55 protein-coding genes (2 of these 55 running past the window's edge) are annotated in these 55,617 nt (G+C 63.1%); 26 read left to right on the forward strand and 29 right to left on the reverse strand.

Annotated elements, in window-relative coordinates; genetic code table 11:
- Window positions 1–1,099, reverse strand: the beginning of a protein-coding gene (secA, locus tag V1292_RS06480) for a preprotein translocase subunit SecA (protein WP_334371168.1). It extends 1,739 nt beyond the left edge of the window; 1,099 of the gene's 2,838 nt are visible here — the first part of the coding sequence; its start codon is at window positions 1,097–1,099; the stop codon falls past the left edge of the window.
- A gap of 345 nt (window positions 1,100–1,444) precedes the next feature.
- On the opposite strand from secA, the gene V1292_RS06485 reads away from it, so the two are divergent.
- The 3 genes from V1292_RS06485 to V1292_RS06495 all read left to right on the forward strand — a co-directional run bounded on the left by V1292_RS06485 (window position 1,445) and on the right by V1292_RS06495 (window position 4,193).
- A complete protein-coding gene (locus tag V1292_RS06485; RefSeq protein WP_334371169.1) occupies window positions 1,445–2,365 on the forward strand; it encodes a peptidylprolyl isomerase in 921 nt (306 codons plus the stop codon).
- Window positions 2,366–2,525: 160 nt separating this feature from the next.
- On the forward strand, window positions 2,526–3,767 hold the full coding sequence (argJ, locus tag V1292_RS06490; protein ID WP_334371170.1) for a bifunctional glutamate N-acetyltransferase/amino-acid acetyltransferase ArgJ: 1,242 nt from the start codon (window positions 2,526–2,528) through the stop codon (window positions 3,765–3,767).
- A 15-nt stretch (window positions 3,768–3,782) separates the two neighbouring features.
- Window positions 3,783–4,193, forward strand: a complete 411-nt coding sequence (locus V1292_RS06495; protein WP_334371172.1) for a (deoxy)nucleoside triphosphate pyrophosphohydrolase — start codon at window positions 3,783–3,785, stop codon at window positions 4,191–4,193.
- A gap of 345 nt (window positions 4,194–4,538) precedes the next feature.
- Here the strand turns inward: V1292_RS06495 and V1292_RS06505 are convergent, their stop codons facing one another.
- On the reverse strand, window positions 4,539–5,336 hold the full coding sequence (locus V1292_RS06505) for a helix-turn-helix transcriptional regulator (RefSeq protein WP_334371173.1): 798 nt from the start codon (window positions 5,334–5,336) through the stop codon (window positions 4,539–4,541).
- A gap of 480 nt (window positions 5,337–5,816) precedes the next feature.
- Here V1292_RS06505 and V1292_RS06510 point away from each other — a divergent pair, with 480 nt between their 5' ends.
- Window positions 5,817–6,143, forward strand: coding sequence for a hypothetical protein (locus V1292_RS06510; RefSeq protein WP_334371174.1), 327 nt, complete (start codon window positions 5,817–5,819; stop codon window positions 6,141–6,143).
- 246 nt (window positions 6,144–6,389) lie between these two features.
- Window positions 6,390–6,830, forward strand: a complete 441-nt coding sequence (locus V1292_RS06515) for a DUF6647 family protein (protein ID WP_442895498.1) — start codon at window positions 6,390–6,392, stop codon at window positions 6,828–6,830.
- A 272-nt stretch (window positions 6,831–7,102) separates the two neighbouring features.
- Here V1292_RS06515 and V1292_RS06520 read toward each other — a convergent pair whose 3' ends face one another.
- A complete protein-coding gene (locus tag V1292_RS06520) occupies window positions 7,103–7,948 on the reverse strand; it encodes a methyltransferase domain-containing protein (RefSeq protein ID WP_334371176.1) in 846 nt (281 codons plus the stop codon).
- Between the two features lie 77 nt (window positions 7,949–8,025).
- On the opposite strand from V1292_RS06520, the gene V1292_RS06525 reads away from it, so the two are divergent.
- Genes V1292_RS06525 through V1292_RS06540 form a run of 4 tightly spaced genes read left to right on the forward strand, consistent with a single transcriptional unit; the run spans window position 8,026 to window position 10,492 of the window.
- Window positions 8,026–8,835: a ComF family protein gene (locus tag V1292_RS06525; RefSeq protein WP_334371177.1), complete on the forward strand. Its 810-nt coding sequence runs from the start codon at window positions 8,026–8,028 to the stop codon at window positions 8,833–8,835.
- 42 nt (window positions 8,836–8,877) lie between these two features.
- The gene (gene grxC / locus V1292_RS06530) at window positions 8,878–9,150 is read left to right on the forward strand and encodes a glutaredoxin 3 (protein WP_334371178.1); all 273 of its coding nucleotides are present in this window, start codon (window positions 8,878–8,880) and stop codon (window positions 9,148–9,150) included.
- Window positions 9,147–10,025 carry a carbon-nitrogen hydrolase family protein gene (locus tag V1292_RS06535; protein WP_334371179.1) on the forward strand — a complete coding sequence of 293 codons (879 nt, stop codon included), beginning with the start codon at window positions 9,147–9,149 and terminating at the stop codon, window positions 10,023–10,025. Before grxC ends, V1292_RS06535 begins: the two co-directional genes overlap by 4 nt.
- Entirely contained in the window at window positions 10,022–10,492 is a 471-nt protein-coding gene (locus V1292_RS06540) for a DUF1178 family protein (RefSeq protein ID WP_334371180.1), read from the forward strand. Before V1292_RS06535 ends, V1292_RS06540 begins: the two co-directional genes overlap by 4 nt.
- 121 nt (window positions 10,493–10,613) lie before the next feature.
- Here V1292_RS06540 and V1292_RS06545 read toward each other — a convergent pair whose 3' ends face one another.
- From V1292_RS06545 to V1292_RS06555, 3 genes are all read right to left on the reverse strand, one after another.
- Window positions 10,614–11,513 (reverse strand): DMT family transporter, encoded by a 900-nt coding sequence (locus V1292_RS06545; RefSeq protein ID WP_334371181.1) that lies wholly within the window; start codon window positions 11,511–11,513, stop codon window positions 10,614–10,616.
- A gap of 254 nt (window positions 11,514–11,767) precedes the next feature.
- Window positions 11,768–12,535 (reverse strand): bifunctional 2-polyprenyl-6-hydroxyphenol methylase/3-demethylubiquinol 3-O-methyltransferase UbiG, encoded by a 768-nt coding sequence (ubiG, locus tag V1292_RS06550; RefSeq protein WP_334371183.1) that lies wholly within the window; start codon window positions 12,533–12,535, stop codon window positions 11,768–11,770.
- A gap of 3 nt (window positions 12,536–12,538) precedes the next feature.
- The gene (locus V1292_RS06555) at window positions 12,539–13,018 is read right to left on the reverse strand and encodes a PH domain-containing protein (protein ID WP_334371185.1); all 480 of its coding nucleotides are present in this window, start codon (window positions 13,016–13,018) and stop codon (window positions 12,539–12,541) included.
- A gap of 176 nt (window positions 13,019–13,194) precedes the next feature.
- Between V1292_RS06555 and V1292_RS06560 the strand changes: the two genes are divergently transcribed.
- The 5 genes from V1292_RS06560 (at window position 13,195) to V1292_RS06580 (ending at window position 20,345) form a co-directional block, all read left to right on the forward strand.
- Complete coding sequence (locus V1292_RS06560) at window positions 13,195–14,448, forward strand: aspartate kinase (RefSeq protein ID WP_334371186.1); 1,254 nt, start codon at window positions 13,195–13,197, stop codon at window positions 14,446–14,448.
- Window positions 14,449–14,771: 323 nt separating this feature from the next.
- A complete protein-coding gene (ptsP, locus tag V1292_RS06565; protein ID WP_334371187.1) occupies window positions 14,772–17,039 on the forward strand; it encodes a phosphoenolpyruvate--protein phosphotransferase in 2,268 nt (755 codons plus the stop codon).
- 56 nt (window positions 17,040–17,095) lie between these two features.
- Window positions 17,096–18,175 (forward strand): peptide chain release factor 1, encoded by a 1,080-nt coding sequence (prfA, locus tag V1292_RS06570; protein ID WP_065746589.1) that lies wholly within the window; start codon window positions 17,096–17,098, stop codon window positions 18,173–18,175.
- A 52-nt stretch (window positions 18,176–18,227) separates the two neighbouring features.
- A complete protein-coding gene (prmC, locus tag V1292_RS06575; protein WP_334371189.1) occupies window positions 18,228–19,109 on the forward strand; it encodes a peptide chain release factor N(5)-glutamine methyltransferase in 882 nt (293 codons plus the stop codon).
- Window positions 19,110–19,601: 492 nt separating this feature from the next.
- Window positions 19,602–20,345, forward strand: coding sequence for a DUF4167 domain-containing protein (locus V1292_RS06580; protein ID WP_334371191.1), 744 nt, complete (start codon window positions 19,602–19,604; stop codon window positions 20,343–20,345).
- A 104-nt stretch (window positions 20,346–20,449) separates the two neighbouring features.
- Here the strand turns inward: V1292_RS06580 and V1292_RS06585 are convergent, their stop codons facing one another.
- Window positions 20,450–21,205, reverse strand: a complete 756-nt coding sequence (locus tag V1292_RS06585) for a methyltransferase domain-containing protein (protein WP_334371193.1) — start codon at window positions 21,203–21,205, stop codon at window positions 20,450–20,452.
- Window positions 21,206–21,324: 119 nt separating this feature from the next.
- Between V1292_RS06585 and gloB the strand changes: the two genes are divergently transcribed.
- From gloB to V1292_RS06600, 3 genes are all read left to right on the forward strand, one after another.
- Complete coding sequence (gene gloB / locus V1292_RS06590) at window positions 21,325–22,092, forward strand: hydroxyacylglutathione hydrolase (RefSeq protein WP_334371195.1); 768 nt, start codon at window positions 21,325–21,327, stop codon at window positions 22,090–22,092.
- On the forward strand, window positions 22,092–22,523 hold the full coding sequence (locus V1292_RS06595) for a cupin domain-containing protein (protein WP_442895499.1): 432 nt from the start codon (window positions 22,092–22,094) through the stop codon (window positions 22,521–22,523). Before gloB ends, V1292_RS06595 begins: the two co-directional genes overlap by 1 nt.
- 102 nt (window positions 22,524–22,625) lie before the next feature.
- Complete coding sequence (locus V1292_RS06600) at window positions 22,626–23,306, forward strand: flavin reductase family protein (RefSeq protein WP_334371197.1); 681 nt, start codon at window positions 22,626–22,628, stop codon at window positions 23,304–23,306.
- Here the strand turns inward: V1292_RS06600 and yddG are convergent.
- The 3 genes from yddG to V1292_RS06615 all read right to left on the reverse strand — a co-directional run bounded on the left by yddG (window position 23,303) and on the right by V1292_RS06615 (window position 26,452).
- Complete coding sequence (yddG, locus tag V1292_RS06605; protein ID WP_334371199.1) at window positions 23,303–24,172, reverse strand: aromatic amino acid exporter YddG; 870 nt, start codon at window positions 24,170–24,172, stop codon at window positions 23,303–23,305. The two genes, V1292_RS06600 and yddG, sit on opposite strands and share 4 nt — an antisense overlap.
- Window positions 24,173–24,341: 169 nt before the next feature.
- Window positions 24,342–25,067 (reverse strand): acetoacetyl-CoA reductase, encoded by a 726-nt coding sequence (phbB, locus tag V1292_RS06610; protein WP_334371201.1) that lies wholly within the window; start codon window positions 25,065–25,067, stop codon window positions 24,342–24,344.
- 206 nt (window positions 25,068–25,273) lie between these two features.
- Window positions 25,274–26,452, reverse strand: coding sequence for an acetyl-CoA C-acetyltransferase (locus V1292_RS06615; RefSeq protein ID WP_334371202.1), 1,179 nt, complete (start codon window positions 26,450–26,452; stop codon window positions 25,274–25,276).
- Between the two features lie 317 nt (window positions 26,453–26,769).
- Here V1292_RS06615 and phaR point away from each other — a divergent pair, with 317 nt between their 5' ends.
- On the forward strand, window positions 26,770–27,369 hold the full coding sequence (gene phaR, locus V1292_RS06620) for a polyhydroxyalkanoate synthesis repressor PhaR (RefSeq protein WP_334371204.1): 600 nt from the start codon (window positions 26,770–26,772) through the stop codon (window positions 27,367–27,369).
- 128 nt (window positions 27,370–27,497) lie between these two features.
- On the opposite strand, the gene V1292_RS06625 is transcribed toward phaR, so the two are convergent.
- On the reverse strand, window positions 27,498–29,201 hold the full coding sequence (locus V1292_RS06625; protein WP_334371206.1) for a putative bifunctional diguanylate cyclase/phosphodiesterase: 1,704 nt from the start codon (window positions 29,199–29,201) through the stop codon (window positions 27,498–27,500).
- Between the two features lie 233 nt (window positions 29,202–29,434).
- Between V1292_RS06625 and V1292_RS06630 the strand changes: the two genes are divergently transcribed.
- Window positions 29,435–29,722: a hypothetical protein gene (locus tag V1292_RS06630; protein WP_334371207.1), complete on the forward strand. Its 288-nt coding sequence runs from the start codon at window positions 29,435–29,437 to the stop codon at window positions 29,720–29,722.
- A gap of 98 nt (window positions 29,723–29,820) precedes the next feature.
- On the opposite strand, the gene V1292_RS06635 is transcribed toward V1292_RS06630, so the two are convergent.
- The 3 genes from V1292_RS06635 to mtgA form a co-directional block, all read right to left on the reverse strand.
- The gene (locus tag V1292_RS06635; RefSeq protein WP_334371209.1) at window positions 29,821–30,576 is read right to left on the reverse strand and encodes a hypothetical protein; all 756 of its coding nucleotides are present in this window, start codon (window positions 30,574–30,576) and stop codon (window positions 29,821–29,823) included.
- Between the two features lie 134 nt (window positions 30,577–30,710).
- Window positions 30,711–30,893 carry a 50S ribosomal protein L32 gene (gene rpmF, locus V1292_RS06640; protein ID WP_028347701.1) on the reverse strand — a complete coding sequence of 61 codons (183 nt, stop codon included), beginning with the start codon at window positions 30,891–30,893 and terminating at the stop codon, window positions 30,711–30,713.
- A gap of 153 nt (window positions 30,894–31,046) precedes the next feature.
- Window positions 31,047–31,724 (reverse strand): monofunctional biosynthetic peptidoglycan transglycosylase, encoded by a 678-nt coding sequence (mtgA, locus tag V1292_RS06645; RefSeq protein ID WP_334371210.1) that lies wholly within the window; start codon window positions 31,722–31,724, stop codon window positions 31,047–31,049.
- Window positions 31,725–31,900: 176 nt separating this feature from the next.
- Here mtgA and V1292_RS06650 point away from each other — a divergent pair, with 176 nt between their 5' ends.
- Together V1292_RS06650 and V1292_RS06655 are read left to right on the forward strand one after the other, a co-directional pair.
- A complete protein-coding gene (locus V1292_RS06650) occupies window positions 31,901–32,821 on the forward strand; it encodes a polyprenyl synthetase family protein (protein ID WP_334371211.1) in 921 nt (306 codons plus the stop codon).
- 19 nt (window positions 32,822–32,840) lie between these two features.
- Entirely contained in the window at window positions 32,841–33,521 is a 681-nt protein-coding gene (locus tag V1292_RS06655; RefSeq protein ID WP_334371213.1) for a DUF1345 domain-containing protein, read from the forward strand.
- Window positions 33,522–33,603: 82 nt separating this feature from the next.
- Here the strand turns inward: V1292_RS06655 and V1292_RS06660 are convergent, their stop codons facing one another.
- Window positions 33,604–35,370, reverse strand: coding sequence for a caspase family protein (locus V1292_RS06660; RefSeq protein ID WP_334376962.1), 1,767 nt, complete (start codon window positions 35,368–35,370; stop codon window positions 33,604–33,606).
- A 318-nt stretch (window positions 35,371–35,688) separates the two neighbouring features.
- Here V1292_RS06660 and V1292_RS06665 point away from each other — a divergent pair, with 318 nt between their 5' ends.
- Window positions 35,689–36,063, forward strand: a complete 375-nt coding sequence (locus V1292_RS06665; RefSeq protein WP_334371215.1) for a nuclear transport factor 2 family protein — start codon at window positions 35,689–35,691, stop codon at window positions 36,061–36,063.
- Here V1292_RS06665 and V1292_RS06670 read toward each other — a convergent pair.
- From V1292_RS06670 to ispG, 3 genes are all read right to left on the reverse strand, one after another.
- Entirely contained in the window at window positions 36,045–37,418 is a 1,374-nt protein-coding gene (locus V1292_RS06670; protein WP_334371216.1) for a Rieske 2Fe-2S domain-containing protein, read from the reverse strand. The two genes, V1292_RS06665 and V1292_RS06670, sit on opposite strands and share 19 nt — an antisense overlap.
- A gap of 140 nt (window positions 37,419–37,558) precedes the next feature.
- Window positions 37,559–38,452, reverse strand: coding sequence for a TauD/TfdA dioxygenase family protein (locus tag V1292_RS06675; protein WP_334371217.1), 894 nt, complete (start codon window positions 38,450–38,452; stop codon window positions 37,559–37,561).
- Between the two features lie 299 nt (window positions 38,453–38,751).
- Window positions 38,752–40,044, reverse strand: a complete 1,293-nt coding sequence (gene ispG / locus V1292_RS06680; protein WP_334371218.1) for a flavodoxin-dependent (E)-4-hydroxy-3-methylbut-2-enyl-diphosphate synthase — start codon at window positions 40,042–40,044, stop codon at window positions 38,752–38,754.
- 268 nt (window positions 40,045–40,312) lie between these two features.
- Between ispG and V1292_RS06685 the strand changes: the two genes are divergently transcribed.
- The gene (locus tag V1292_RS06685; RefSeq protein ID WP_334371220.1) at window positions 40,313–41,188 is read left to right on the forward strand and encodes a sulfurtransferase; all 876 of its coding nucleotides are present in this window, start codon (window positions 40,313–40,315) and stop codon (window positions 41,186–41,188) included.
- Window positions 41,189–41,300: 112 nt separating this feature from the next.
- Here V1292_RS06685 and V1292_RS06690 read toward each other — a convergent pair whose 3' ends face one another.
- Both V1292_RS06690 and V1292_RS06695 read right to left on the reverse strand, forming a co-directional pair.
- A complete protein-coding gene (locus tag V1292_RS06690; RefSeq protein ID WP_334371222.1) occupies window positions 41,301–42,239 on the reverse strand; it encodes a DMT family transporter in 939 nt (312 codons plus the stop codon).
- 34 nt (window positions 42,240–42,273) lie between these two features.
- On the reverse strand, window positions 42,274–42,759 hold the full coding sequence (locus V1292_RS06695) for a Fur family transcriptional regulator (RefSeq protein ID WP_334371224.1): 486 nt from the start codon (window positions 42,757–42,759) through the stop codon (window positions 42,274–42,276).
- A gap of 150 nt (window positions 42,760–42,909) precedes the next feature.
- Here V1292_RS06695 and V1292_RS06700 point away from each other — a divergent pair, with 150 nt between their 5' ends.
- Genes V1292_RS06700 through V1292_RS06710 form a run of 3 tightly spaced genes read left to right on the forward strand, consistent with a single transcriptional unit; the run spans window position 42,910 to window position 46,112 of the window.
- Entirely contained in the window at window positions 42,910–43,389 is a 480-nt protein-coding gene (locus V1292_RS06700) for a MarR family winged helix-turn-helix transcriptional regulator (RefSeq protein WP_334371225.1), read from the forward strand.
- Window positions 43,382–44,548: an HlyD family secretion protein gene (locus tag V1292_RS06705; RefSeq protein WP_334371226.1), complete on the forward strand. Its 1,167-nt coding sequence runs from the start codon at window positions 43,382–43,384 to the stop codon at window positions 44,546–44,548. The genes V1292_RS06700 and V1292_RS06705 overlap by 8 nt, the downstream gene beginning before the upstream one ends.
- 4 nt (window positions 44,549–44,552) lie before the next feature.
- Window positions 44,553–46,112 (forward strand): MDR family MFS transporter, encoded by a 1,560-nt coding sequence (locus tag V1292_RS06710; protein ID WP_334371228.1) that lies wholly within the window; start codon window positions 44,553–44,555, stop codon window positions 46,110–46,112.
- Between the two features lie 23 nt (window positions 46,113–46,135).
- On the opposite strand, the gene V1292_RS06715 is transcribed toward V1292_RS06710, so the two are convergent.
- The 9 genes from V1292_RS06715 to V1292_RS06755 form a co-directional block, all read right to left on the reverse strand.
- Window positions 46,136–46,615, reverse strand: coding sequence for an SRPBCC domain-containing protein (locus V1292_RS06715; RefSeq protein WP_334371229.1), 480 nt, complete (start codon window positions 46,613–46,615; stop codon window positions 46,136–46,138).
- Window positions 46,616–46,626: 11 nt separating this feature from the next.
- Window positions 46,627–46,950: an ArsR/SmtB family transcription factor gene (locus V1292_RS06720; protein ID WP_334371231.1), complete on the reverse strand. Its 324-nt coding sequence runs from the start codon at window positions 46,948–46,950 to the stop codon at window positions 46,627–46,629.
- Between the two features lie 146 nt (window positions 46,951–47,096).
- A complete protein-coding gene (locus tag V1292_RS06725; protein WP_334371232.1) occupies window positions 47,097–49,334 on the reverse strand; it encodes a cation:proton antiporter domain-containing protein in 2,238 nt (745 codons plus the stop codon).
- A gap of 105 nt (window positions 49,335–49,439) precedes the next feature.
- Window positions 49,440–51,311: a bifunctional sugar phosphate isomerase/epimerase/4-hydroxyphenylpyruvate dioxygenase family protein gene (locus V1292_RS06730; protein ID WP_334371234.1), complete on the reverse strand. Its 1,872-nt coding sequence runs from the start codon at window positions 51,309–51,311 to the stop codon at window positions 49,440–49,442.
- Window positions 51,308–52,048, reverse strand: coding sequence for an ABC transporter ATP-binding protein (locus V1292_RS06735; RefSeq protein WP_334371236.1), 741 nt, complete (start codon window positions 52,046–52,048; stop codon window positions 51,308–51,310). The genes V1292_RS06730 and V1292_RS06735 overlap by 4 nt, the downstream gene beginning before the upstream one ends.
- Before the next feature lie 12 nt (window positions 52,049–52,060).
- Window positions 52,061–52,804: an ABC transporter ATP-binding protein gene (locus V1292_RS06740; protein ID WP_334371238.1), complete on the reverse strand. Its 744-nt coding sequence runs from the start codon at window positions 52,802–52,804 to the stop codon at window positions 52,061–52,063.
- On the reverse strand, window positions 52,801–53,799 hold the full coding sequence (locus V1292_RS06745) for a branched-chain amino acid ABC transporter permease (protein ID WP_334371240.1): 999 nt from the start codon (window positions 53,797–53,799) through the stop codon (window positions 52,801–52,803). Before V1292_RS06745 ends, V1292_RS06740 begins: the two co-directional genes overlap by 4 nt.
- Window positions 53,796–54,671, reverse strand: a complete 876-nt coding sequence (locus V1292_RS06750; RefSeq protein ID WP_334371242.1) for a branched-chain amino acid ABC transporter permease — start codon at window positions 54,669–54,671, stop codon at window positions 53,796–53,798. The genes V1292_RS06745 and V1292_RS06750 overlap by 4 nt, the downstream gene beginning before the upstream one ends.
- Window positions 54,672–54,919: 248 nt before the next feature.
- Window positions 54,920–55,617, reverse strand: partial view of an ABC transporter substrate-binding protein gene (locus tag V1292_RS06755; RefSeq protein WP_334371243.1) — the 3' portion only. It continues 439 nt past the right edge of the window; the window shows 698 of its 1,137 coding nt (coding positions 440–1,137); its start codon lies off the right edge, out of view; it ends in the stop codon at window positions 54,920–54,922.

Raw genomic sequence — 55,617 nt, forward strand, 5'->3', positions numbered from 1 at the left:
AGTTCTGGAACGTGATCGAGGCCAGCGTCTGGTTTTCCGGCTGGACCTGAACGTGCTCCTTGGCTTCCAGCGCCTGGTGCAGGCCTTCCGAATAGCGCCGTCCCGGCATCATGCGGCCGGTGAACTCGTCGATGATGATGACTTCGCCGTCGCGGACGATGTAGTCCTTGTCGCGGGTGAACAGCGAATGCGCCCGCAGCGCCTGGTTGATGTGGTGCACGACCGAGACGTTCTCGACGTCGTAGAGCGACTCGCCCTTGAGCTGGCCGGCGTCGCGCAGCAGCGTTTCGATCTTCTCCATGCCGGCTTCGGTCAGCGTCACCGTGCGCTGCTTCTCGTCGACCTCGTAATCGGTCTTGTCGAGCTGGGGGAAGAAGGTATCGATGGTGTTGTAGAATTCCGAGCGGTCGTCGAGCGGGCCGGAGATGATCAGCGGCGTGCGCGCCTCGTCGATCAGGATCGAGTCGACTTCGTCGACGATGGCGTAGAAATGGCCGCGCTGGACCATGTCCTCCAGCCGGTACTTCATGTTGTCGCGTAGATAATCGAAACCGTATTCGTTGTTGGTGCCGTAGGTGATGTCGCGCGAATAGGCATCCTTGCGCTCGCCATCGTCAAGACCATGGACAATGACGCCGACAGTCAAGCCGAGGAAATTGTAGATCTGGCCCATCCATTCGCTATCGCGGCGGGCGAGATAGTCGTTGACGGTGACGACGTGGACGCCCCGGCCGGCCAGCGCGTTGAGATAGACCGCGAGCGTCGCCACCAGGGTCTTGCCTTCGCCGGTCTTCATCTCGGCGATGTCGCCCTCATGCAGCACGATGCCGCCGATCAACTGGACGTCGAAATGCCGCTGGCCGAGGGTGCGCTTGGCGGCTTCGCGGACGGTGGCGAAGGCTGGAACCAGGATGTCGTCGAGCGTCTTGCCGTCGGCGAGCTGCTGGCGGAATTCGGCGGTGCGGGCTTTCAGCGCCTCATCCGAGAGTTTCGCGAGTTCGGGCTCAAGCGCATTGATGGCGTTGACGCGGGATTGGTATCCCTTCACCCGCCGGTCGTTGGCGGAGCCGAAAAACTTGCGGGCGAGCGCGCCGATCATGCCAATTCCTGCCTTTGCCGTTACTTGCGTTGCAAGCCGTGATGGACCACCAAATTGCCTATCAACTCACCGTGACGCACGGCGGCAAATACCCCGTTCCGGGGCGTCATCCGCCTAATGAGTGGGAATTAAGCAATCCAAGGTTCAACGGCAAAAAACGCAGTAAAATAAGCGCTATCGCCGCTGGACGATCCGGCACAGATATGGCCGGGGTCGGGCCTTGTCAACGTGGGTTCGTATGTCAAGGAATTCATCATTTTGACAGACTTTTCGCGTTGCCAAGGCCGCATGTTTGGGCGAGTGTCCCGCCGCCTTTGGCGCCCCTCTTCAAGACAAGGATTTTCCATGACCACCTCGTTCCCGGAAACGAAAACCGGCCTGCGCTTCGGCACGGCCTGCTCACGGGGTTCTTTGGCCGTAATGGCCTGTCTGGCTGCGGTTCTTGCCGCCGGCCTGCCGGTTCGCGCCCAGGACAACCCCGTTCTCGCCAAGGTTAACGGTGCGGAGATCCGCCAGAGCGACGTCGCGCTCGCGGAAGAGGAACTCGGCCCGAGCCTCGCGCAAATGGACCCGGCGACCAAGAAGGACAACGTGCTGGCCTTCCTGATCGACCTCAAGATCGTCGCCAAGGCCGCCGAGGAAAAGAAGGTCGAGAATTCCGAAGACTTCAAGAAGCGCCTGGCGTTCACGCGCAGCCGCCTGCTGATGGACAGCCTGCTCGCCACCGAGGGCAAGGCCGCGACCAGCGAAGAGGCCATGAAGAAGGTCTACGAGGAGGCCGCCAAGCAGATCACCGGGGAAATGGAAGTCCACGCCCGGCACATCCTGGTCGAGACCGAGGACGAGGCCAAGACGATCGCGGAAGAGCTGAAGAAGGGCGGCGACTTCGCCGAACTGGCGAAGAAGAAGTCCAAGGACCCCGGCGCCTCGGATGGCGGCGATCTCGGCTTCTTCACCAAGGAACAGATGGTGCCGGAATTCTCCGCCGTCGCCTTCACGCTCGAACCCGGCAAGATCTCCGATCCCGTCAAGTCGCAATTCGGCTGGCACCTCATCAAGGTCGAGGAAAAGCGCGCCCGCAAGGCGCCCGAGTTCGAGCAGGTCAAGGCCCAGATCGAGACCTATGTGACGCGCAAGGCGCAGGCCGAATATGTCGCCAAGCTGCGCGAAGCCGCCAAGGTCGAGCGCATGGACAAGCCGGCCGAGGCCATCAAGCCGGATGCAGCAAAGCCCTCGGATTCCAAGATGGCGCCGCCTAAGAAGTAAAAAATCGCTGTCACTTCTGCGAGACCGATAGTATCTACCATCGTCATGGCCGGGCCAAGCGCCCGGCCGTTCCATGTCCGGGGACCGGTTGACAGGCCCTGAAGACGTCGATGCCGGCGCAGGTCCGGCTATGGTTGATCTGGTCGAAGAAGGTGCTCGCATGTCCACCACCGTTTCCCCCCTCGCCCCGACCGATGTCCCCGAGATGCCCGCGATTGCGGGCGTGAAGCTTGCCACAGCCGCCGCCGGCATCCGCTACAAGGGGCGAACCGACGTGCTGCTCGCCGTCATGGACAAGGGCACCACGGTTGCCGGCGTGTTCACCAAATCGAAATGCCCGTCTGCGCCGGTGGAATGGTGCCGCGCCAAACTCGGCCGCGGGCAAGCCCGTGCGCTGGTGGTGAACTCCGGCAATGCGAACGCGTTCACCGGCAAGACCGGTAAGCAGTCGACGGCGCTGACCGCGCAAACCGCGGCGAAGGCGGTCGGCTGCGCGACCTCCGATGTGTTCCTCGCCTCCACCGGCGTGATCGGCGAGCCGCTCGACGCCACCAAGTTCGACGGCGTGCTGGCAACGCTGGCGGATGCCGCCGCGCCCGACCACTGGATCGACGCGGCGAAGGCCATCATGACCACCGATACCTTTCCGAAAGTCGCAACCGCCACGGTGAAGCTCGGCAAGGCCAAGGTCACGATCAACGGCATGGCCAAGGGCGCGGGCATGATCGCGCCCGATATGGCGACCATGCTGTCCTTCGTGTTTACCGATGCGCCGCTGTCGTCCGCCGTGCTGCAGTCGCTGCTCAAGAGCGGCGTCGAGGACACTTTCAACGCCATTACCATCGACAGCGACACCTCGACGTCTGACACGCTGCTGGCCTTCGCGACCGGCGCGGCCGCCGACGATGGCGCGCCAAAGATCAGTCGCGCCAGTGACCCCCGCCTGAAGGCGTTTGCCAAGGCCTTCCAGGGTGTGCTGGCGAACCTTGCCGAACAGGTGGCCCGCGACGGCGAAGGCGCGCGCAAGCTGGTCGAGGTTATCGTCGAAGGCGCAACCACGAAGAACTCCGCGCGCAAGATCGCCATGTCGATCGCGAATTCGCCGCTGGTGAAGACGGCGATCGCCGGCGAGGATGCCAATTGGGGCCGCGTGGTGATGGCGGTCGGCAAGGCCGGCGAGCCGGCCAACCGCGACAAGCTTTCGATCTCGTTCAACGGCATTCGCGTCGCCAAGAGCGGCGCGCGCGATCCGTCCTACAACGAGGCGGAGGTTTCCGAGGTGATGAAGAACCCCAAGATCCAGATCAAGGTCGCGCTTGGCCTCGGCAAGGGCCGCGACCGCGTGCTGACCTGCGACCTCACCAAGGAATATGTCGCGATCAATGGTGACTACCGGTCATGAGCGAGACGGGGGCGCATGGCTGACATCAAGCTCACCCTCGTGGTCGCCTGCGCGCTGGTCGATGCCGACAAGCGCGTGCTGATCGCGCAGCGCCCGGAAGGAAAGGCGCTCGCTGGCTTGTGGGAATTTCCCGGCGGCAAGGTCGAGCCCGGCGAGCGGCCGGAGCAGACCTTGATCCGCGAACTGCATGAGGAGATCGGGATCGACGTCAGCGAGCCATGTCTGGCGCCGCTGACGTTCGCGAGCCACGCCTATGAAAGCTTTCATCTGTTGATGCCGCTCTACATCTGCCGGCGCTGGGAAGGCATGGTGATGGCGCGCGAAGGCCAGCAACTGGCCTGGGTCCGCGCCAACAGGCTGCGCGACTACCCGATGCCGCCCGCGGACATTCCGCTGATCCCGCATCTGATCGATTTGTTGATGTAAGCGGCTGCGTACTCGGCCGTCATGCCCGAACTTGGGCATCCATCAACTCCAAAGAGTCTTCCAGCGCAGCGCCTCTTCGGCGGCACGCAGAGCCCAGACACAAAATCGCGAAAACAACCCCATGCACAGTAGAATGGGGTCGGCTCGCAGCACTCGTGCTGCTTGCGTCCGGGGCACGAGAAGAAAAATGGTCCGTCGTCACGGCCCAACCTACGGTGTGGACTCGTAACGCGCAGCAAACCACAGCCGAATGGATGAAAGCTGGACCAAGGCCAAGGTAATTGGCGGCGGGCCTGTCGTGGCGTGTCGCGACCCGATGACATCGCTTGGTCCGGGTTCAATGCGTTATCGCAGCTTGCCAAGCCAGAGCGCGGCTAGCGTCGCGCGGTTGCGCACGCCGAACTTGGCGTAGATCGACTTGACGTGGAAGTGCGTGGTGTTCGGACTTTGGTCGAACTTCTGCGCAATCTCCTTTTCCGCGTGCCCGTCGAGCAGTGCGAGCAATACCCTGCGCTCAGCGGGTGTCAGGGCCGCGTCGGCGATGAGCAGGCCGTGGCTGAGCAGTTGTTGACGGTGAAACCATCTCAACCCCCGCATCGTGAAGCCCAGGCGCTGGCCGTCGTGCGCCGAGAAGCGAGGTGCCTGTGCATCGCGAAATACGAACAGGCGGATCCTCACGTCGTTATTGAGCGCAATGCGCACTGAAATGCTGTCGGCGAATCCGACGTCCAAATAGTGCCGACGATAATGCTCGCCCTCGAACCATTCCGGCGGCAGCGCTTCGAACAGCAGGCGGACACGGAACGGCTCATCTCCCGACACGGAAAGAATCTGAGACAGGTCGACGTTGTCGGACCAGAGCGTATCGTACTGCTTCTGCACAGATGCCGCCACGGCCGGTATCGGGTCCAGCACCCGGACAAGGCGCGGACGCCAGCCAAGCAAGGGATCGGTCCGCTTCGGCGAAGGCAATCGCACCAGCACACCCCATAGCACATTGCGTGCCGACAACATGGTACGCAGTGCGGACAGCAGGTGTGTCAGCGCGGCGTCGCCGTCGGCGGCCGAGAAGTCGGCCAGCTGATCCCAGAGTGCATAGACATCTTGGTTTTGCGGATCGATGGGATCCGTGGAGAGATGCATGTCATTCCCAAAGCGTGTGCAGGTCGGCCGGCCTGCGCGGGCATGCATAAACGACAACGAACCACCTTTCCAGGTAGTTTTCAGACGCATCACGTGGCGCGATATTCAGCACGGGTGCTGGGAAGACGGGTCCCTCCCACCGTGACGACATTGGGAGGTCTGTCGAAGAGCGAACGGTACCGATGGCTTCCCGGCTCTTTCATCATCCCATCATGCGCTGCTCCGGTTTGCAAAAGCGGGAGCATCGACGTCCCCGACAGACATCGAGAGATCAAAGATCTCCCGGTGGAGAATTTTTACGACATGACCTTCGTATTCCCAGTGGCGATTGATCGCACGATCTAGCGCCTCCGAGACGCGGGTGTTGCCTTTCTTCTTAATCCTCACACCCGGAGCGGCAATCGCTATTGAGCGGTGAATATCCAAGCGCCTTCTTTTTCAAAACAATCATCGCGGACCAAACTGCCTCAGGAGCTTTTCTTGCAAATTTACAGAAATAAACCTGGTCACGCCGACCATGCCATTGCGCGGCTGCCTTTGACATGGTGGGAGCGCGCCTGCTTCCGGTCAAAGCTGCGCGAGGATATCAGCGACAGACCTGATTTTCTACGCGATGTCGGCATCGACGTGCTTGAAGCGCATGCTGAAGCGTGCCGCTTTTTCTGGCAACCGATCACGCTGAAGCGCCTGCCAATCCTGGATTATGCCCCTGCAACCGCCGCCATCGCGCGGTCAGCCCTCGGGGCCGTTGGTTCCAGATATTGTGCTGACAACGCATTAAATCATCAATCTACCGTGGCGTCCTGATAATGAAAAACACTTCGTACCCTTCGGCCGTACTGCCGCCTCTCGCTCCGTTTCACGTCGAGAAGGAAAGGCGAAGCTTCTTCGCCTTTATCACGTCGGCGCTGCACAGCTCACGGCGCCTTCAGGCAGGTCGAATCCTGCGTCAATACGAACACTTGATCGCGCCTTCCGAGCAACCCGCTCCGCGCCAATCTAGCCAGGATTCCGAAACTCGGGAAATGCTCACCAGCAGGCCGCACTGCGCTCTTGCTGCAGGAGGTCGTTTCCTTGGATAGCCTGATCGCAATCTACATCGCATGGATCGTTGCCCAGACCGGTTTGTCGGCTCCCGATCATCCGCCGATCCACTTCGTGACACCGGCGGAAATGGCAATGCGACACGGCTCGCCGGAAAATAGCGGGCTGGAGTTGCAGGCGCTCTACAATCGCGACGAGGGGTCAATTTACCTGCCTCAGGGCTGGCGACCCGATGATCTGCGACAGAAAAGCACTCTGGTGCATGAACTGGTGCACCACGTGCAGAGGTCAAACAACATCGTCCTCCCCTGTATTGCTGCTTACGAACGCCAAGCATACGAATTGCAGATCAAATGGCTGCGGGAAGAAGGGGTGACCGATCCGTACGAGCTTATCAAAACCAATGAGCTGAGCATCTACATGGTTAGCGTATGCCGTGACGGGTCATAAATCCCGAATGGGCCAAGGGACCTGGCTCAATCACTTCGCCTCGTAGTCCGATGCTATCGATTATCTAGCTAGCCGCGGCCACGGATCTCTCTCGCCATTGTGGATGCAGCCATTCATGTGGCCGATTACAGTTTTGCGCGTGGACCAGGAAGACCGGCCCCGAGAACGTCTCTCCTAGAGTTTCGAAGAACCTCCCTGTCAACCTTGTCAACCGTGTCGACCGACTTTCAGCGCCTTAAGCTAGCGCGGTGGCGGGGTGCGCCTTGGGTTGCCTACTTGGGAGCAGTTTTCTTCACCGCGGCTTCCAGGCTTGCTTTCGCCGAACCCGGCTTCAGCGGCTTTTGCTGGCTCTCGTGCGGCGCCCAGCCGGAGAGCCAGACAATATCGAACGTCGCGCGGATACGGCCGTCCGCATCCGCAAAACGTTCGCCGTAGATCTGCGCCATCCGCAACATCGTGGCGCGGCGGGTCGGCGTCCGTCGCCGTTCGATCAAAAAATTGGTCGCACCCATCCGCCTGAGATCGGCCATCAGCGCAAACGCGCTGTCGTAGCGCACCACGACGCGATCGACGTCGGTCACCGGCAGCGCGAGCCCTGCGCGCTGCAGGAGGCCGCCGACATCCCGCAAATCCGCAAACGGCGCGACGCGCGGCGATACCCCGCCCTCGCATTCGGCTTCCGCCGCGGCAAAGCTCTGCCGGAGCTCCGTCAACGTATCGCCGCCGATCATCGCCGCCAGCAACAGCCCATCCGGCTTCAACGCGCGGCGGATCTGCGCCAGCACGCCGGGCAGATCGTTGACGAACTGAAAAGCCAGCGCGGAAACAGCGAGATCGAGCGATTGCGGCGGCAAGTGCAGGGTTTCGGATTGATCGACATCGAGGCGGGTGATGGATGCGAAGCGATCGGCCAATGGTTTTCGCAGGAGTTCGCCCGGCGTCCAGATATCGGCCGCATCGGCAAAACCTCGCGTCACCGCCTGCAGCCGCTCTTCGAAATCTTCCCTGATACGATCGAGCAGGAATGTCGCCGGCCCGCTGCGCCGCGCGCGGTCTAGCCGCGCGCGCAAGAGCGCACGGTCGAACAGGATGGGCGCACTGGTCGGGCTCGAAGTCATGCCGGTTGGTACGCTGGCTGCCTATCTCTGGCAATGCCGTGCTTGAGCCGCACGCGGCACAGCGCTAGCCTCACGCCATGGACGCCGAGGCATCACCACCACGCTCCATTTCCAGCCAGCTTCGCGGCGCGTTGAGCGCCTGCCGCGACGCATTCGCGCACCTGCCGCGGCTCGCGCTCGACATCGCGCTGCCGACGCAGTGCGTTTCCTGCCGCGAGCCGGTCGATGGCGAGGGCGTTTGCGCGGCATGCTGGGCGAAACTGTCGTTCATCGCACCACCGTTCTGTCCGCGGCTCGGCATCCCCTTCGTCTACGATCCGGGTCCGGAATTGCTCTCGATGGAGGCGATCGCCAATCCGCCGGCCTACCAGCGCGCCCGCGCCGCGGTGCGTTATGACGACGTCGCCCGCACGCTGGTTCATGCGCTGAAGTACCAGGATCGCACCGATCTGGCGCCGGCAATGGGCCGCTGGATGGCCCGCGCGGGCCAGGAATTGCTTGACGAAGCCGACGTGCTGGTCCCTGTTCCCCTGCACTGGCGACGCGGCTGGAGCCGCCGCTACAACCAATCCGGCGCGCTGGCGCGGGTGATTTCGCGCCAAACCGGCGTCAAACTGGCCTCTGAGGCGCTTCGTCGCATTCGCGCGACCGAGCAGCAGATCGGGCTATCCCGACCACAGCGCGCCAGCAATGTGCAGGGCGCCTTCAAGGTCGCCGCCGACCGCGTGGCCGACATCCAGGGCCGCCGCGTCATCCTGATCGACGACGTGCTGACGTCAGGCGCCACGACCGACGCTTGCGCCCGGGCGCTACTGCGCGCCAAGGCCGCGCAGGTCGACGTGCTGGTATTCGCGCGGGTTGTGGACAGCCACCGGGCTCCCATATAATTCAAAGACTTGCCAAGAAAGACTTGCCAATCAGAGCGCGCCATGACCGCCATTGAAATCTATACCCGCCCGGGCTGCGGCTACTGCACCGCCGCCAAATCGCTGCTGACGCGCAAGAACGCCGCGTTCACGGAACTGAACGTGGCCGCCGACTCGGCCTATCGCGAGCAGATGTACGACCGCGCAGGCCATGGCTCGACCTTCCCTCAGATCTTCATCGGCACAACGCATGTCGGCGGCTGTGACGAGCTTTATGCATTGGACCGCGCGGGCAAGCTCGACGCTTTGCTGGCGGGAGAAAAGGCCCCCTCATGAGCGCTGGTTCCACCTTCACCGCTGCCATGGTGCAGATGCGCACCGGGCTGCTGCCCGAACCGAGCCTCGAACAGGGCATCAACCTGATCCGCGAGGCCGCAGCGCAAGGCGCCGACTACGTGCTCACGCCCGAGGTGAGCAACATGATGCAACTGAACCGCAAGGCGCTGTTCGAGCATCTTGCATCGGAAGCAGACGACCTCTCGCTGAAGGCCTATCGCGCGCTGGCCGCGGAGCTGAAGATTCATCTTCATATCGGCTCGCTGGCGCTGCGCTTCTCGCCCGAGCGCGCCGTCAATCGCTCGTTCCTGATCGGGCCTGACGGCAATTTGCTCGCCAGCTATGACAAGATCCATATGTTCGATATCGATCTGCCCGGCGGCGAGAGCTATCGCGAATCCGCCAACTACCAGCCGGGCGAAACTGCCGTGATCTCGGACTTGCCGTGGGGCCGGATCGGGCTGACGATCTGCTACGACGTGCGGTTTCCGGCGCTCTATCGCGCGCTGGCCGAGGCCGGCGCGTCGTTCCTCACCGTGCCTTCGGCCTTCACCAGGAAAACCGGCGAGGCACATTGGCACACGCTGTTGCGCGCCCGCGCCATCGAGACCGGCTGCTTCGTGTTCGCCGCGGCGCAATGCGGCATGCATGAGAACAAGCGCGAGACCTACGGGCATTCGCTGATCATCGGCCCCTGGGGCGAGGTCCTTGCGGAGGGCGGCGTCGAGCCCGGCGTATTCCTCGCCAGCATCGACACATCCAGGGTCGAGACGGCTCGCAGAGCCGTGCCGTCGCTACAACATGGCAGACGCTTCGGCATTGCCGATCCCAAGGCCGGCCCCGAACATCTGCACCTCGTCCGAGGCTCGGTATGATCCGCTACAACCTTCGCTGCGAGAAAGGCCATGCTTTCGAAAGCTGGTTTCAAAGCTCCGCGGCTTACGAGACCCAGGAAAAGCGCAAGCTGGTGAGCTGCCCGAATTGCGGCTCGGTCAAGGTCGAACGCGCCATCATGGCTCCGCAGATCGTCAGCAAGAAGGGCCGCGAGCAAGCCGCGCCTACGCCGGCCGCGCCTGCGGAAGCAACCGGATCGGAATCGACGCCGCTGTTGATGGCGCAGGAGCGCGAGCTGCGCGCCAAGCTGAAGGAATTGCGCGATCACATCGTCAAGAATGCCGACAATGTCGGCGAGCGCTTCCCCAACGAAGCGCGCAAGATGCACTACGGCGATATCGAGCACCGCCCGATCTACGGCGAAGCCACGCCGGATGAGGCGCGCGCGCTGATCGACGAAGGCGTCGAGGTATCCCCGCTGCCGGTGCTGCCGGAAGATAGGAATTGAACTGACGTAGACCGTCATTCCGGGATGGTCCGAAGGACCAGACCCGGAATCTCGAGATTCTCAGGTGCGCAATTGCGCACCATAGTTCGGTGCTTCGCACCGCCCCGGAATGACAGTGTCCTTACGCCGCCACCAATAGCGCCACGCCCACTACGATCAGCACGATGCCCGACAGCTCTCGCGCCGATAGCGGCTGCTTGAACGAGTAATACGACACGGCCTGCGCGAACAGCACTTCGACCAGCGCCAGCGTGCGCACGTTGGCCGCCGCTGTCAGCGCTAGCGCCAGAAACCAGAATTGCGAGGCGAAGGCGCCCATGAAGCCCGCGAGCATCGAGGGCCGCCACAGCCCGAAAATCTTCATCAGCACATCAGGCGCGCGGGCGAGCAGGTAGACCGTCAGCACCAGCGTCTGCACGAACAGGCCGAACACCAGCGTGTACGACGCCGCGGTGACGAAGGAGACGCCCGGCACCACGATGACCGCGCCGCGAAAGCCAACGGCCGACAGGGCAAAGCCCGCCGCGGCAACCAGGCCGATGATGGTCGGCTTCAACTCCGCAAAACCTTTTTCGCCGCCCGGCCGCAGCGCCGTGATGACCACGCCGACGGTCGCGATCACGATCGCGACCACTTTCAGCGCCGTCAAATGATCGCCAAGAAAGATGAAGCCGAAGATCGCAGCCTGGATCGCCTCGGTCTTGATATACGCCGTGGTCACGACAAACGAGCGATCGTTCATCGCAAGCAACATCAGACCGGTGGCCACGATCTGACTCAGCGCGCCGAGCAATAGCCACGGCCAGAACGCCACCGTCGGCCACGGTACAGGGTCGCCGGTGAAAGCCACCACGACAGTGAAGAAGATGATCGAAAACGGAAAGCCGAACAGGAAGCGGATATTGGTCGCGCCCCAGGTCCCGAGCGGCCCCGTCAACGACCGCTGCATCGCATTGCGGGCGACCTGGCCCAGCGCAGCGATGATGGTGAAGGGAATCCAGAGCGTGGCGACGGAGAGCATGGGGAATACCGGCGGGAAGCTGCCGCACCATGCCGGGCGCCACGAATGCGGTCAACCGGAGCGGCGTCATGGCGGTAATGCGCTGCCCTACCACAAACCCGCCGTCGTCCCTGCGAACGCAGGGATCCATACGCCGCGGCCCGCGGAAATGGCACACGGCGAGACGGCTGCGCTTCAACAATGTAAGCTGGTGGTTATGGGTCCCTGCGTTCGCAGGGACGACACTGGTGATGCGGTAAAAGTGCCGCCATCAATTACACCCCTTCCGCCACCACCATGTAGTTCACGTCCATGTCGGACGAGATACTCCATCTGTCGGCAAGCGGGTTATAGACCACGCCGGCCTGCTCGGTGATGGTGAGCCGGTTGTTGGCGAGGTGCCGGGCGAGTTCGTCCGGCGTGACGAACTTGTCCCACTGATGGGTGCCGCGCGGCAGCCAGCGCAGCACATATTCGGCGCCGACGATCGCGAGCGCAAAGCTCTTCCAGTTGCGGTTCAGCGTGGAGACCACCATCATTCCGCCCGGCTTGACCATCGCCGCGCAGCGGGCGAGGAACGCGCCGACATCGGTAACATGCTCGATCACTTCCATCGCCAGCACGATGTCGAACCGCTCGCGATGGTCCATCTGCTCGACGGTGGTGCAGCGATAATCGATCGACAGATGCCCCTTGTCGGCGTGCAGCTTGGCAGCCGCAATATTGGTCGCGGACGGATCGATCCCGATCACCTGCGCGCCCAGCCGCGTCAACGGCTCGCACAACAGGCCAGCGCCGCAACCGATATCGAGGATCCGCAGCCCCGAGAGGCAACTCAAGCTCCTGGCGTTACGCTCAAACTTGCGGCAGGCAGCGTCGCGGATATAGGCGAGACGCAGCGGGTTGATCTTGTGCAGCGGGGCCATCTTGCCTTTGGGGTCCCACCACTCATCCGACAATTTCGAAAATTTCGCGACCTCGGCCGGGTCAACGCTGCCGCCCATCACAGAAAGGCCGGCGGATGAATTTCGCTGTATGGCCATGATTCAGGTGCCGGCCGGTCGGGTGGTGATGGCGGTGCGAAACGCCAGCGGGCGCGCAATGGTGGAAATGGTTTGCGTGCCCTCGCCGACGCCCTGAATGGTGACGTCGCCGTAGTTCAGGATGCGGCCGAGGATGCTCTGGTTGACGTCGACGCTCTCGACCTTGTCGAGGCTCATCTCGAAAGTCCGCCGCTTGATGAAACCCGTCTTGTGGACGACTCGCATATTGGTGACGTCGGTCTCGGTGGTCCAGCGATGGAACCAGGCCGTCGCGGTCCAATACAATGCCGCAAGTCCAGCGACGCCCGCCAGCCCCAGGCAAAGCAACATCAGCGCGTCGGGGCTGACCATACGCGACAGCACCAGAAAGACGAGCGCCACGACCCACGCCGCGATGGCCGGCAAAAAGAACATCCAATGTGCGTTGGTCGAATACAGCACCCTCTCGCCGGGCTGCAGGATATCATCGATATAACGCCCCATACGCTCGTCCTGAATTAACCCGTCACCACAGCAATTTGCGCCATTTTTGGGTCGAAAACGGAACCGGGGGTGCTTGCCCCGGACCGCGTCGCTATGTATACGCCGCTTTCGGCCCGGGCGCTCCACTTTCCGTGCGGGTCACCTAACTTATCCTCACAGGGAATGCACGCGACGTCATGGGCCGCCTCGTGATGAAATTCGGCGGTACGTCCGTCGCCAACATCGACCGAATCCGCAACGTCGCGCGTCACGTCAAACGCGAAGTCGACGCCGGGCATGACGTCGCCGTCGTGGTGTCGGCCATGGCCGGCAAGACCAACGAGCTGGTCGGCTGGTGCGGCGACGCCTCGCCGCTGCATGATGCGCGCGAATATGACGCCGTGGTGGCATCCGGCGAACAGGTGACCTCGGGCCTGCTCGCCATCGTGCTGCAGGGCATGGGCATCCAGGCCCGCTCGTGGCAGGGCTGGCAGATCCCGATCAAGACCTCCGACGCCCACGCCTCGGCGCGTATTCTCGAGATCGACGGCAGCGAGATCACCGCTCGATTCAAGGATCGCCAGGAAGTCGCCGTCATTGCCGGCTTCCAGGGCATCAACCCGCAGACCAACCGGATCACCACGCTCGGGCGCGGCGGTTCGGATACCTCGGCGGTGGCGATCGCCGCCGCCATCCGGGCCGACCGCTGCGACATTTATACCGACGTCGACGGCGTCTACACCACCGATCCGCGGGTGGTTCCCAAGGCGCGGCGGCTGGACAAGATCGCCTTTGAGGACATGCTGGAACTGGCCTCGCTGGGCGCCAAGGTTCTGCAGGTGCGCTCGGTGGAACTCGGCATGGTGCACAACATACCTGTGTTCGTTCGTTCCAGCTTCGACAAGCCCGAGGATATCGACCCGCACGGCACACCACCGGGCACGCTGATCTGCAGCGAGGAGGAAATCATGGAAAGCCACGTCGTCACCGGCATCGCCTTCTCCAAGGACGAAGCCCAGATTTCGCTGCGCCAGATCGAGGACAAGCCGGGCGTTGCCGCCGCGATCTTCGGCCCGCTGGCCGAAGCCAACATCAACGTCGACATGATCGTGCAGAACGTCTCCGAGGACGGCAAGACCACCGATCTCACCTTCACCGTTCCCGCCTCCGACTATAACCGCGCCCGCGACACCATCACCTCGTCGAAGGGCAAGATCGGCTATGCCCGGCTCGACAGCGCCACCGACGTGTCGAAGGTCTCGGTGATCGGCAGCGGCATGCGCAGCCATGCCGGCGTCGCGGCGAAGGCCTTCAAGGCATTGTCCGAGCGCAACATCAACATCCGCGCCATCACCACCTCGGAGATCAAGTTTTCGGTGCTGATCGACGCCGCCTATACCGAACTCGCGGTGCGCACGCTGCACACGCTCTACGGGCTCGACCAGGCTTAGAACGATTTTCTCTCAAATTTGGCGCATGGTCTGATCCCAGACCGGCTTGGTTTGGCGGATAATGCGCTTCGCTGGCGCAGCATCGGTGCTGACACACACGTTATTGCTTCTGGCAGGCGTTTTGCTTGGCAAAGCGAGCCTCGATTGGCTATACGGCCTGTGAGGTGGTTGCCGCAAACTGCGCCACGGTTTGGCGATCCCGATTCGGCCGGGATCCGGCGCCCTGCGGCAGCGCCGAATGAATAAAATTGTTGTTTTTCGTGCGTTTCACGCCAGCTACCGGCCACCCGGCGGGCTGGCCTCGCGGGGGAGGATACCAGCACATGCGGAGCACGTCGGGAGGTCCCCGCGTCTTGTTGAGACGGCTTCGCGAAACCATGGCGGAGAAGGTCTCGGCGCAGGAACGCCTGGACAAGATCGTGGTGTTGATCGCGGCCAACATGGTGGCCGAGGTCTGCTCCTGCTACGTGCTGCGCATCGATAACACGCTCGAGCTTTACGCCACCGAGGGTCTGAACCGCGACGCGGTGCACCGCACCGTGCTGAACGCGCACGAGGGTCTCGTCGGCCTCGTCGCCAGCGAGGCCAGCCCGCTCAACCTCTCGGACGCGCAAAGCCACCCGGCGTTCTCGTTCCGCCCGGAAACCGGCGAAGAAATCTACCATTCGTTCCTCGGCGTGCCGATCTTGCGCGCCGGCAACACGCTCGGCGTGCTGGTGGTGCAGAACCGCGCCAAGCGCACCTATGTCGAGGAAGAGGTCGAGGCGCTGCAGACCACCGCCATGGTGCTGGCGGAGATGATTGCCTCCGGCGAACTGGCGGCGCTGGCGCAACCCGGCGCGGAACCGGCGGCGCGGCATTCCCTGCACAAGACCGGCGCGATCCTCTCCGACGGCATTGCGCTCGGCCATGTCGTGCTGCACGAGCCGCGCGTCGTCATCACCAACTACATCGCCGAAGACCTGCCGAAGGAAATCAAGAAACTGGATGCAGCGCTGACCAAGCTGCGCGCCGATCTCGACCGCATGCTGGAGCGCGGCGACGTTGCCGATGGCGGCGAGCACCGCGAGGTGCTGGAAGCCTACCGGATGTTTGCCAACGACCACGGCTGGTCGCACAAGCTGCATGAGGCGGTCGCTACCGGCCTCACCGCGGAAGCCGCGGTCGAGCGCGTACAGTCCGACACCCGCGCGCGGATGCTGCGCTCGACCGATCCTTATCTGCGCGACCGCCTGCACGACCTGGAAGATCTCGGCCACCGCCTGATGCGGCAACTGGTCGGCCAGGATCATGCGCCCTCGCGCGAGCAGCTTCCCGAAAACGCCATCCTGATCGCGCGCGCGATGGGACCGGCGGCGCTGCTCGACTACGATCGCAAGCGGCTGCGCGGCCTGGTGCTGGAGGAAGGCACTGCCAATTCCCACGTCTCGATCGTGGCGCGCGCGCTCGGAATCCCCGCGGTCGGCGAAGTCCCGAACGCGCCCGGCATTGCCGACCCCGGCGATCCCATCATCGTCGACGGCACCTCGGGCTCGATCTATGTCCGCCCCTCAGCCGAGATCGAATCGGCCTATGCCGAGCGGGTGCGGTTTCGCGCGCGGCGGCAGGCGCAGTATGCCGCGCTGCGCGACAAACCCTGTGTGACCAAGGACGGCCAGCCGGTCGAACTGATGATCAATGCGGGCCTCGTCATCGACCTGCCGCATATCGACGACACCGGCAGCGCCGGCATCGGGCTGTTCCGCACCGAGCTGCAGTTCATGGTCGGCCAGAACCTGCCACGCTCTTCCGACCAACTCGCGCTCTATCGCACCGTGCTGGACGCCGCCGGCTCCAAGCCGGTCACGTTCCGCACCCTCGATATTGGCGGCGACAAGGCGCTGCCCTATATGGAGACCGTGATCGAGGAAAACCCGGCGCTCGGCTGGCGCGCGATCCGGCTCGGGCTCGACCGTCCCGGACTATTGCGCGGCCAGATTCGCGCGCTGCTGCGGGCCGGCGGCGGCCGGGCGCTGAAGATCATGTTTCCGATGATTTCGGATGTCGCCGAATTCGACCAGGCCAAGGCCATCGTCGAGCGCGAACTGACCTACCTGCGCCAGCATGGCCACGCGCTACCGGAACGTATCGACGTCGGCACCATGGTGGAAGTGCCGGCGCTGCTCTATCAACTCGACGAACTCTTGAAGAAGGTCGATTTCGTTTCGGTCGGTTCGAACGACCTGTTCCAGTTCTTGTTTGCGGTCGACCGCGGCAACGCAAAAGTTTCCGAACGGTTCGACACCATGTCGGTGCCGATCCTGCGCGCGCTGCGCGATATCGTGCGCAAGGCGCAAGCTGCGAAGAAGATGGCCTCGCTATGCGGCGAGATGGCCTCAAAGCCGCTCGGCGCGCTGGCGCTGATCGCGCTCGGCTACCGCTCGCTGTCGCTGTCGGCCACCGCGCACGGCCCGGTCAAGGCGATGATCCTCGACCTCGATGCCAAAAAGGCGGAAGCTGTCCTGATGCCGCTGCTCGACGCGCCAGCCGGCAGCGTCTCGATTCGGCAGAAGCTGACGGAATTCGCGGAAGCCGAGGGGCTGTCGTTGTAGCGAGGCTCAGTCCCGACAACGCCACCTTTCCGTATCCGCTGCCTGAGAACTACGCCATGTTGCCCGAAGCCAAACTCGATATCCTGCTCGCCCATCATGCCTCGCTCGAGGCCGAGCTGCTGGGCCAGGTGAATTCCGAAAAGTACGTGCAGATCACGCGCGAGCTCGCCGAGCTCAATCCGCTGATCGATGCAGTCAAGGCGTATCGGACGGCGCGGGCCGAGATTGCGGGCGCCGAATCGCTGTTGGCTGATGCCGGCACCGATCCCGAAATCCGCAGCATGGCCGAAGCCGAGCTCGAAACGCTGCAGGCGCGCGTCGCTGACCTCGAGCAGAAGATTCGCGTGGCGCTGTTGCCCAAGGACGCCATGGACGACCGCAACGTGATGCTGGAAATCCGCGCCGGCACCGGCGGCGACGAAGCCTCGCTGTTCGCCGGCGACCTGTTCCGCATGTATGAGCGGTTTGCCGCCTTGCAGGGCTGGAAGGTCGACGTGATCTCGGCCTCGGAAGGTACCGTGGGCGGCTACAAGGAAATCATCGCCGAGGTGCAGGGCCGCGGCGCGTTCGCCAAGCTGAAGTTCGAATCCGGCGTGCACCGCGTGCAGCGCGTGCCCGACACGGAAACGCAGGGGCGGATTCACACCTCGGCTGCAACGGTGGCGGTACTGCCCGAGGTCGAGGATGTCGATGTCGACATAAAGAATGAAGATCTGCGGATCGAAACCATGCGTGCGCAGGGCGCCGGCGGCCAGCACGTCAACAAGACCGAATCCGCGATCCGTATCACGCACATTCCGACCGGCATCGTGGTGATGATGCAGGACAGCCGCTCGCAGCACAAAAACCGCGCTTCCGCGATGAACATCCTGCGCTCGCGCATCTATGACGCCGAGCGCCAGCGCGCCGACGCCGCGCGCTCCGCTGACCGCAAGGAGAAGGTCGGCTCCGGCGACCGAAGCGAGCGCATCCGCACCTATAATTTCCCGCAGGGCCGCGTCACCGATCACCGCATCAATTTGACGCTCTACAAATTGCCGCAGGTGATTGCGGGCGAAGCACTGGGCGAACTGATCGACGCGTTGACGACCGAGCACCAGGCTGCCCAGCTTGCCGCACAGGGCGCGGCAGCGTGAGTGACAACTTCGCCGTCGTCCCTGCGTGGAGAGATTTCCGCGGGAACGCCGCATGACGGATTTCGTCGGCCAGACAGTCGAGGCCGCGCGGCGCGTGCTCGCGGCGAGACTCAAAACCGCCGCCATCGAATCCGCCGAACTCGATGCGCGGATTCTGACAGGCCATGCGCTGGGCCTCAACCTGACCGGCTTGATATCGGTCGCGCAGCGCGAGCTCACCTCGGACGAATCGGCTCACCTTGAGGAATTCGCCCGCCGACGTCTCGCAGGCGAGCCGGTCGCCCGCATTCTCGGCGAGAAGGAGTTTTGGGGTCTGCCCTTGCAACTCTCGTCCGCAACGCTGGTGCCGCGGCCCGATACCGAGACGGTGGTCGAACTGGCGCTGGAACTGCTACGCGCCGGCGGCGATCTCGCTCTTCCGATGCGTATCGCCGATCTCGGCACCGGTTCCGGCGCAATTCTTCTCGCGCTGTTGTCCGAATTGCCGGCGGCCGAGGGATTCGGAACTGACATCTCCGAAGCGGCGCTGCAGACCGCTGCGGCCAATGCCGCCTGCGTCGGCCTCTCGGAGCGCGCGACGTTCATCGCCTGCGATTACGCGCGCGGACTATCCGGTTCGTTCGATCTGATCGTCTCGAACCCGCCCTATGTCCGGTCGGCGGATATCGGCAGTCTGGCGGTGGAGGTGAGAAATCATGACCCGCTCGCCGCGCTCGATGGTGGCGCCGACGGGCTGGACGCCTACCGCGCGTTGATCCCCCAGGCGGCCGGCCTCCTCGCCCCGGGTGCCGCCTTGGTCGTGGAGGCCGGCGAGGGCCAAAGCGGCCCAATCCAGGCCCTGATGACGAGCGCAGGGTTAATGCCTGCAACGGCGCCCAAGGCCGATCTGGCGGGCATTCCGAGGGCGGTCGCGGGCCACAAAATGGCCCGATAAAGTCCTTTTGGAACGCAAAAAAACCCCTTGGAATATTCCCCCGGAGCGACTACGTTCCGCTCACAACATCGGTCCAGGGTTGCTGGCCCCGTAAGATCATGCGGGTGAGGCCAGAGTTTCTCGAAACGAGAGCCCGCCGGGTGAAAGGTTCCAAACGCAGGTCGAATCGAGCGCAATAGCTGGAGCTGTGCTGCTCTCGACCGTAAAGCGAACGAAAGCCTGATATTGCGCTTGAAGACTTACGCAACAGCCAGTCACGCGAAGCCGTCACGCAAGGCGGTTAGACTGGTTTTGGCAGGCTGAATGATTTGATCCGGCGGGCAAATGTACGCCGCCGATTGGGGAACGCGTCTTTGCTGAACGCGAGGGTTGGCGAAATCGACGACATGAATTTGAACGGCATCGTGATTCGGTGCGCCCTGAGTGCGCGCCGGATCGGATCAGGCTACGACGGCAACTGCAAAACATCAGGGCTGGAATAAAAGGCGAGACATGAGAAACGGTCAGAACAACAAGCGGATGCGTAACCGGAACCAAGGCAGTAACCGGAACGATGGCCGGCGCGGTCAGAACCCGATGACTCGGGTGTTCGAATCCAACGGTCCTGACATCAAGATCCGCGGCACCGCTTCGCACGTCGCGGAAAAATACGTTCAGCTAGCGCGCGACGCGCGCTCTTCCGGCGACCCCGTCGCGGCCGAGAATTACTACCAGCACGCCGAGCATTATTTCCGCCTGATCGCTGCTGCGCAGGAGCAGTTCCGGCAGAACCAGCCGCAGCCGCGCATCGACACCGAAATGCAGCCGACGGACGACGGTGACGACGAGGGCGAGAGCTTTTCGCATTTCGGCCAGGAGCCGGGCTTCGTCCCGCAGCAGCCACAGCCGTATATCCGCGACAACAATCCGCGCGAACGCGAACAGCGCGGCGACAACCAGCCCTATCAGCGCGACCACCAGCCGCGCGAACACCATCGCGATCGCGAGCACCGTCCGCAGCCGCAGTATCAGCCGCAAACTCAGCCGCAGCCGGTGATTGCCGATACCGGCGGGGTCGATCGCCTGCCTTCCTTCATCACCGGCCCGCAGCCGCAGGTGAACGGTGCGCCCGGCGGATATGAAGAGGGCCGCGGCGAGCGTTTCCCGCGCCGGCGCCGCCGGCCGCACGGCCCGCGCCCCGACAACATGGCCGCGCCCGCTGCGCCAAGCGAAGATTTCAATCCGGGGAATGAGTAATCGTTCGTCTTCGTAGGGTGGGCAAAGCGCAAGCGTGCCCACCAACTTGCTGCAAAGACTGAGGATGAAATGGTGGGCACGGCGCTAGCGCGCCTTTGCCCACCCTACGATTCTCCGAGCTTATCCCGCGTTGCCGTCGATGACGGCACCAGCGCCGGCTCCAGCGACGGAATCAACCGCGTACGTTCGCGGCCCGCGGGGATCGCGCGATAGACCTGTTTGGTCGCTTCCACGATATGGACGCCGGCGAACGGCAGCGACAGCGCGGCGCCGACACGCTCCCACGCCATCGCCGAGCGCAGAAACCAGCTATTGCCGACCGGCGGCAGAAACAGCGCCTCGCCCCACGCCGCCGGCGTGAACCAGGTCTGCCGCAGCAATTGCGTGATCTGCGCGCGCGAATAGGGCCGGCCGTGACCGAACGGCGTATTGTCGGTGCGCGTCCACACGCCCCGCCGGTTCGGGATCACCGCAATCAGCCGGCCGGACGGTGCCAGCACCCGCCACACCTCGCGCAACAAGCGCTCCGGGTCGTCGGACATCTCCAGCGCGTGAACCAGCAAGATCCGATCCACCGCGGCGTCCGGTAGCGGCATCGAGAATTCATCGATCAGAGATGCCAGCGCCGGCCGCCCCGTCGGCCATTTCAGGACGCCCTGCGCCGCCGGCATGAAGGCGATGCAGCGCTCCGAATCCTCGCGAAACAGCCCGAGATAGGGCGTCGGATAGCCGAGCCCGAGCACGCGCTGTCCCGCCGCATCGGGCCAGCGCGCCCGAATGCCGCGGTTGATCAACTGCCGCGCCACGATGCCAAGGCGTTGCGAGTAGAAATCCCGGAGATCGATGACGTCGATGGTCATGGGCGCAATCTACCACACCGTGTTTCATTGCGGCGCGCCGAAAATGGCATTGCCGCGCAAGCGTTAACGCCATATTTCTTGCAGATGATGGGGCTGAAAGCCTTAACCACGGAGCTGTCATGGCCGCGGAAATTCGTACCTTCACCTGCCTCAACGACAATTTCGGCTATTTGATCCATGATCCCGCGACCAAGGCCACCGCATCGATCGACGCGCCGGAAGCCGCCCCGATCATCAAGGCGCTGGAGCGCGAAGGCTGGACGCTGACGGATATTCTCGTCACTCATCACCATCACGACCATGTCGGCGGCATCGCCGAGCTGAAGCAGAAATATAATTGCCGCGTCGTTGCACCGCACGACAAGTCCACCAAGATTGCCAATGTCGACCTGCGCGCTGCCCATGGCGACGTAGTCAAGGTGGGAAGCCTGCTGGCCCGGGTGCTGGAAACGCCGGGGCACACGCTCGATCATATCTCCTATGTATTCGATAACGAAAAGGCGGTGTTTGCCGCCGACACGCTGTTCTCGATCGGCTGCGGCCGGGTGTTCGAGGGCAATTATCCGATGATGTGGGATTCCCTGTTGAAGCTCCGTGCGCTGCCGGACGATTTCAAGCTCTATTGCGGCCATGAATATACTGCTTCCAACGTCAAATTCGCGCTCACGGTCGACGGCGACAATCCGGCGCTGAAGGCGCGCGCCGAGGAAGTTACGCGGCTGCGCGCCGACAACAAGCCGACGATCCCGGTGCTCTTGGGCGATGAGAAAAAAGCCAACGTGTTCCTGCGCGCCGACGAGCCGTCGGTGGCGGCCAAACTGCACATGAAGGGCGCCAGCGCCGCCGAAGTTTTCGGCGAGCTGCGCGAACGCAAGAACAAGTCCTGATGGCGCTGCCAAAACAAGCCGCCGAGATCATCGCGCGGCTCGACCTGAAGCCGCATCCGGAAGGCGGGCATTATCGCGAGACGTTTCGCGATGAAAGCGTGGACGCCGCCGGGCGTTCGCGATCGACCGCGATCTATTTCCTGTTGGCGCGCGGCGAACGCTCGCATTGGCATCGCATCGATGCGGTCGAGACCTGGCATTATTACGCGGGCGCGGCGCTGACGCTCTGGATCGCTGATAATGATGGGCAACGCAGCGTGAGGCTCGGCGCGAATCTTGCCGCCGGCGAGGCGCCGCAGGCGATCGTCCCGCCGCACGCCTGGCAGGCCGCCGAGAGCAATGGCGATTGGACTTTGGTTGGCTGCACCGTGGCGCCGGGATTTGAGTTTGCGAAATTCGAGCTGGCGCCGAAGGGCTGGGAGCCGACCTAGTCGTCATTCGTTCCCGCCGCAATGAAAAATCGCGATCGGGAATCGGGTGGGTTTGATGCGCTCTCGAACATAGTTTCCGCCCCACAACACGAGGAGCGGAAAATGCACGGGACATTCAGCGTTTCACATCAGATCGAACCGGCGATTCTCTATTTCGGCACGCCGGTCGTTCTGATCGGCTCAACCAATGAAGACGGTTCATTCAATCTCGCGCCGATGTCGTCGGCATGGTGGGTTGGTTGGCGCTGCATGCTGGGGCTGGCGGCCAACTCAAAGACCACCGAGAACATGATCCGCACAGGCGAGTGCGTGCTCAATCTGCCGTCGGCCGCTCTCGTCGGCGCGGTCGACCATCTGGCTCGCACGACCGGCTCGGATCCGGTGCCGCCGGGCAAGCGGATGCGCGGCTATCGGCATGCGCGCGACAAGTTTGGCTTGTGCGGCCTGACTGCGATGCCGGGCGAAACCGTCGCGGCGCCCCGCGCGCTGGAATGCCCGGTACAGATCGAAGCCAAGGTCGCACGCGTCCACGAGATGGCCGAGGAGGATGCGGTCTGGCGCGGCAATCTTGCCGCGATCGAGGCGCGCATCACGCGCGTGCACGCGCATCCGGGAATCATGATGGATGGCGAGCCCAACCGCGTCGATCCCGACAGATGGCGGCCGCTGATCATGAGCTTCCAGCAATTCTACGGACTGACGTCCGAGAAGCTGCAGCGCTCAGAACTCGGGCAAATTCCGGAAGCGATGTACAAGCCACCGGGCTGGAAGCCTGCCGCTTAAGACTTCCGCCACACCATATCCTTCGCCGCGATCAGGCCGCCGCCGGCGATCAGGATCGCGGCAATGGCGATCGTGGCGGTCGGCTGCGCGAAGCCGGCGAGGATCAGAAACAAGGTCGATAATAGCGGCGTCGCGTAGGACGCCGCTCCGAGCACGCGGATATCGCCGCGCTTCATGCCGATATCCCAGACGAAGAACGCAGCACCGACAGGGCCGACGCCGAGCGCGATGACGGCTAGCCACTGCCCGATCGTTTCCGGCCAGACCGTCTTCTCCACCATGCCATGGACGAGCGCGGCCAGCAGCGCGGTGGCGAGGCAGAAGCCGGCCACCGCATCGGTCGGCACCGCCTTGAGCTTGCGCGACATCACCGAATAGGCGGCCCACACAAAGGCGGCGACGAAGGCCGCAGCCAGCCCTGGGATCTGGCCTGGCGCAAAGCTGGCGCCGTTGCCGGCGAACAGCAGCACCGTGCCGGCAAGCCCGAGCAACGCACCGATGATGTGATGTGGCGCCAGCCGCTCGCCCGGCAGCAGTGACGAGAACAGCACGATCAGCAGCGGCCAGAGATAATTCAGCAAGCCGGCTTCGGCCGGCGGCGCAAAGCGCAACGCGAGGAAATACAGCGCGTGATAGCCGAACAATCCGCCAACGCCGACGACCCAGGCGACCGGTGGCTGCTTCAAGGCGCCAAAGGCGGCGGGCCGGAACAGGAAACTTGCGAAAGCGACCAGGGCGCCGATCGCAAATGTCATGGCAGCGAGCTGGAAGGCGGGAATCTTCCCAGTCGCGACCGTCAACACCGACAGCAGCGACCACATCAGGATCGCGGTCAGTCCGATCAGGGTAGCGGTGCGGGAGGTCATGCGTTGAAAAGTGTTCAGCTTCTTCCGTCATGGCCGGGTTTATCCCGGCCATCCACGTCCTTCTTGCCGCTAGTTGTAAAGACGTGGATGCCCGGGACAAGCCCGGGCATGACGACTTTTTACTGGTCGCTGCTGCACGCAACGGCTTCGCGCGATGACGCGACGATCATCACACCAAGTACTGGCCGCCGTTGATCGTCATGGTCGAGCCGGTGATGCCGCTGGCCTCGTCGGCAGCCAGGAACACCACCGCGCGGGCAATCTCTTCAGGCTCGCCGAGACGATTGATCGGGATCAGCGGCAGAATGCTCTTCTCGAGCACGTCCTTCGGCACCGCCTGCACCATCTCGGTGTTGATGTAGCCGGGGCAGATCGCGTTCACGGTGACGCCGCCCTTGGCATTCTCCAGCGCCAGCGCCTTGGTGAAGCCGATGTCGCCGGCCTTGGCGGCGGAATAGTTGACCTGGCCGAACTGTCCTTTCTGGCCGTTGATCGAGGAGATGTTGATGATGCGGCCGAACTTGCGGGCGCGCATGCCCTCGATCACCGGCCGCGTCATGTTGAACAGCGAGCCGAGATTGGTGTTGATGACCGCGTTCCACTGCTCGAGCGTCATCTTGTGGAAGGCGCCGTCTTTGGTGATGCCGGCATTGTTGACGAGCACATCGATCGGACCGAGATCAGCCTCGACCTTCTTGATGCCATCAGCGCAGGCGTCAAACGAAGAGACGTCCCATTTGTAGACGGGGATGCCGGTCTCGGACTTGAATTTCTCGGCTGCGGCGTCGTTGCCGGCATAGCTTGCCGCAACCTTGTAGCCTGCAGCCTTCAGCGCCTTGCTGATCGCCGCGCCAATGCCTCGCGTACCTCCCGTAACCAGTGCAACACGTGCCATGTCGTAGTCCTCCTTGGTGGCCTTCTTTCTATGCCGGAATTGTCCCGGTCTTTTGACGAAGCTCAGCCTTTGGTTTGAAGCGTTGTTGAAAACGCTTGCATAAGACGAAAATGCCCGGCGCTAGACCGGGCATTTCATCTTTACCAATTCGAGCCGCGGTTGCGAGATGATCTTTTCATCATTCAACCGATCACTCTGCCTTTAGTTCAGTCGCGTGCGATGCACATCGCGATTCCCATGCCGCCGCCGATGCACAGCGTGGCGAGGCCCTTCTTGGCATCGCGCTTCTGCATCTCGTGCAAGAGCGTCACCAGCACGCGCGCACCCGACGCACCGATCGGGTGGCCGATCGCGATCGCGCCGCCATTGACGTTGACCTTGCTGGTGTCCCAGCCGAGATCCTTGTTCACCGCACAAGCCTGCGCCGCGAACGCCTCGTTGGCCTCGATCAGGTCGAGGTCGCCGACGTTCCAGCCGGCCTTCTTCAGCGCAGTGCGCGAGGCGGGGATCGGGCCGGTACCCATGATCTTGGGATCGACGCCGGCCTGGCCCCAGGAGACGATGCGGGCGATCGGCTTCTTGCCCTGCCTGGCTGCTTCCTTGGCGGTCATCAGCACGACGGCGGCGGCGCCGTCATTGATGCCCGAGGCGTTGCCGGCGGTCACGGTGCCGTCCTTCTCGAAGGCCGCGCGGAGCTTGCCCATTGCATCGAGGGTAGCGCCATGGCGCGGATATTCGTCGGTGTCGACCACGACGTCGCCCTTGCGGGTCTTGATGGTGACCGGCGTGATCTCGTCCTTGAACTTGCCGGCCTTCTGCGCGGCCTCGGCCTTGTTCTGCGAGGCAACGGCGAACTCGTCCTGCTGGGCGCGGGTGATCTGGTACTGCTTGGCAACGTTCTCGGCGGTATTGCCCATGTGATAGCCGTTGAAGGCGTCCCACAGGCCGTCCTTGATCATGGTGTCGACCAGCTCGAAGCCCCCCATCTTGACGCCACCACGCAGATACTGCGCATGCGGGGCCATGCTCATCGATTCCTGGCCGCCCGCGACCACGATCGAGGAATCGCCGTTCAGCAGTGCCTGGTAGCCGAGCGCGACCGAGCGCAGGCCCGAGCCGCAGAGCTGGTTGACGCCCCAGGCCGGGCTCTCCACCGGAATGCCGGCGTTGATCGAGGCCTGACGGGCCGGGTTCTGGCCCTGCGCCGCGGTCAGGATCTGGCCCATGATGACTTCGGAGACCTGGCCCGGCTCGACACCCGCCCGCTCCAGCGCGGCCTTGATGGCGATGGCGCCGAGGTCATGGGCCGGGGTGGTGGCGAACGCGCCGTTGAAGCTGCCGACCGGAGTGCGGGCGGCGCTGACGATGACGACATCGTCTGACATGGACATCTCCTTATGGGGTTTCTTGGGCTTGAGGTTGTTGGACGGCGGGCGGCCGGGGTGGCGTGCCTGTCTCTCGCCTTATGTTGTTAACCTCGTTGACCCATGTCAATCGGCCGGCGCCCAAAATCCTGCCGCGGCGCATTCAAATTGTTCCCATGGGGGTTTCGGTAGCAGCGTCCATGCCTTGGAATTAACCGTGCCGCACAAAACGGTAGCCGAACCGCATTGAAAATGCTTACTTTGCTGCGTTTGCGTTGCTCGTCTGCCCGTCGGCGAAGCTGCCGGGTTCCCTGCTCTCGGTGTCGATGTGTGAGCTTATGGCAAAGTCAGACCAACCTACGACCATCAAGAAGTACGCCAACCGGCGGCTCTATAATACCGGCACCAGCACCTATGTGACGCTCGAGGATCTCGCAGCGATGGTGAAGGAAGGCGAGGATTTTCTCGTCTACGACGCCAAGACCGGCGATGACATTACGCGCCAGGTGCTGGCGCAGATCATCTTCGAACAGGAAAACAAAGCCGGACAAAATCTGTTGCCCACGACTTTCCTGCGGCAGTTGATCCGCTTCTACGGCGACAGCATGCAGTTGGTGGTGCCGAAATATCTGGAGCAGTCGATCGATACGCTGACGCGCGAGCAGGAAAAATTCCGCAAGCAGCTCACCAACACCTTCAGCGGCACGCCGTTCGCGCCGCTGGAAGAACATGTCCGCCGCAACATGGAATTGTTTCAGCAGACGTTCTCGATGTTCAAGCCGTTCGTGCCGCCGCGCGCCGGATCGACTTCGCCGGAGCCGGAAAAGGTGCCGGAGCCGTCGACCGACGGAGACAATATCGACGATCTTCGCCGCCAGATGAAGGACATGCAGGACCGCCTCGAGCGCATGTCGAAAGAGCCGAAGAAGGAAGAGTGATCTTCTCTTCCCTGCGCTGGTGCTGATTCTTTCGTCATGGCCGGGCTTGTCCCGGCCATCCACGTTTTTGGTGCAGCGGTTGCGGAAGACGTGGATGCCCGGGACAAGCCCGGGCATGACGACGTTTACTATCGCGCGAGCTCACCCGCCGCCGGCAGCGCCGCATCGCCTGCCACCGCCCACGGCCGCTGCGGCGACGCCAGCCCGATCAAGCGGCCCTGGATGTAATCGCAGCCCCATTCGCGCAGCATCACGGCGGCTTCCTCGTCCTGCACCCATTCCGCCACCGTCTTGATCTGCAGGCGGTTGGCCAGATCGATCAGCGTATGCACGAAGGCACGATCATCGGCGGAGCGCGCGATGTTCTGCACGAAGGCGCCGTCGATCTTCACGATATCGACGCCGAGCTTGCGCAAGTTGCGGAACGAGGTGTAGCCGGCGCCGAAATCGTCGATCGCGATCTGGCTGCCGAAGCTTTTCAGTCGCGTGATGAAGCCCCTGATATCGTCGATGTCCTGGATCGCAACCGTTTCGGTGATCTCGACGATCAGCCGCTCGCCGGCGCCGGGATGCGCCTGCATCAGCGATTCGATTCCGGTCCACCAATCCCGGTCCATGGTGGTGTCGGGCGAGATGTTGAGGCTGAGCCGCACGTTCGGCGACGCCGCGAGCTCGGCGACCGCGAGTTCGAGCACGCGATGATCGACCAGCCGGATCAGGCCCAATCGCTCGGCGACCGGAACGATATCGGGCGCCAGCAGCGCCTGCCCGTCCTCCTGCTCCATCCGCACCAGGCATTCGTAAAATGCCGGCTGCCGCGAGCGCGCTTCGACCACGGGCTCGAAGGCGGTGACGATCCGCCGCTCGTTCAAAGCAGTGACGATCTCGTCGGTGACGCGGATGTTGACGCGGCGCTGGGCATCGCGCTCGACGTTCGGCTTCCACAGCGAGAACGATCCGGCGCGGCGGCGCTTGGCGTCATCTAGCGTTTCCTGGGCGCGATTGACCGCCTCATCGGCATTGCGGGCGTAACGGGGGATGCTGATCGCACCGATCGAGGCCGTCACCGAAACGGGGCCGGATTTGGTCGGGATTACCTCGTCGCGGACCCCTGCCAGGAAGCGCTCGGCCGCGATATTGGTGTCGTCGACGGTGCAGTTCCTCAAGATCAGCCCGAACTTGTTGCCGGAGAAGCGCCCGAGCACGTCGCCGCCGCGCAGCTTGGCGCGGATGCGCTTTCCGACTTCGGCAATCACAGCGTCCGCGACATCGAAGCCGAAGGCGTCGTTGACGCGCGCCAAATGATCGATCCCGATCAGCATGAAGGCGCAGGTCGATCGGAGACGCATGGCCTCCTCGATCGCTTCCGCCAGCGAGGCGATGAGATGCGTGCGATTGAGTTCACCGGTCAGCGGATCGTGCATCGAGAGCTTCAGCAATTGCTCGTCGCGGGCACGACGCTCATTGTTGATGCGGACAATGCCTTGCGCGCGCACTGGCTTGCCGTCAGGCCCTGCGAACCAGCAACCGGTTTCCTCGATCCAGAGTACCGGCGCGGAGCTTGAGGCTCGCACGCCATATTCGATGCGGTAGGCGACGCCTTCGCCGCCCCGCGGCGGTGGCGATCGAGTGAGGGCGTCCGTCCGGATCGAACGGGAGGGCTCGATCAGCCCGGCGAACCCGGCGCCACTCGCCAGCGCTTCCGCCGGAATGTCGGTGAAAACCGCGCCGGCATTGTCGCTCCAGGCGATGGTATCCGCTATCAGGTCCCAAACGAAAGCCGCCTGGCCTAGCGAGGCAAGAATGCTGGAGGCTTCCGGGACAGGGGGCATCAGATCGCCTCGATTCGGGACACCGCCGGGTGATTCCCTTGGGCCTTAAGGATAGTGGCTGTTTCGAACGAGAGGCTAGGCGAAGTTGATAAATAATCCGGAAACCATGTTTCAAGGACTTTCCGGGTTAGCCGGGAACGAAGCGGAAGGGAGCGGCATAGGCCTTGCGAGGTCAGATCGCAGTGGGGCGTTTCGTCCCGAAACGTGACAGTTTTAGCCGGTTGCGGTGCGCGATGCTGGATATCGATCGATCAGACGAAATTTTGGACGGCGAGTTCGTCAACGTCGATGAGCCGGCCTGCGTCGCGCTGGTGCCGGTCACCCAGTCCGTGCATTGGTCACAGCGAGCGGCCACGCCGCGGCCCGATCCGACCTTCCTCGCGCAGTTGATCGCAACCGCCGACCAGACACCGCAAACCCGCGGCCTGAGACGGGCCTCGCTGGCGGACGCGCAGACGGCCTATGGCGCCAGCCAGATCCGGTGCTGCAACACCGGCTTCCGGACACGCCAAACCATCTAGAGCCCGGTTCCGATTGAATCAGAACGGGCTCTAGATTCTTGTTTTGACGCGTTTTCTTGACGCGAACCGGTATCCACTTCGCTCGAAAACGCTATGGATCAGCGCTGAGGCGTATCGGGTTTATCCGAGGGCGGAGGACCTGAGCCCGGCTGTAGTCCTGGCGACGAGACTTGGGGCGTAGGAACTTGGGGCGTAGGGCCTTGGGGTGCAGGGCCTTGGGGTGCAGGGGCTTCTGGCGCAGGGGCTTCCGATGACGACACTGCGGGCGACGGGGCTGCCGTTGAAGCCGCCTCGGGCGCGGCGGCGGGCTGCACCGGTTTCGGTTCGGCGTGATCCTTCAACACGGATTCGGCAACAGAGGCTGCCGCTGGTGTAGCAGGCGCAGGCGAAGGTGCTGCTGCCGGTGCAGGCTCGATTTTGGGCTCGGCTGCCGGGGCCTCGGCCTTTTCGGCGCTTTTTACCGGCGGTGCCGGCGCCGCCGCGACGGCACGGCGTCGTGTCCGCAATGCGAGGCCGGAGACGAAATCGACCAGCGACAGGGCCGTCATCAGGAAATAGGTCGAGGTGCCGAACTTCGGCCACAGCACGAATTCAGCCGCCGCCGCTCCGAACACGATCAGCGACAGCAGATGGTCGGTGAGATATTTCGCGCCGGGCCGCGCGCCTTTGATGACCTCGGCGAGGAGCAGCAGGATGCTGAGCGTCAGCAGCACATCGCTCAGCGTCACCGTCCATTCCGCGCCCGACATCAAGGTCAGCTTCACCAGCGGATCGGTGAACGATACCTCCGGCATCAGGAAGACGATGATGTTGTAGATCGCGAGCGGAATCAGAAGCAGCGGAAAACCGACCATGGGTATCACGCCTTGCTAGCAAAACCGGAAATGTCCCCGGGCAAAGCATCGCTTCGCCCTGTGGAACCGTTGGCCCACTCGTTGGCCAAATTCGGGCAGGCGCCACTGGACGCGGCGCCTTATCCCCTATCCGGTCAGGATTCCTTCTTCTTCAGCACCTGCCGGCCTTTGTACATGCCGGTCTTCAGGTCGAGGTGGTGCGGACGGCGCAGCTCGCCCGAATCCTTGTCCTCGGCATAGGTCGGCTTCTTCAGCGCATCCGCCGAGCGGCGCATGCCACGCCGCGAGGGCGATGTTTTTCTTCTGGGAACGGCCATAACAGTCCTCTAGGGGTGTTGTCGGAGGCATCGTCCGAAACCAGACCGCCCAGCGCTTCGCGCACGGGCTGCGATGCCGATAAGGCCGCGCTTATAGAGGATGGGCCGGCGTAAAGCTAGGGCAGGTTGCGGTAAAAGCGGCCGAAAATTGGCTCAAAAAGCCCGATTCTCGCTCCAGCAGCGCTGTAGCGCCGCGGCATTGGCCCGCGCCATGTAGGTGGCGGCCAGACGGCGCACCCCGGGGCCGGGATTGCGGGCGCTGCGCCTGACAGGGTTGGGCAGGATCGCCGCTAGCAAGGCGGCCTCGCGCGGCGACAGGGTCGAGGCCGAGCGGCCAAAGGCGTAGAGGGAACCGGCTTCCGCCCCGAACTGCCCGGACGGGCCGAGTTCAGCGATGTTGAGATAGATTTCCAGGATTCGCTGCTTGGGCAGCACCAGATCGATCCACATCGCGAGCGGCAGTTCCAGCACCTTGCGGACCACGCTGCGGCCCGGCCACAGGAACAGGTTTTTCGCCACCTGCTGGGTAATTGTCGACCCGCCACGGGTGGGTTCGCCATCCTCGGCATCGTCGATTGCGTCCTGCAGCGCGCCCCAATCGACCCCGTGATGGCTGCAGAATCTGGCGTCTTCGGAGCCGACCACCGAGCGCGGCAGGTAAGGCGAAATCGCTTTGAAATCGATCCATTGCCGCGACACCGGCGCGCCCTTGAGCCAGCGCCAGGCCATCAGGGCCGAGACCGGATGCCCGGTGCGGTAGAACGGCGTCACCAGATAGGGCAGCAACAGCACCGCCAGCAGGATCAGCACTAAAATTCGGACAATGCGCAAATTGGATGCTTCCGGTTCAGCCCAGGCCCTCCGGGACCGCTGAACAGGCCCCACCCACGTGACATCTCCATGATATTTCGGGCGTTTTCCAGCGCTTTTGTGACGGGGGTCATGGAATTGACGAAGCGCCCGCCATCAAACATTGTCCGGGCCAAATTGATCTGGAGCTATTCTTAATGACGAACGTCGCTGCCGATTTTGCCAAACGACTGGACCAGACTGCGGAGGACACCGAAGCGCTGCTGGCGAAGCTGTTGTCCGATACGCTGCTGCCCGACGAGATCGCGCGGCCGAAGCGGCTGATGGACGCGATGCGCTATTCCAGCCTCGGCGGCGGAAAGCGGCTGCGGCCATTTCTGGTGGTCGAAAGCTCGGCGGTGTTCGGCGTCCCGCGCGAGGCCGCGCTGCTGGTCGGCGCGGCGCTGGAATGCATCCATTGCTATTCCCTGATCCATGACGATTTGCCGGCGATGGACAACAGCGATTTGCGCCGCGGCCGGCCCACGCTGCACAAGAAGACCGACGACGCCACCGCGATCCTCGCCGGCGACGGGCTATTGACGTTGGCGTTCGACATCGTCACCCGCGACGAGATCCACAAGGACGCCAATGTGCGCCTGCTGCTGACGCGGGCACTGGCGCGCGCTTCCGGCATCGGCGGCATGGTCGGCGGCCAGATCCTCGACCTCGCCGGCGAAGGCCGCTTCGGCGACCGCGAGCCGGTCGACGTGGCGCGGCTGCAACAGATGAAGACCGGCGCGCTGTTGCGCTATGGCTGCATCGCCGGCGCGATCCTCGGCCAGTCCACGCCGAAGGAATACCAGGCGCTCGACGACTACGGCCGCGCGCTCGGCGAGGCCTTCCAGATCGCCGACGACCTGCTCGACGTCGAGGGCGACGCCGCAGCGCTCGGCAAGCAGACCGGCCAGGATGCGGCGCTCGGCAAGACCACCTTCGTCACCCAGCTCGGCATCGACGGCGCCAAGCAGCGCGTGCGCGATCTCCTGGCGCGCGCCGATTCCGCACTGTCGATCTTCGGCGCGAAGGGCGACATATTGCGGGCAGCCGCGCGCTTTGTCGCGGAGCGCAGAAACTAGCGCATCAGAAGGCCAGCGGATGGACAAGGAATTCGAGAAACACCTTGTTCGCTTCCAGAACCTGCCGATGCCGGTCCGCGTCGTCTACGGAAGGCCGCGGACCTTCATCGCGCTCGCGGTTGGCGTGGCCGTATTCTTCCTGGCGCCTGACACGCTTCGGCTGGCGACACGTCTCATCGTCGGCTGGGATGTCTTCGCCGCACTGTATCTCGTGCTTGCCTACATCATGATGCTTCGCTGCGACGTCGGCCATATAAGGCGCAGCGCGGTGTTGCAGGATGACGGGCGTTTCCTGATCCTGTTAGTGACCGCGTTCGGCGCCCTCGCAAGCCTTGGCGCGATCGTGTTCGAGCTCGGCGCCTCGAAAGGCAATCCGGCCGGGCTCATCCTGGCGACGGTGACGATCGTATTGTCATGGGCGCTTGTGCATACCGCCTTTGCGCTGCATTACGCCCATGATTTCTATCGCGGCAAAAAGCCCGGCGGCCTGCAGTTTCCAAGCGGCGACGCGCACAAGGATGCGGATTACTGGGATTTCGTCTACTTCTCGTTCGTGATCGGCATGACCGCGCAGGTTTCCGACGTCGGCATCACCGACAAGGTCATCCGCCGCACCGCGACCGTGCACGGCATCATTTCGTTCGTGTTCAACACCGCGCTGCTGGCCTTGATGGTGAATATCGCGGCGAGCGTGATCTGATCGCTGGCGTCACGGCTTTGAAGCGGGACCCGGCCCCTCTGCGATCAGGACAGCGAAGAGCCGGGGCCCGGCGTGTCTGCGGTTATGGGCACACGCCCGACATGATGGCGCCGAACGAGTGGCAGCCCACCGCACGTTCGTGGCCGGTAAGCGGACGGCCTTGCTGGGACATCCCTGGAGCATTCGGATTCTGGGAACGTGTAACAATCGCCTGCCTTGGCTCCCGACCTTGCCGTGCTTCAGGAACTCGTCTTGCCTCCGGTCTGTCGCGCTTGGCGACCGGCTTCCTGGCGCTGCGCTTCTCGCATTCATTGTCGTCGTTGAGGAACGAGCCCTCCGCGCAGGTGATCTTGGTGCAGCGCTCGCCCTCGGCCTTGAAGCCGTGCTCGCAGACCAGCGGGCACACGCGCGCCGATTTCAGCTTGATCGTATCGAGCGTATCGACGCTGGCGACCTTGGTGTCGAGCTTGGTTCCGGCGTAGCGGTTGAACAGGGTCAGCGACCGCTGCGAGGCGCTATTCCAGTTGCCGTCGGCATTGCCCGCGAGGCACCCGACGCGGCGCAGTTCGGCCTGCACCGACTTTGTGACGTCAACCTGCGGCGGGCCGGCCGAGAGGGCAGCAACGTTCACGGCTTTGTCCTTCTCCGCGGGTGCTGGAGCCGACGCCTTGTCGGCGGCGGCGCTTTCGGCGGCGACGCGCTTCTGCTCGGCCGCGGCCGCCTGCTCCTGCGCCACCTGCTTGGCCTTTTCAGCCGCGATGCGCGCCTGCTCGGCAGCCTTGGCTTCCGCCTCGGCCTTTGCCTGCTGCGACTTCTGGGCGCCCTCGGCGGCGAGCCGCGCCCGCTCCTGCTCTGCGAGCCGCGCTTTCTCGGTCGCCGCGACGCGCGCCTCCTCGGCCGCAATCTTGTCGAGCTGAAGTTTTGCGAGGCTCGAATAGAAGCCATCGGGATATTGCGCAAGGAAGGCGTTGAGCGCGCTCTTGTTGCCGATCTGTAGCGCGAGTTCGTAATCGCGGCGGGCTTCGGCCTGCGCGCTCAGGGCTGGCGCAGCGGCCGCCGGCGCCGCGCGCGGTGCCGGCACCAGCGGCACGTCTTCACCGCCGAGCGAACCATACACAAAGGGTTCCTGCCGATTGTTGGTCGTTTTGAGCACCTCATCGCGGACAAAGCCGAACGCGCGGCGCACGTCGAGCCCGGGCTTGGTCAAATGATTCGACAGCGCCGACGTGAACGGGCTGTTCTTGCCGTCACCGTCGGCCGCGGTCGAACCGGCCTTGGCCGAATAGGCGATCAGGACGTTGGGGCTGGTCGGCTCGACCTTGGCCAGGCCTTGCCCGATCGCGCGCGACGCGACCGTACGCTTCATGGTGCGGGCAAACGGATTGTCGCGGCAGGCGTCGAGAATCACGAGCCGCAGCTTCTTGGCCGGTTCGATTGCGATCAGGATGCGATCGAGCGAGAGGCCCTCGTCATAAATGTCGGTATCGCGTTCCAGCCGCGCATCGACGGGAATCAGGTAATTCGCGCCGTCAACTTCGATCCCGTGGCCGGCGTAGTAGACCACGGCAATATCGGCATCGCGCGCGCGATCGGCGAAGTCGCGCAGCGCGCGACGGGTCTCGGCCGCCGGCAAGTCGCGGCGGGAATCGACGACGTCAAAGCCGGCGTCCTTCAGCGTCGCCGCGATTTTGGAACTGTCGTTAACCGGGTTGGTAAGCGGTGCGACATTCTGGTAGGCGGAATTGCCGACGATCAGCGCGACGCGCTTTTCGGCAAAGGCCGGCTCGCTCGCCAGCAGGAAGGCGGCGGCTGCAAGTGCCCATCGGCACAATTTTAGCGATCCAGACATCATCATGACTCCTCCGGAGTCTCGTACTTTTTTACCACACCGGTCTACCTATCAGAAGCCAGACCACCGCTTTGTGAGTTAAGTCACGAACCACGCAGACGTGAATCGGCCTCCTCGCTATATCCTTAGTCGGGCGAACAGGCCCGCAGGTTCGGCTACCGCCTCTGCCGTTTCCACAGGGGTTCCCGGCGCAGCCCCGCGGGGACGGGCGCATTCTTCGGCAACGATGCGAGCGTTCGCGTTTTCTCAATAGCGCAATCCGCCGGTCCATGGCTAAATTCACCTCGAATGATTTCTGTCTTGTCCGGGAGGAAAGCCGTGAGCCCAGACCGATCGACCGTCGAAGCCGTGGTGCAGACCTATTTCGATGGCCTCTATGAAGGCGATGCCGACAAGCTCGGCGCGATCTTCGACGCAAGCGCCGATTTGCGCTGGCTGGAGAAGGGCGAGTTGCAGGTGCTGACCGTACCGGACTGGCTCGACCGGGTACGCAAGCGGCCCTCCGCCAAGGCTGAAGGCAAGCCGCGCGAGGATTTCATCGTGACGATTGATCGCTCGGATAATCAGACCGCCTTCATCAAGGTGCGATGCCAGTTGCCGCCGCGCTATTTCACCGACTATCTGGTGGCGATGAAATTGCGCGACGGCTGGAAAATCGTCTCGAAATCCTATCGCTACGATCTCCGCGAGTAATACTTACTCAGGCCTGCCCTACTCCGCTGCCGCGTTCCGCCCGGCCCAACATAGCCCGCAGCATCGCCGAACCGCTCGATCATGACAGCGGTGAGGTCCTTGGCTTTGTTGGTGACGCAGGCGCCGGAGCGCACGGCGTAGCGGTCCTGATGCTTCAGGTGCGGCGGCGCCTCGCCCTTCTGCAGCGCCCGGGCGGCATCCATCACGAGCTTGCGGAAATGCATGATGCCGAGGTCGGTCGGGCCGAGATGTTCGCGGGTGCGGTCGGCGATCGGGCCCTGGCTGTCCTGCACGGCGGCGTCCTGCTCGGACACGCCCTTGATGCCGGTGTAGCTATGGGTCTTCTGCAGCTTGCGATCGATCAGGTAGTCGTTCGACTTGTTGCGCAGCGGCACGTAATTCTCATCGACTTCCGAAATGACGCCGTTGCCGCGATCGTAGGCCTCACGCTCGGCATCCGTAATCGGCCGTTCCGGATTCCAGGCGTAGGTATAGATCCAGCAATTGGTATCGGTCACCGGCACAAAGCTCTGACCAAAAATGTTCTCGCCCGGCATCGCGCTCGGCGCATAGGCATGCACCGGCATCAGGAACTGCGCGATGCGCCAGTAGATATTGTCGCTGCCGGTGAGACGCCCGCCGGCGATCGTCAGCCCGGCCTCATGCGGGTTGATCTTGATGACGGGGCGCGGATCTTCCGCGATCCAGCGCATATGGTCGGTCGCCACGCGTGTCAGCGGATTCACGAAGTGCTTCTTGATATCGAGGATCTCGTTCTCTTCCTTTTCGAAGGAGAGATGCGCGAAGGTGAAATGTGCGGTGTCGATCGAGCCTTCCAGTGCCTGCACCCAGTTGCAGTCCTGCCATTTCTTCGAAACGTAGCGATGCGAGGGCGGCACCAGCGCCATTTCCAGATCGGGCAACTCGGGCACCTGATCGGCGGGACCCATATAGGCCCAGATCATCTCGCCCCACTCGCGCACCGGATAGGACTTGATGCGGATCAGGTCCTTGGCGTTGAGGTCGGGATAGGAGGTCGGCATGTCGACGCAGCGGCCCTCGGTGTCGAACTTCCAGCCGTGATAGACGCAGCGGATGCCGCACTCCTCGTTGCGGCCAAGCCAGAGATTGGCGCCGCGATGCGGGCAATATTGATCGATGACACCGACGACGCCGCTTGTATCGCGGAAGGCGAGCAGCTCCTCGCCCATGACGACAATCTTCTTCGGCGGACCGTCGGCCTCGGGTAACTCTTCTGACAGCAGCACCGGAATCCAGAAGCGGCGCAGCAGCTCGCCCATGCCGGTGCCTGCACCGCTCTCGGTGAGGAATTTGTTGTCTTCGGCGCGGAGCATGAGGGCCTCCCGATCTTGTTTTTGCTTTTACGGAAGACTGACGCGGGTGACCGATAACGTCAACGCTCATTCCGCTCTCGTGTCCCGGCTCTGCAGTGCACGCTTTGCGATGCACTGCGTCCGGGGCACGATATGCCGCTTTATATCGGCCTCTCGCCCTTCACCGTCACCCGCGTGCCTGACCGCGTATGCGGCCAGTAGTCCCACATCGCGCGGTGCTGGGCGCAGCGGTTGTCCCAGAACGCGATGGCGTTTTCCGTCCAGCGGAAGCGGCACTGGAACAACGGATTTTCCGCGTGCTGGTAGAGATAGGCCAGCACGGCATCGCTCTCGTCGCGCGGGATGCCGATAATGTAACGGGTAAAGCCGCGATTGACGTAGAGCGCCTTCTTGCCAGTGACGGGATGCGTGCGCACCACGGGGTGTTCGGCACGCGGATATTCCACCCTGTCGGCGACGCCATAGTTGGCGTAAAGCCCGCGATAGGTCTGCTCGCCGTCGTGCAGCGCTGTCAGCCCGGCGAGATAGGTCTTCATCCGGTCCGACAGCGCCTCATAGGCGGCGTACATGTTGGCAAACAGCGTATCGCCGCCGCGTGGCGGGCATTGCTTGATGTAGAGGATCGATCCCATCGGCGGCTCGACGTCGCAGGACACGTCGGTGTGCCAGCCCTCGCCATTGGCGCGCGGCGAATCCTTGTCGGCATAGATCTTCATCAGCGCCGGGTCGCCCTCGTTGGGCGCCGCCGGATGCACATGCAGTTCACCGAACTTGCGCCCGAAAGCGAGATGTTGCTGCGGGGTGATATGCTGGTCGCGAAAGAAGATGACGAGGTTTTCGGCGAGCGCGCGATGGATTTCGTCCATCTGCCGGTTGGAGCGCCCGTCGTCCGAGACGAGCTTGCCGATATCGACGCCGGAGATTTCCGCGCCGATGATTGGCGTGAGTTTCTCGACTGCAATGGTCTCGTAAGGTTCGGCTTCGTCGGCGAGGTGGCGATAGCGCGGTCCCTGCTTGCCGGACAGCGATGACATGGGCGTTCTCCCAATCGTTCTTGATTGGGACGCATCGTAGCGAAGGCAATACGAAGCGCAATCCGGATCAACAATGTAGTGCGGTTAGAGACCTGTCCGCCGTAGCTCAAGAGCGAGGCGGAAGCGTAACCCGCCGCTCGTGCGCGCAAAAAATAAGGCGGATTGCGCTTGCGCTAATCCGCCTCACGATTCTGCTATGATTGTTTGTTCGTCATTCCGGGATGGTCCGAAGGACCAGACCCGGAATCTCGAGATTCCGGGTTCGATGCTGACGCATCGCCCCGGAATGACGCTTCGCGTCACTCCGCCGCGGTCACGGCGCTCGCGGGCGTCTTGCTGCCGCTGCCATAGCGCTGATCGATGTAATCGATGACCAGCGCCTTGAAGTCGGCGGCAATCGTCGGACCGCGCAGGGTGCGGAACTTCTTGCCGTCGACGAACACGGGCGCCGCCGGCGCTTCGCCGGTGCCGGGCAGGGAGATGCCGATATTGGCGTGCTTGGATTCGCCCGGGCCGTTGACGATGCAGCCCATCACCGCGACGTTGAGCTGCTCGACGCCGGGATATTGCGTTTTCCAGCCCGGCATTTCCTCGCGGATGAAATCCTGGATCGAGCGCGCCAGCTCCTGGAATGTGGTCGAGGTGGTGCGGCCGCAGCCCGGACATGCCGCGACCAGCGGCACAAAGGTGCGGAAGCCCATGGTCTGCAGCAATTCCTGCGCAACCTGAACTTCCAGCGTGCGGTCGCCGCCGGGTTCGGGCGTGAGCGAAATGCGGATGGTATCGCCGATGCCGTCCTGCAGCAGAATGCCGAGCGCGGCGGATGAAGCCACGATGCCCTTCGATCCCATGCCGGCTTCGGTCAGGCCGAGGTGGATGGCGTAATCCGAGCGGCGCGCCAGCTCCTGATAGACCGCGATCAGATCCTGCACGGCGGAAACTTTTGCCGACAAAATCATGCGGTTCTTGGGCATGCCGAGCTCTTGGGCGCGGGCGGCCGACAGCAGCGCCGACTGCACCATGGCCTCGCGCGTCACCGCGCGCGCATCACGCGGGTTAGGCGAGGCCGTGTTCTCGTCCATCAGCTTGGTCAGCAGCTCCTGGTCGAGCGAACCCCAATTGGCGCCGATACGCACCGGCTTGTTGTTTTTGTTGGCGATCTCGATGATGTCGGCGAATTGCGTGTCGCGCTTGTTCTTGAAGCCGACATTACCGGGATTGATGCGATACTTGTCGAGCGCTTCGGCACAGGCCGGATATTCGGCAAGCAGCTTGTGGCCGATATAATGGAAGTCACCGATCAGGGGCGTGGTGATGCCGCGCTTGCGCAGGCCGTCGCGGATGTGCGGAACGGCGGCAGCAGCTTCCTCGCGATCGACCGTAATACGCACCATTTCCGATCCGGCGCGCGTCAGCGCCGCGACCTGCGCGATGGTGCCTTCGACATCGGCGGTGTCGGTATTGGTCATCGACTGCACGACGATCGGCGCACCCCCGCCGACGGCAACATTGCCGACCATGACCTGGGTGGTTTTGTGCCGGGCCTTCGGGCCGGCGACGTCGTCTTGCGGGATTATTTCGGGCTTGTTCATGGGGCCTCGAATATCAGGTTTTGGTGACATGTACCAAGGGGGCGGCGAAGGCAGTGTGCGCCTTGTCACATAGCGGATTTTTATCTTGTGTGTTCAATAGCTTAGGCCAACCATGGCGGCCGAAAGCAGGGCAAAAGACCTCGTCTTTCGTTAACCGCTATATTGGACAGGAATCGCCGAATTGAAAGGGCGAGCATGCGTCTGGCGGCCTTTTCATGGCCCGATGCGAGTCCTAGCATCGCCGAAATATAAATCATGGGAGGCGGGTATGCCGGCGCGAAACGAGCTGATCACGACGGCGGAACTCACCGACCTTCTCCGTCAGCCCGATCTGCGCCTGTTCGATTGCACCACCTACCTCGAACCCGCCCCTGAAGGCTCCAGCCTCCCGTATCTCACCGTGCCGGGCCGGCACAGCTTCGAGGCCGGACATATTCCGGGCGCCGACTTTCTCGATCTGCAGGGCGAATTCTCCGATCCCGATACCGAACTTCGCTTCACGATGCCGGATGTGGCGCGGCTCGAGCGGGCGTTCGGCCGCCACGGCGTTTCAAACCAAAGCCGGGTCGTGCTGTACAGCATCGGCACGCCGATGTGGGCAACGCGGTTCTGGTGGATGCTCAGATCGCTCGGCTTCGAGAACGTCGCGGTGCTCGATGGCGGTCTCGACAAATGGAAGTTCGAGGGACGCCCGCTCGAAACCGGGCCGGCGAAGGGATACGAGCCGGCAACATTCACGGCCAATCCGAGGCCAGGTTTCTTCGTCGACAAGCACGAAACGCTTGCCGCTACGTCCGAGCGAGGCACCGTCATCGTCAACGCGCTCGGTCCGCAGTTTCACAAGGGCCTCGAGCCAAGCCGCTACGGCCGCCCCGGCCGTGTGCCCGGCAGTTGCAACGTGTCGGCCGCGACGCTGCTCGACCCCAAGACCAAGGCCTTCGTGCCGCTTGCGGAGGCCGAAGCCAAGTTCAACGCGCAGGGCATCACCAAAGGCAAGCGCGTCGTCGCCTATTGCGGCGGCGGCATTTCGGCGACGGTCGACCTGTTCCTGCTGCACCAGCTCGGTTACGACAACCTCACCCTTTACGATGGCTCGATGGGCGAATGGGCCAAGGATGCGTCGCTGCCGATCGAGACGGGGTAGATCGCGAACTCGCGCTCTCCACGTCATTGCGAGGAGCGACAGCGACGAATCAATCCATCTTCAGCGCGTGTGCAAAGGTGGATTGCTTCGCGTCGCTCGCAATGACGGAAGGCTACGCCGGCACGTTCGGATCCGGCACCACCTTCGGGTCGGGCTTGTTGACGAGATAGAGCCCGGCGATGACAAGCAGCGCTGCAATACCAAAGGCAATGGTCAGCGTGTCGTGCAGGATGAAATAGGCGGCGACGACGCCGAACAATGGCGTGACGAAGGTGAACGACGACAGTTTGCTGGCTGAATAGGTCTTCACCAGCGCAAACCACAGCACGAAGGTGCAGCCCACCACCCAGATCGCCTGATAAGCCAACAGCGAGATCGACAGCGCACCTGGCATGTGCGTGATCTTCTCGCCGAACAGCAGGGATGCGCAGCCCAGGATCGGGATCGATACGGCCACCTGATAGCCGAGCGCCTTTTCCGGAGCTGCGTTACGAAGTTTCGTGCCCTTGGCGATCAGCGTGGTCGCGCCCCACAGCGCGCCGCCGCCGACTACAAGCAGGTCGCCCAGCAACACTTTTGCGTCGACATTTGCCTGGGGCACGCCGATCGCCAGCGCGACACCGGCAAAGCTGAGGCCCAGTCCGCCCCATTGCATCATGCTCAGGCGCTCTCCGAGAAACTGGTAGGAGCCGAGCGCCACGAAGAACGGTGCGGTGTACAGGAACACGGCGGCGCGCGACGCCGATGTGAACACCAATCCGCTGAAGATCAGCACGAATTCGATACCGAACAACGTGCCCGCCAGCAGGCCGGGACCGAGCGAGCCGTCGCGCTCGAGGAATTTCACGCCGCGCAGCCAACCGGCCAGCAGCATCACCGGCAACGCGCCGGCCGAGCGGATCAGGGCCTGCAGCATCGGCGGCACATCGGGCAGCGTTAGCTTCACCGCAATCTGGTTGAAGCCCCAGCTCAGGCACAACATCAGCATCAAGGCGATGGCGCCCGGGGTGAGCGCACGCCCGGCGGAAGGTTCTACTGGCTTGGACGACATCAATCCTCGTGGCCGGCTTGGCGCCGTATTCTCGTTATTTCTGGCAATGCGCGCAGATGCCGGCGATCTCGACGACAGAGAGCTTTGGCGCGAATCCGGATGCGCGCGCCGCCGCATTGAGGCTTTGCGCCACGGGGGCTGCGGGAATTTCGCCGACCGAGCCGCAGAGATCGCAGATCAAAAACGCCACCATCGAGGTCTCGTCATGATCATGCGCGCAGGCAAGGAACGCATTGCGGCTCTCGATGCGGTGGACGAGGCCGTTTTCCATCAGGAAATCGAGCGCGCGGTAGACCGTGATCGGCGCCGGCCGCGGCATCGATTTGGCGAGCTCGTCGATCACCTCATAGGCGCCGAGCGGGCGGTGGCTCGACAGTAGCGCCTGCAGCACCTGACGCCGGATCGGGGTAAATTTCTGCGCCCGCCGCGCGCAAACCTGTTCGGCATGCGCGATCGCTTCCGCAGTGCAGCGGCCGTGATCGTGGTCGGGTGCAGGAAATGTCGGCTTTGTCAGGCTCATCAGACCTTGTACCAGTTTGACGGCCAATCCTAAAGCCCGCGCATGCATTGGCTCCCAGCCATGTGCTGGAAGCGGATCAGGCCATTATTAACTCGCCGTGCAGAATTCATAAGCAAGCTTATTGTATTGCAGGCTTATGGAGGCTTGGGCATGCGCGGTTCCGTGGACATGAACTTCCTGTTTACGCTTGGCGAGGTGCAACGGATGGTGCGCGCCTATGCCGACCGGCAGGCCGCGCGCTACGGCATCACCCGTGCGCAATGGGCGGTGCTGGCCAAGGTCGAGCGCACCGAGGGCCTCAAGCAGTCGGAACTTGCCGAACAGATGGAGATGCAGCCGATCACGCTGACGCGGCTGATCGACAAGCTCTGCGACAATGGCTGGATCGAACGCCGCGGCGACGAGAATGACCGCCGCGTCAACCGCCTCTATCTGCGCAAAGCCGCGCGGCCGCTGCTCGGCAAGCTCGCCGGGCTTCGCTCCGAACTGACGGCGACCGCGCTCGACGGCATCAATCCCACTGATGCCCACCGCCTGCTCGACCAACTCGATCTGATCAAGGAAAACGTTCGCAACGCGATCCAGAATCCGGCCGGCGAACCTCCCGGAAAGGAGCAGCGCTATGGCTGATCCGGTCCTCAAATTCCCGCCCGAGCAGAAGGGCGCCCCCACACCGTCACGGCCGAAACTCGCGGCCGAGCCGCGCCGCCGGCTGATGGCCGGCATGCGGCGCTACCGGCGCTTCCTGCTGTTGGTGGTGTTGCCATTGGTTGCGCTGGTCGCCGGCGTGACGTTCTATCTCAACGGCGGCCGCTACGTGACCACCGACGACGCCTATGTCGGCGCGCAGAAGGTTCTGATCACGCCCGACATCTCCGGCAAGATCGAGAAGGTCGTGGTGAAGGAAGGCCAGCAGGTCAATCCAGGCGACGTGCTGTTCGAAATCGATCCGGTGCCGTTCCGCCTCGCCGTGGCGCAGGCCAAGGCCAACCTCGCGCAAACCAAGGTCACCTATGACAATCTGATCGCCGACCTGAAAATCTATGGCCAGATGAGCGAACTCTCGCAGCAAGGCATGGAGCTGAAGCGGCGTGACGTGGAGCGCAAGTCTTCGCTCGTGAAGAACAATTTCGGCTCGCAGCTCGACCTCGACAATGCGTCGACGGCCCTCGTCACCGCGAGCGCCCAGTTCCAGTTGCTGCAGCAGAAGATCGCGACCGCAAAAGCCCAACTGCTCGGCAATCCCGATCTGCCGCTCGAGGAATTCCCGCCCTATGCCCAGGCCAAGGCCGCGCTCGATCAGGCCCAGCGCAATCTCGACCACACCGTGATGCGTGCGCCGATGGCCGGTGTTGCCACCCAGGTCGAGCAGATCCAGCTCGGCCGCTTCGTCACGGCCGGCACGCCGGTGTTCAGTATCATCGACACCTCGAACCCGTGGGTCGACGCCAATCCGAAGGAGTCCGATTTCACCTACGTTGCGGTCGGCCAGTCGGTCACGCTCGAGGTGGATGCGTTCCCCAATCACCCCTTCAAGGGCACGGTCGGCTCACTCTCGCCCGGCACCGGTGCGCAGTTTGCGATCCTGCCGCCGCAGAACGCGTCGGGCAATTTCGTCAAGGTGGTGCAGCGCGTGCCGGTGCGGATCTATTTCGACAACAACGACAAATTCGTCCGCAAGCTGAAGGCCGGCATGAGCGTCTACGCCACCATCGACACCAACCATCGGCGCTCGCTCTCAGCCCTGCTCGGCCTGTCGCCGGCGACGGCGAACCAGGACCACGACTAGCGCCATGGCGACGCCGGGCCAGCCATCGGCATCCGTTCCCGGCCTGCGCCGGAACATGGTGACGATCTGCGCCATGACGGCAACCATCATGCAGGCGCTGGACACGACGATCGCCAACGTCGCGCTGCCCTACATGCAGGGCACGCTGTCGGCGTCGCAGGACCAGATCAACTGGGTGCTGACCTCCTATATCGTCGCCGCCGCGATCATGACCGCACCGGTCGGGTGGATCGCCAACCGCTTCGGCAGCAAGCGCATCTTCATCATCTGCTCGGCCGGCTTCACGATCGCCTCGGTGTTATGCGGATTGGCGCAGGACATCGGCCAGATGGTGGTGTTTCGTCTGCTGCAAGGCGTGTTCGGCGCGGCGCTGGTGCCGCTGTCGCAGGCCGTGATGCTCGATTCCTACGCGCTGCACGAACGCGCCAAAGCAATGGCGATCTGGGGCATGGGCGTGATGATGGGGCCGATCATGGGCCCGTCGCTCGGCGCCTGGCTGACGGAAACCTATTCCTGGCACTGGGTGTTCTTCGTCAACCTGCCGTTCGGCATTATCACTGTGCTTGGGCTCGTCATCTTCATGGACGAGACCAAGAAAGACCTCGAGCTGCGGTTCGACTGGTTCGGCTTTACCGCACTCGCGATCGCCATCGGCGCGCTGCAACTCGCGCTGGACCGCGGCGAGCAGCTCGGCTGGCTGGAATCCAATGAGATCATCGCCGAATTCATCATCGCCGGCATCGGCTTCTATTATTTCCTGGCGCATTCGCTGACGACACAACATCCGTTCATCCAGTTCGCGCTGTTCAAGGACAAGAATTTCGTCGGCGGCTGCGTATTCATGGCCGTGATGGGGCTGGTGCTGTTCTCGACCATGGCGCTGTCATCACCGTTCCTGCAGAACGTGATCGGCTATCCGATCATCACCGCGGGCCTTCTGCTGGCGAGCCGCGGCTGCGGCACATTCGTCGCGATGATGCTGGTCGGCCGCATGATGCGCCATATCGAAGCGCGGACGCTGATTGTCTCGGGCCTCGGCATTACCTGCCTGTCGCTGTTCTACATGACCGCCTGGACCGACCAGACCGGCGTGACCGAGATCGTGGTCATCAGCGTGGTCCAGGGCTTTGGCTTCGGCCTGGTATTCGTGCCGCTCTCCACGGTGGCGTTCCTGACGCTACCCAATCATCTGCGCACCGACGGCACCTCGATGCTGACCTTGATGCGCAATGTCGCCAGCTCGATCGGGATTTCGCTGGTGATCTCGCAACTGACACAGGGCACGCGCTACACCTACGCGGTCCTGTCGGAGAATATCAATCCGTTCAATCACGCCCTGCAGATGCCGGGGGTGCGCGACATGGTCGATCTCGCCACCGACAAGGGCCGCGCCATGGCGGATGTGATGGTCAAGGTGCAGGCGCAGATCATCGCGTTCTCGTACGACTACCAGCTCGTGATGATCTTTACCGCCTGCGCCATCCCGCTCGCCATCATGATCGGCTCGACCAAGGCAACGCTGCGCGAGCAGTCGACCGCGCCGGATCATGCGGTGATGGAGTAGGACCGCCATTCGGAGCACCCGCGCTACGGCCGCGGCGGTGCTGAAAGCGCGTCGAGCCGGGCGTAGCTCGCTTCCATTCCCTGCTCCATGCCGGTCGCCAGCATCGTGGCGCGCGTCGCAGCATCTGGCAGCGTCATTCGCATGGTCATCAAGGTGCCGGCTCCGTCCGGTGCGAAGTTGGTTTCGACATGATTGTCAGGTGTCGGGTCCGGCAGATGCATCCGCTCGACATGTACGAGGCGGCTGAACGGCACAACTTCGATAAATTCGCCGGTCAGGTGGAAGCCACCGCCCTTGCCGTCGCTCCATTCGTACCGGATCTTGCCGCCCGGGCGTGCCTCGTTGACGCAGACCGGCATCGTCCAGCCTTCCAGACCAAGCAGCCACTTCTGGATCAGCGCCGGCTCGGTGTGCGCGCGAAACACCGCCTCAGGCGTGGCGGCAAAGCGCCGGGTAACCACGACGTGGGTGTCGCCTTCGGTCTTCAGCGTCAACTTGCTCATGGGATTGCCTTTCACTCTTTGGTTTTCATTTCGGCCAGCACGTCATCCAACCGGTTGTAGTTTGCCGCGAGCGTCTGCCGCAGCATCGCAAGCCATTGGTCGATCTCGGCGACGGCCGCGGGCGCCAGCCGGCATGGCCGTTTCGTGCCGTCGACGCGGCGCAGAATAAGGCCGGCGCCTTCGAGGACCTTGAGGTGACGGGAGATGGCGGGCTGCGTCATCTCGAACGGCTCAGCCAATTCCATGACGGTGGCCTCGCCTAGCGCAAGGCGCGCCAGGATCGCCCGGCGAGTCGGGTCGGCCAACGCGGAAAAGGCAGCATCAAGATTCGACATCGTGGATCTCAAGTCAGTTATATAACTGATATATTATATAACTCTTCTGTTATGTCAATGATGAAAATCTGGGAAACCGGGCAGCCATGGCTCACCGCGCGCGTTGGACACGCGGCCGGTTCTTGACCTTTGTTCCGGCCGGCTACTCAGGTTGATATCAGCAGGACCGAGGCGCTCGAGTTCTTCAGAACGGCAGATGCAACGCCTCCAAAGCTGAGAGTCTCGCCTTGTATGCGGTCGACTCCCAGGACAACCAGATCAGCGCCGCTGCTTTCGATTTCGCGCAGGATCGCGTGCTCGGGTGATACGCCGGCGCGGATCGCCGTCGTTGCCTCGATGCCGTAATGTGCAGCAAGCGAACCGGCGGCTTTCAGGATCGCCTCCCGTTTCGGCAATGAAATATTGGCACCGCCACGTCCTCCCCGATCCCTGGTCGTAGCGACATGGATGAACCGGACCGATGTCGAACCCGGGCGGGCCAGCGCAATTGCCACTTCGGCACCCCGGCGCGAGATGCCGCTACCCGACACGGGGACCAGAATCCTGAATGAAGAGCTTGCCGCGGGCTGCTTGAGATGGCGGCCCCTCGCGGCGACGATTGCGAGCGGGCCATCGAAGCCTGATGTAGCGTTCTCGATTCTTTCATCAAACCCGTTCCTGGTCCCGATCACCTTTTCCATTCCGACAATCAGCAGATCGAACCCCTTCCGGGCCTCGTCGATGACGGCATCCGCCGGCCTTTTGCTCTTGGCGCGCGTCGTGACGTCGATCTCACGCGCGGCCTCGTCCGGGCCGAAATCGACGATGCTCCTTGCCGCGCTCCTCACCGCGCTTTCAGGGCTTTCTTCCTCGTCGCGCTTGCTTTCCTGACGCTTCGCACGGGCGCCGATATGCAGCACGGTGATCGGAATACCCCGCGCGCCCGCAAGGAGGCCTGCAAGATGGGATGCAAACTTCGCGTTGGCGCTCTCGTCCACCGCAAGCAGCAGACGCTGCAGATTTGCGGTAAATCCTTTCTCCTCCAGTTCCTCCCGTTCAAGCCTCTCCTTCTCGTCCGCCTTCATGGGAAGCCGCGACAGCGCGGCGCGCAGCATCGGCGGCATGGCGATCGTGGTCAGGATCGCCATGGTGACGATCATCGAGAACAGGTTCTGGCTCAGCACGCCCATGGAAAGGCCGATGCTGGCGATGATGACCTCCGTCGACCCTCGCGCATTCATGCCGCTTGCCAGCGCAAAGCATTCGTAGCGGTTCATTCCGCCAAGGCTGCCACCCACGTAGGCGCCACCGAATTTTCCAATGCTTGCAATCAGCACCAGTAGCGCTGTGAGCCATAGCAAATTCGGATCCTTCAGAACCGTCAGGTCCGCGTTCAATCCCGCCAGGCCGAAGAATACCGGCATGAACAGGCTGGTGATCAGCCCGCGCAATCGCTCGTCGATCTGCCGGGTCAGGATCGGCGATTCGCCGACCAGCACGCCGGCGACAAACGCGCCGAGCACCGTGTGCACGCCGATCGCATGGGTGATCAGGGCCATGCCGCCCATCAGCAGGAGGATCACCGTGATCACGGCGGACGCGCTGACCAGCGTATCGTTGGCCCAGCGAATCAGCCGAAACGCCAGCCGCCGCCCGATCGTGAAACTGACGGCCAGGAAGATCAGCGTCCCCAGCACCGCCTGCCCCACCGAGATCAGGTCGAATGTGCCCTGCGAGGCAAGGCTGAAGATCACCGCAATGATGATCCAGCCGATCGTGTCATCGATGATCGCCGTCGCGATGATGATCTGACCGACATTGCGGCGCATGAAATTCATCTCGCGAACGACGACGGCGACGATCTTCACCGAAGAAATCGATAGCGCCGTGCCCAGGAACACCGAGGCGACCAGGCGTGCCTCCGGATGCGGAAGCAGGCTATCGGGCAGGATTTGCCCTAGCAAAAAGCCGCACAGGAAGGGAACGACGATGCCGGCGATGGAAACGATGATAGCGGCCCTGCCGACTTTCCTGACCAGTTTCAGATCGGTTTCCATTCCCGTCAGCAGCAGCAACAACAGAATGCCGAACTGGGCGAGACCTTCGATCAGGGCCTTCTGCTCAGCGGAGGGCGGAAAGATCGCCGCGTGCGCCGAGGGCCAGACCCATCCGAACAGCGACGGGCCGAGCAGCAGCCCTGCGAGCAGTTCGCCGATCACCGACGGCTGGCCGATCCGTTGCATGATCTCGCCGAGCCCGCGGCCGATCGTGATCAACAGCACGATCTGAAGGATGAGGATGAATTCGGAGGGACGCGCGGCGTCTTTGGCCGCCTCGGCCAGCGTGGCCGTCAGCACCGCAACGAGAATAACCCACAGTGCCAGCCGGGCCGACCCCCGCTTCATCGGTCGTCATCCTCCGGAACGGCGTCGACAGCCTTCCCAGAAGTGAACTTTCCGAAGCCGGGCGCGTTCCCGCGGGTTTTTTGTGGCCGCAGAATTCGCGGCCGTTCAAGCCCGTGGCATGGTCAGCGGCCGGGATTCCCGGGTCTGGGCGGCGAGCCTGATCGCGGCGTTGGCAGCGCCGAAGCCGTGATAGTCGCGCCGCTCGACGATCTCGAAGAAAAACCGCTCGTCGAAGGCGTGGGTATAGACTTGGAAGAATTCACCCTCGCCTTCGCGATCGTAGAGAATCTGGTTGTCGCGGAGCGCCGCCATCGTCGAGGCGTCGAGGCCGTATTTGGCCTCGAGATCGTCGTAGTAATTGTCGGGAATCTTCAGGAAATCTGCACCCCGCGCGCGCATGTCGGCCACGGCCGCAAAGATATCGCGGCAGGAGAACGCGACGTGCTGGACGCCGGAGCCGAAGAATTCGTGGATGAAGCGGGCCGACAGCGTGCGCGTCGCCGACGAACCGTTCAGAACCACCCGCAGGTTTTCGTTGGCGTTGATCAGCGCCTGGCTTTGCACCAGGCCGACCGGATCGGCGATCTCGAACTGCGGCAGACGCTTCAGATCGAGAATGCCGGTATAGAACAATAACCACGACAGCATCTCATCGTAGGGCATCGATTGCGAGATGTGGTCGACGGCATCGAGACGATCGGTAGCCGCATCGCTGCGCAGCGGCTCGAAATCGAGCTCCCAGTTCTTGCCGGCTTGCTCCAGGAAATACAGCAAGCTGCCGCCGACGCCGCGGATCGCCGGGATTTCAAGCTCGCCCGGCCCTACCGGCTGATAGAAGGTGCGCGCCTGCAGCGCTTCCGCGCGCGCCATGGTGCTGCTGGCGGCATCGACATCAACAGCGATAGCGCAGACCCCGGGACCGTGCGCGACAAAATGCGAATGCGCAAAGCTGTCAGGCTCGCAATTGATCACGAGGTCGATACGACCCTGCGACCAACGCTCGACGTCCTTGCTGCGATGAACGCCCGTCTTGCGAAAGCCGAGTTGGCCGAACAGCGCCGCGAGGTCGCTGGCTTTCTCTTCACTGACGGCAAATTCGATGAAGCCGACGCCGCGGCTGCGTGCCTTCGGCGGCAGTGGCTTTGCCGGAGCGCTCGAGGCGATGCTACGAACGTCATCCTCGAGCAGGATCAGCGAGCGCAGCCCGTCGGTCGCAGTGCGCACAGCCGAGCCGGCGCGAAACTGGTCGTTGAATATTTCCAGCGACAGGGGGCCGGCATAGCCGGTAGCGAGCACGTCTTCCACGAAGCGGGCAACCGGAAGATCGCCCTGCCCCGGGAAACAGCGGAAATGCCGGCTCCAGGACAAAACGTCGAGGCCGAGCTTTGGCGCGTCGGCCAGTTGCACCAGAAAGATCTTGTCTGCCGGAATCGATTGAATCGGCAGCGTCGGGAACGACGGCGCCAGCGCATGAAAGCTGTCGAGGATGACGCCGATCGATTTGTGCTCGGCGCGCCGCACGATCTCCCAAGCGTCACGATAATCGTTGACGTGAAGTCCCCAGGCGAGCGCCTCATAGCCGACGCGCAAGCCCCGCGCTGCGGCCCGTTCACCCAGCTCGCGGAAATCGGCGGCCGCGCGGTCGATGCCGCCGAGCGAGGCCGGCGAGATGTTGCTGCAGATCAGCATCAAGTCGGTCTGCAATTCCTGCATCAGGTCGAACTTGCGCTCGGCGCGGGCGAAGTTGCGCCCTCGCTGCGGCTCCGGCATGCCCTCGAAGTCGCGAAATGGCTGGAAGGCGCAGATCGAAAGCCCGAGATCCCGGCACATCTGGCCGACGTCGCGCGGACTGCCTGCGAACGACAGCAGATCGTTCTCGAAGATCTCGACGGCGTCGAATCCGGCGGCGGCGATCGCCCGCAGCTTTTCGTCGAGGGTGCCGCTCAGCGAAACGGTGGCGATCGAGCGCTGGTTCATGCTGCAGTTTCCGTCATGGCGCCACCCAGGAACAATTGCCCGATGCGGGGATCGTTCAGCACCCGCTCCGCTTTGTCGACGAGCCGGGTCTGACCGAGTTCGAGCACGATGCCGTAATCAGAAATCTCCAGCGCCGAGCGCGCATTCTGCTCGATCATCAGGATCGATACGCCGCGGTCGCGCAATTCCTTCAGAATGTTGAAGGTCTGCTGCACCATCAGCGGCGACAGCCCGATCGAAGGCTCGTCGATCAGCACCAGTTGCGGATTGAGCAGCAGGCCGCGGACGATTTCGAGCTGCTTCTGCTCGCCGCCCGACAGCGTGGACGCCTGCTGCGCTGCCCTTTTGCGCAGCGCAGGAAACTTGTCGAGCGCCGCCTCGATTCGCGCGGGCAGGTCGGTGATGTCCCGCCCGGCGACGACGGCGCCGAGCTGGATGTTGTCGCGCACCGACAACTCGGGAAAGATATTGCGTCCCTGCGGCACGTAGCAGATGCCTGACGTCAGCAATTCCCGCTGCCTCAGCCCGGTAACGTCCCGCCCCTTGAATACGATCCTGCCTTCGCGCAGCTTCAACAGCCCGAAGATCGCCTTGAACACGGTGGATTTTCCCGCGCCGTTCGGGCCGATCACGGTGGTGATGGAGCCCGCCGGCACCGAAAAACTGGTGCCGTTGAGAATCGTCATCTTGCCATAGCCGCCGATGAGGCCTTGAACATCCAGGATGGCATCGCTCATGGAATGATCCCTTTAGTGGCCGAGATAGGCTTCGATGACGGCAGGATTGGCGCGGACTTCGCTGGGCGTGCCCATCGCCAGCAGTCTGCCTTCCGCCATCACCATGACGCGGGTGCAAAGCGACATCACGAATTCCATGTTGTGCTCGATCACGACGAAGGTGGCGCGCTTCTCGCGGTTGATCGCGGCCAGCCGTTCCTTGAGATCCCCGAGCATGGTGAGGTTGACGCCGCCGGCCGGTTCATCGAGCAGCACCAGCCGCGGGCCACCCATGAACGCCATGGCGGCGTCGAGCAGCTTTTGCTGGCCGTACGACAGCCCACCTGCGGCTTCGGTGGCGAGATGGTCGAGCTTGAAGAAGCCGATCATCTGGTCCGCCGCAGCGGTCAGTCCCGCATCCGACGGACCGAACAGCCGCGACACCATGTTGCCCTGATGCTCCTGGCCAGCAAGGATCAGATTCTCCCGCACGGAGAGTTTTGGGAATACCTGCAGAAGCTGGAAGGTGCGGCTGACGCCCAGACGATTCAACTCGGACGGCCGCAATCCCGTGACGACCTTGCCGTCGACCTTCACCTCGCCATCAGTCGGCGTGAGTTGCCCGAGGATGCAGTTGAACAGGGTGGACTTGCCGCAGCCGTTCGGGCCGATCAGCCCGAGGATCTCGCCCTCTCGCACATCGAAGCTGACGCCGTCGACCGCCTTGATGCCCCCAAAACTCTTCTTGATGTTGCTGACTTCGAGGACTGCGGTCATGGCGCCGTCTCCAGCCTGGATTTGGCAACCGCCCGCAAGGCGGACGCCGCCTTGGTGCGCCGCTCGGTCAGATAGCGATCGAGGATGCCGAGAATGCCGGTCGGCGAATAAATCAGGAGCAGCATCACGGCGACCGCATAGAGCATCAAATAGTAGCCTTGCGTGAAGCGCAGCCATTCCGGCAGCAGCACCGCAATCATCGCGCCGAGGAACGGCCCGAAGAAGAATCCGGAGCCGCCGACGATCACCATCATCAACAGGTCGAGCGAGAGCGAGAGGTTGAACGGAACCGGATCGATATATTGCGTCAACGGCGCATAGAGCGTGCCGGCGACGCCGCCGAGGGCTGAACCGATCGCGAACGCCATCAGCGTATAGCGCCGCGTGTCGATGCCGAGCGACAGCGCCCGCACCGGATTTTCGCGCAGCGCCACGAAAGCGCGGCCCCAGGGCGAGCGGATCAGCCACCACATCGCAAGCGAGACGATGCCGAGCGAGCCGAGGCAGAAGTAATAGAACGGCAACGGCCGGTTGGTCGCGAAGCCAAGGACATTCGGCCGCGGAATATTGGAGATGCCGTAGATGCCCTTGGTGAGCCAATCCTCGTTGCGGAACACCAGGAAGGCCAGCGTCGAGAACGCCAGCGTTACGAAGGCAAGGTAATGGTGCTGCACACGCAGCGCCGGATAGCCGAGGATCCAGCCGATCGCAAAGCACAGCACGATCGCAACGCCGAGCGCCGCAATCAGCGGCATGCCCTGCGTGGTCATGATCGCCGCCGCATAGGCGCCGATGCCAACGAAGGCGCCCTGCGCCAGCGAGACCTGGCCGGCATAGCCCAGCGTCAGATTGAGCCCCATCGCGGCGATCGTCATCACCGCCCATTGGCTCAGGATATACAGGCCATAGCGGTTGAAATTCATCGGCACGATGATCAGCGCCGCGATGACGGCAACGCCGAGGGCAATGCGCCAGTATTTTCCGATTGCGGTCATACCGTGCGCTCCTCGGGCCGGCCGAGTAACCCCTGCGGACGGAACAGGATGATGACGATCAGCAGGATCAGCGGCACCGCGGCGCGGTACTGCGTCGACACATAGGCCGCCGCCAGATTGTCGACGACGCCGATCAACAGCCCGCCGGCAATGGCGCCGCGCACCTGGTTAAAGCCGCCGACGATCGCAGCGATGAACGCCGCCTGCCCCAGCACTTCGCCGGAGGAGAATTTCGCGAGATAAATCGGCGTAATCAGCAGCGACGCCAAAGCCACCAGAAACGCGTTGATCAGGAACGTCAGCAGGATCATGCGCTCGACCGGCACGCCGATGATGCGGGCGACCGTCGGATTCTGTGCGGTCGCCTGCATCTGGTGACCGATCGACGTGCGGTTCAACAGCGCGGTCAGGCCAATCACCACGGCGATCGCAAGCGCCAGCACACCGAGGCTCTGCACCGAGACCACGCGACCGAGGATCCAGACGTCGCCGGCCGGCACGATAGAGGGGAACGGCGAGGCTTCCGCACTGAAGAACTGCTTCACCGCCTCTTTCATGCCGATCGCGAGCGCCATGGTCGCGATCGCGAGCGGCAGCACGCCGTGCCGCAGCATCGGATCCACCAGCAAGAGCTTGAAGCCGAGCCCCAACAGCAGCAGCGACAGCAGGATGCCAAGGATGATGGCGAGCCAGAACGGCGCGCCCGCATGCATTACCGCGAGCATCAGGAACGCCGGCAGCATCACGAATTCGCCTTGCGCGAAATTGATGGTTTGCGACGTCTGCCACAGCAGCGTGAAACCGACGGCCACAAGGGCATAGATCGCCCCGGTCGCAAGGCCTGCCACGAGCAGATCGAGCAGATTGGACATGCTTTTCCCTTCACGACGCGGAGACAGGCTCCGCTGACACTCGGCTCAGATGAATTCGCTCGGCCGCGCGACGGGCTCCACCTCTCCCGCTTGCGGGGGAGGTCGCATCGCATCGACAGATGCGATGCGGGTGGGGGCTCTCTCCACACGGGCAGTGTAACTCGCGGCAACACCCCCACCCCAGCCCTCCCCCGCAAGCGGGAGAGGGAGTGCACCGCCGTCGCCGCGCGACCTCATCTCATCACTAATCAATTCAGCTTCGGCAGCACCTGCTTGACGACCTGCTTGCCCTCGACGATCTCGACCAGGAATCCCTGGCGATCGATGTCGCCTTTCTCGTCGAAGGTCACATCCATCAGGATGCCGGGCTCGCTGGCGGCCTTGATGGTGAGGCCGTGAAGCGTATCGGCGAACTTTTTGGCGTCGACCTTGCCCATTTTCTCGGTAGTCGCCTTGACCATGTAGATCGCGAGATAGCCCTTGAGTCCGTTGTGGTCGGGCACGTAGTTGTACTTCTTGACGAACTTGTCGCGGAAGGCCTTGACCAGATCGACGGGTGCGTCGGTGGTAAGCCCGACGTGACCGCGCGCACCGTTTGCCGCGTCTCCAGCCAGTTCGACGACCTTTTGACCAATCAGGGTAGTCTCGCCCACCAGCGGCACAGCGACTGCCTGGCGCTTCAGCTCTTTCAGGATGCGCGCGCTTTCTTCCTCGTTGAGGTAGATGAAGACGGCATCGGGCGCCGCGGCCTTGATCTTGCTGACGTCGGCGGCGAAATCGGCCTGTCCCGCTTCGGTGGAAAGGTCTGCCGCGACCTTGATGTTGTATTTGGCGAATTCCTTGCTGATGACGTCGCGGCCGCCCTTGCCGAAATCATTATTGACCCAGACGATCGCAACCGATTTGGCCTTCAGCTCATCGTTGATGTATTTGGCAACCTTCGGCA

This window comes from Bradyrhizobium sp. AZCC 1719, from assembly GCF_036924525.1.
Taxonomy (GTDB): Bacteria; Pseudomonadota; Alphaproteobacteria; order Rhizobiales; family Xanthobacteraceae; genus Bradyrhizobium.

Bases quoted from the DNA above. Each gene is read 5' to 3' on its own strand.
- grxC (WP_334371178.1), top strand. From the start codon at position 8,878: ATGACCGCCATTGAAATCTATACCCGCCCGGGCTGCGGCTACTGCACC.
- V1292_RS06630 (WP_334371207.1), top strand. From the start codon at position 29,435: ATGCTGGATATCGATCGATCAGACGAAATTTTGGACGGCGAGTTCGTC.
- V1292_RS06585 (WP_334371193.1), bottom strand. From the start codon at position 21,205: ATGACCATCGACGTCATCGATCTCCGGGATTTCTACTCGCAACGCCTT.
- V1292_RS06595 (WP_442895499.1), top strand. From the start codon at position 22,092: ATGGCGCTGCCAAAACAAGCCGCCGAGATCATCGCGCGGCTCGACCTG.
- V1292_RS06555 (WP_334371185.1), bottom strand. From the start codon at position 13,018: ATGGGGCGTTATATCGATGATATCCTGCAGCCCGGCGAGAGGGTGCTG.
- V1292_RS06730 (WP_334371234.1), bottom strand. From the start codon at position 51,311: ATGAACCAGCGCTCGATCGCCACCGTTTCGCTGAGCGGCACCCTCGAC.
- V1292_RS06655 (WP_334371213.1), top strand. From the start codon at position 32,841: ATGGACAAGGAATTCGAGAAACACCTTGTTCGCTTCCAGAACCTGCCG.
- V1292_RS06635 (WP_334371209.1), bottom strand. From the start codon at position 30,576: ATGGTCGGTTTTCCGCTGCTTCTGATTCCGCTCGCGATCTACAACATC.
- V1292_RS06720 (WP_334371231.1), bottom strand. From the start codon at position 46,950: ATGTCGAATCTTGATGCTGCCTTTTCCGCGTTGGCCGACCCGACTCGC.
- V1292_RS06485 (WP_334371169.1), top strand. From the start codon at position 1,445: ATGACCACCTCGTTCCCGGAAACGAAAACCGGCCTGCGCTTCGGCACG.
- V1292_RS06675 (WP_334371217.1), bottom strand. From the start codon at position 38,452: ATGTCATCGCTGTCCGGCAAGCAGGGACCGCGCTATCGCCACCTCGCC.
- prmC (WP_334371189.1), top strand. From the start codon at position 18,228: ATGACGGATTTCGTCGGCCAGACAGTCGAGGCCGCGCGGCGCGTGCTC.
- V1292_RS06560 (WP_334371186.1), top strand. From the start codon at position 13,195: ATGGGCCGCCTCGTGATGAAATTCGGCGGTACGTCCGTCGCCAACATC.
- V1292_RS06650 (WP_334371211.1), top strand. From the start codon at position 31,901: ATGACGAACGTCGCTGCCGATTTTGCCAAACGACTGGACCAGACTGCG.
- ispG (WP_334371218.1), bottom strand. From the start codon at position 40,044: ATGAACAAGCCCGAAATAATCCCGCAAGACGACGTCGCCGGCCCGAAG.
- rpmF (WP_028347701.1), bottom strand. From the start codon at position 30,893: ATGGCCGTTCCCAGAAGAAAAACATCGCCCTCGCGGCGTGGCATGCGC.
- V1292_RS06600 (WP_334371197.1), top strand. From the start codon at position 22,626: ATGCACGGGACATTCAGCGTTTCACATCAGATCGAACCGGCGATTCTC.
- prfA (WP_065746589.1), top strand. From the start codon at position 17,096: ATGTTGCCCGAAGCCAAACTCGATATCCTGCTCGCCCATCATGCCTCG.
- phbB (WP_334371201.1), bottom strand. From the start codon at position 25,067: ATGGCACGTGTTGCACTGGTTACGGGAGGTACGCGAGGCATTGGCGCG.
- V1292_RS06545 (WP_334371181.1), bottom strand. From the start codon at position 11,513: ATGCTCTCCGTCGCCACGCTCTGGATTCCCTTCACCATCATCGCTGCG.
- V1292_RS06670 (WP_334371216.1), bottom strand. From the start codon at position 37,418: ATGCTCCGCGCCGAAGACAACAAATTCCTCACCGAGAGCGGTGCAGGC.
- V1292_RS06745 (WP_334371240.1), bottom strand. From the start codon at position 53,799: ATGACCGCAATCGGAAAATACTGGCGCATTGCCCTCGGCGTTGCCGTC.
- V1292_RS06705 (WP_334371226.1), top strand. From the start codon at position 43,382: ATGGCTGATCCGGTCCTCAAATTCCCGCCCGAGCAGAAGGGCGCCCCC.
- V1292_RS06660 (WP_334376962.1), bottom strand. From the start codon at position 35,370: ATGTCTGGATCGCTAAAATTGTGCCGATGGGCACTTGCAGCCGCCGCC.
- gloB (WP_334371195.1), top strand. From the start codon at position 21,325: ATGGCCGCGGAAATTCGTACCTTCACCTGCCTCAACGACAATTTCGGC.
- V1292_RS06580 (WP_334371191.1), top strand. From the start codon at position 19,602: ATGAGAAACGGTCAGAACAACAAGCGGATGCGTAACCGGAACCAAGGC.
- V1292_RS06715 (WP_334371229.1), bottom strand. From the start codon at position 46,615: ATGAGCAAGTTGACGCTGAAGACCGAAGGCGACACCCACGTCGTGGTT.
- ptsP (WP_334371187.1), top strand. From the start codon at position 14,772: ATGCGGAGCACGTCGGGAGGTCCCCGCGTCTTGTTGAGACGGCTTCGC.
- V1292_RS06525 (WP_334371177.1), top strand. From the start codon at position 8,026: ATGGACGCCGAGGCATCACCACCACGCTCCATTTCCAGCCAGCTTCGC.
- V1292_RS06520 (WP_334371176.1), bottom strand. From the start codon at position 7,948: ATGACTTCGAGCCCGACCAGTGCGCCCATCCTGTTCGACCGTGCGCTC.
- V1292_RS06625 (WP_334371206.1), bottom strand. From the start codon at position 29,201: ATGCCCCCTGTCCCGGAAGCCTCCAGCATTCTTGCCTCGCTAGGCCAG.
- V1292_RS06685 (WP_334371220.1), top strand. From the start codon at position 40,313: ATGCCGGCGCGAAACGAGCTGATCACGACGGCGGAACTCACCGACCTT.
- V1292_RS06535 (WP_334371179.1), top strand. From the start codon at position 9,147: ATGAGCGCTGGTTCCACCTTCACCGCTGCCATGGTGCAGATGCGCACC.
- V1292_RS06735 (WP_334371236.1), bottom strand. From the start codon at position 52,048: ATGAGCGATGCCATCCTGGATGTTCAAGGCCTCATCGGCGGCTATGGC.
- V1292_RS06700 (WP_334371225.1), top strand. From the start codon at position 42,910: ATGCGCGGTTCCGTGGACATGAACTTCCTGTTTACGCTTGGCGAGGTG.
- V1292_RS06615 (WP_334371202.1), bottom strand. From the start codon at position 26,452: ATGTCAGACGATGTCGTCATCGTCAGCGCCGCCCGCACTCCGGTCGGC.
- ubiG (WP_334371183.1), bottom strand. From the start codon at position 12,535: ATGGCCATACAGCGAAATTCATCCGCCGGCCTTTCTGTGATGGGCGGC.
- V1292_RS06495 (WP_334371172.1), top strand. From the start codon at position 3,783: ATGGCTGACATCAAGCTCACCCTCGTGGTCGCCTGCGCGCTGGTCGAT.
- V1292_RS06750 (WP_334371242.1), bottom strand. From the start codon at position 54,671: ATGTCCAATCTGCTCGATCTGCTCGTGGCAGGCCTTGCGACCGGGGCG.
- phaR (WP_334371204.1), top strand. From the start codon at position 26,770: ATGGCAAAGTCAGACCAACCTACGACCATCAAGAAGTACGCCAACCGG.
- V1292_RS06690 (WP_334371222.1), bottom strand. From the start codon at position 42,239: ATGTCGTCCAAGCCAGTAGAACCTTCCGCCGGGCGTGCGCTCACCCCG.
- V1292_RS06695 (WP_334371224.1), bottom strand. From the start codon at position 42,759: ATGAGCCTGACAAAGCCGACATTTCCTGCACCCGACCACGATCACGGC.
- argJ (WP_334371170.1), top strand. From the start codon at position 2,526: ATGTCCACCACCGTTTCCCCCCTCGCCCCGACCGATGTCCCCGAGATG.
- yddG (WP_334371199.1), bottom strand. From the start codon at position 24,172: ATGACCTCCCGCACCGCTACCCTGATCGGACTGACCGCGATCCTGATG.
- V1292_RS06505 (WP_334371173.1), bottom strand. From the start codon at position 5,336: ATGCATCTCTCCACGGATCCCATCGATCCGCAAAACCAAGATGTCTAT.
- V1292_RS06540 (WP_334371180.1), top strand. From the start codon at position 10,022: ATGATCCGCTACAACCTTCGCTGCGAGAAAGGCCATGCTTTCGAAAGC.
- V1292_RS06740 (WP_334371238.1), bottom strand. From the start codon at position 52,804: ATGACCGCAGTCCTCGAAGTCAGCAACATCAAGAAGAGTTTTGGGGGC.
- V1292_RS06725 (WP_334371232.1), bottom strand. From the start codon at position 49,334: ATGAAGCGGGGGTCGGCCCGGCTGGCACTGTGGGTTATTCTCGTTGCG.
- V1292_RS06710 (WP_334371228.1), top strand. From the start codon at position 44,553: ATGGCGACGCCGGGCCAGCCATCGGCATCCGTTCCCGGCCTGCGCCGG.